This is a genomic window from Pseudomonas sp. UBA6753, assembly GCF_002453565.1.
Taxonomy (GTDB): Bacteria; Pseudomonadota; Gammaproteobacteria; order Pseudomonadales; family Pseudomonadaceae; genus Aquipseudomonas; species Aquipseudomonas putida_Z.
In genome coordinates, this window is sequence record NZ_DKHD01000060.1 from 1 (window position 1) to 57254 (window position 57254).

The 57254-nt window shown below is 65.5% G+C and carries 46 protein-coding genes and 2 pseudogenes (1 of these 48 running past the window's edge); 25 read left to right on the forward strand and 23 right to left on the reverse strand.

Going from position 1 to position 57254, the window contains the following annotated elements; all coding sequences use genetic code 11:
* Positions 1-18: 18 nt before the first annotated feature.
* The 6 genes from B2790_RS23475 to B2790_RS23500 form a co-directional block, all read right to left on the reverse strand.
* Complete coding sequence (locus B2790_RS23475; RefSeq protein ID WP_286919887.1) at positions 19-942, reverse strand: hypothetical protein; 924 nt, start codon at positions 940-942, stop codon at positions 19-21.
* On the reverse strand, positions 942-3020 hold the full coding sequence (locus B2790_RS23480; protein WP_286919888.1) for a type VI secretion system Vgr family protein: 2079 nt from the start codon (positions 3018-3020) through the stop codon (positions 942-944). The genes B2790_RS23475 and B2790_RS23480 overlap by 1 nt, the downstream gene beginning before the upstream one ends.
* A 13-nt stretch (positions 3021-3033) precedes the next feature.
* Positions 3034-3906, reverse strand: coding sequence for a type IVB secretion system protein IcmH/DotU (gene icmH / locus B2790_RS23485; RefSeq protein ID WP_286919889.1), 873 nt, complete (start codon positions 3904-3906; stop codon positions 3034-3036).
* A 232-nt stretch (positions 3907-4138) separates the two neighbouring features.
* Positions 4139-5110 (reverse strand): biotin-dependent carboxyltransferase family protein, encoded by a 972-nt coding sequence (locus B2790_RS23490; RefSeq protein ID WP_286919890.1) that lies wholly within the window; start codon positions 5108-5110, stop codon positions 4139-4141.
* Entirely contained in the window at positions 5107-5994 is an 888-nt protein-coding gene (locus B2790_RS23495; RefSeq protein WP_084785213.1) for a 5-oxoprolinase subunit B family protein, read from the reverse strand. The genes B2790_RS23490 and B2790_RS23495 overlap by 4 nt, the downstream gene beginning before the upstream one ends.
* Before the next feature lie 90 nt (positions 5995-6084).
* Entirely contained in the window at positions 6085-6843 is a 759-nt protein-coding gene (locus B2790_RS23500) for a 5-oxoprolinase subunit PxpA (RefSeq protein WP_085588015.1), read from the reverse strand.
* Positions 6844-6964: 121 nt separating this feature from the next.
* Here B2790_RS23500 and B2790_RS23505 point away from each other — a divergent pair, with 121 nt between their 5' ends.
* Complete coding sequence (locus tag B2790_RS23505; RefSeq protein WP_025339602.1) at positions 6965-7882, forward strand: LysR family transcriptional regulator; 918 nt, start codon at positions 6965-6967, stop codon at positions 7880-7882.
* A 60-nt stretch (positions 7883-7942) separates the two neighbouring features.
* On the opposite strand, the gene bcsC is transcribed toward B2790_RS23505, so the two are convergent.
* Genes bcsC through B2790_RS23550 form a run of 9 tightly spaced genes read right to left on the reverse strand, consistent with a single transcriptional unit; the run spans position 7943 to position 21652 of the window.
* Positions 7943-11461: a cellulose synthase complex outer membrane protein BcsC gene (gene bcsC / locus B2790_RS23510; RefSeq protein WP_286919891.1), complete on the reverse strand. Its 3519-nt coding sequence runs from the start codon at positions 11459-11461 to the stop codon at positions 7943-7945.
* Entirely contained in the window at positions 11449-12564 is a 1116-nt protein-coding gene (bcsZ, locus tag B2790_RS23515; RefSeq protein ID WP_286919892.1) for a cellulose synthase complex periplasmic endoglucanase BcsZ, read from the reverse strand. The genes bcsC and bcsZ overlap by 13 nt, the downstream gene beginning before the upstream one ends.
* A complete protein-coding gene (gene bcsB / locus B2790_RS23520; protein WP_394520741.1) occupies positions 12564-14843 on the reverse strand; it encodes a cellulose biosynthesis cyclic di-GMP-binding regulatory protein BcsB in 2280 nt (759 codons plus the stop codon). The genes bcsZ and bcsB overlap by 1 nt, the downstream gene beginning before the upstream one ends.
* A complete protein-coding gene (bcsA, locus tag B2790_RS23525; protein ID WP_286919893.1) occupies positions 14843-17452 on the reverse strand; it encodes a UDP-forming cellulose synthase catalytic subunit in 2610 nt (869 codons plus the stop codon). Before bcsA ends, bcsB begins: the two co-directional genes overlap by 1 nt.
* Complete coding sequence (gene bcsQ / locus B2790_RS23530) at positions 17449-18156, reverse strand: cellulose biosynthesis protein BcsQ (RefSeq protein WP_286919894.1); 708 nt, start codon at positions 18154-18156, stop codon at positions 17449-17451. Before bcsQ ends, bcsA begins: the two co-directional genes overlap by 4 nt.
* Complete coding sequence (gene bcsR, locus B2790_RS23535; RefSeq protein WP_025339608.1) at positions 18153-18371, reverse strand: cellulose biosynthesis protein BcsR; 219 nt, start codon at positions 18369-18371, stop codon at positions 18153-18155. The genes bcsQ and bcsR overlap by 4 nt, the downstream gene beginning before the upstream one ends.
* Positions 18368-19987 carry a cellulose biosynthesis protein BcsG gene (gene bcsG / locus B2790_RS23540; protein WP_286919895.1) on the reverse strand — a complete coding sequence of 540 codons (1620 nt, stop codon included), beginning with the start codon at positions 19985-19987 and terminating at the stop codon, positions 18368-18370. The genes bcsR and bcsG overlap by 4 nt, the downstream gene beginning before the upstream one ends.
* A complete protein-coding gene (bcsF, locus tag B2790_RS23545; protein WP_274120010.1) occupies positions 19980-20165 on the reverse strand; it encodes a cellulose biosynthesis protein BcsF in 186 nt (61 codons plus the stop codon). Before bcsF ends, bcsG begins: the two co-directional genes overlap by 8 nt.
* The gene (locus B2790_RS23550; RefSeq protein ID WP_274120012.1) at positions 20162-21652 is read right to left on the reverse strand and encodes a BcsE family c-di-GMP-binding protein; all 1491 of its coding nucleotides are present in this window, start codon (positions 21650-21652) and stop codon (positions 20162-20164) included. Before B2790_RS23550 ends, bcsF begins: the two co-directional genes overlap by 4 nt.
* 720 nt (positions 21653-22372) lie before the next feature.
* On the opposite strand from B2790_RS23550, the gene B2790_RS23555 reads away from it, so the two are divergent.
* A complete protein-coding gene (locus B2790_RS23555; protein WP_274121012.1) occupies positions 22373-24226 on the forward strand; it encodes an ABC transporter ATP-binding protein in 1854 nt (617 codons plus the stop codon).
* Positions 24227-24435: 209 nt separating this feature from the next.
* Here B2790_RS23555 and B2790_RS23560 read toward each other — a convergent pair whose 3' ends face one another.
* Positions 24436-25263, reverse strand: a complete 828-nt coding sequence (locus tag B2790_RS23560; RefSeq protein WP_286919897.1) for an IclR family transcriptional regulator — start codon at positions 25261-25263, stop codon at positions 24436-24438.
* 249 nt (positions 25264-25512) lie between these two features.
* On the opposite strand from B2790_RS23560, the pseudogene B2790_RS23565 reads away from it, so the two are divergent.
* The 8 genes and pseudogenes from B2790_RS23565 to B2790_RS23595 all read left to right on the forward strand — a co-directional run.
* Positions 25513-26226: pseudogene (locus B2790_RS23565) on the forward strand (ABC transporter ATP-binding protein); the annotation flags it as partial.
* Between the two features lie 28 nt (positions 26227-26254).
* A pseudogene (locus B2790_RS25130) lies at positions 26255-26458 on the forward strand (TOBE domain-containing protein); the annotation flags it as partial.
* Positions 26455-27324: an ABC transporter permease gene (locus B2790_RS23570; RefSeq protein WP_286919898.1), complete on the forward strand. Its 870-nt coding sequence runs from the start codon at positions 26455-26457 to the stop codon at positions 27322-27324. The pseudogene B2790_RS25130 and the gene B2790_RS23570, both read left to right, overlap by 4 nt.
* 4 nt (positions 27325-27328) lie before the next feature.
* A complete protein-coding gene (locus B2790_RS23575) occupies positions 27329-28123 on the forward strand; it encodes an ABC transporter permease (RefSeq protein ID WP_025339622.1) in 795 nt (264 codons plus the stop codon).
* Between the two features lie 14 nt (positions 28124-28137).
* A complete protein-coding gene (locus B2790_RS23580; RefSeq protein ID WP_025339623.1) occupies positions 28138-28428 on the forward strand; it encodes a (2Fe-2S)-binding protein in 291 nt (96 codons plus the stop codon).
* Positions 28425-29783, forward strand: a complete 1359-nt coding sequence (locus tag B2790_RS23585) for an NAD(P)/FAD-dependent oxidoreductase (RefSeq protein WP_286100107.1) — start codon at positions 28425-28427, stop codon at positions 29781-29783. The genes B2790_RS23580 and B2790_RS23585 overlap by 4 nt, the downstream gene beginning before the upstream one ends.
* The gene (locus B2790_RS23590; protein ID WP_286919900.1) at positions 29780-30913 is read left to right on the forward strand and encodes an NAD(P)/FAD-dependent oxidoreductase; all 1134 of its coding nucleotides are present in this window, start codon (positions 29780-29782) and stop codon (positions 30911-30913) included. Before B2790_RS23585 ends, B2790_RS23590 begins: the two co-directional genes overlap by 4 nt.
* Positions 30910-31953 carry an ABC transporter substrate-binding protein gene (locus B2790_RS23595; protein ID WP_286919901.1) on the forward strand — a complete coding sequence of 348 codons (1044 nt, stop codon included), beginning with the start codon at positions 30910-30912 and terminating at the stop codon, positions 31951-31953. The genes B2790_RS23590 and B2790_RS23595 overlap by 4 nt, the downstream gene beginning before the upstream one ends.
* A gap of 229 nt (positions 31954-32182) precedes the next feature.
* Here B2790_RS23595 and B2790_RS23600 read toward each other — a convergent pair whose 3' ends face one another.
* Positions 32183-32953, reverse strand: coding sequence for an IclR family transcriptional regulator (locus B2790_RS23600; RefSeq protein WP_025339626.1), 771 nt, complete (start codon positions 32951-32953; stop codon positions 32183-32185).
* Between the two features lie 154 nt (positions 32954-33107).
* Between B2790_RS23600 and B2790_RS23605 the strand changes: the two genes are divergently transcribed.
* From B2790_RS23605 to B2790_RS23625, 5 genes are all read left to right on the forward strand, one after another.
* Complete coding sequence (locus tag B2790_RS23605) at positions 33108-33917, forward strand: shikimate dehydrogenase family protein (protein ID WP_286919902.1); 810 nt, start codon at positions 33108-33110, stop codon at positions 33915-33917.
* A gap of 4 nt (positions 33918-33921) precedes the next feature.
* Positions 33922-35655: an FAD-dependent oxidoreductase gene (locus tag B2790_RS23610; protein WP_286919903.1), complete on the forward strand. Its 1734-nt coding sequence runs from the start codon at positions 33922-33924 to the stop codon at positions 35653-35655.
* Positions 35640-35960, forward strand: coding sequence for an NIPSNAP family protein (locus B2790_RS23615; protein ID WP_025339629.1), 321 nt, complete (start codon positions 35640-35642; stop codon positions 35958-35960). Before B2790_RS23610 ends, B2790_RS23615 begins: the two co-directional genes overlap by 16 nt.
* Before the next feature lie 33 nt (positions 35961-35993).
* Entirely contained in the window at positions 35994-37673 is a 1680-nt protein-coding gene (locus tag B2790_RS23620) for an FAD-dependent oxidoreductase (RefSeq protein WP_286919904.1), read from the forward strand.
* Positions 37674-37865: 192 nt separating this feature from the next.
* On the forward strand, positions 37866-39191 hold the full coding sequence (locus B2790_RS23625) for an MFS transporter (RefSeq protein ID WP_137164316.1): 1326 nt from the start codon (positions 37866-37868) through the stop codon (positions 39189-39191).
* 324 nt (positions 39192-39515) lie between these two features.
* On the opposite strand, the gene B2790_RS23630 is transcribed toward B2790_RS23625, so the two are convergent.
* The 3 genes from B2790_RS23630 to B2790_RS23640 form a co-directional block, all read right to left on the reverse strand.
* Positions 39516-40331 (reverse strand): sugar phosphate isomerase/epimerase family protein, encoded by an 816-nt coding sequence (locus B2790_RS23630; RefSeq protein WP_286919905.1) that lies wholly within the window; start codon positions 40329-40331, stop codon positions 39516-39518.
* 17 nt (positions 40332-40348) lie between these two features.
* Positions 40349-41401 (reverse strand): Gfo/Idh/MocA family protein, encoded by a 1053-nt coding sequence (locus tag B2790_RS23635; protein WP_286919906.1) that lies wholly within the window; start codon positions 41399-41401, stop codon positions 40349-40351.
* 140 nt (positions 41402-41541) lie between these two features.
* Positions 41542-42318 carry an IclR family transcriptional regulator gene (locus tag B2790_RS23640; protein WP_085663306.1) on the reverse strand — a complete coding sequence of 259 codons (777 nt, stop codon included), beginning with the start codon at positions 42316-42318 and terminating at the stop codon, positions 41542-41544.
* Between the two features lie 195 nt (positions 42319-42513).
* Here B2790_RS23640 and B2790_RS23645 point away from each other — a divergent pair, with 195 nt between their 5' ends.
* Entirely contained in the window at positions 42514-44226 is a 1713-nt protein-coding gene (locus B2790_RS23645; RefSeq protein WP_286919907.1) for an FAD-dependent oxidoreductase, read from the forward strand.
* Between the two features lie 117 nt (positions 44227-44343).
* Here the strand turns inward: B2790_RS23645 and B2790_RS23650 are convergent, their stop codons facing one another.
* Positions 44344-45228 carry a LysR family transcriptional regulator gene (locus B2790_RS23650; RefSeq protein WP_286919908.1) on the reverse strand — a complete coding sequence of 295 codons (885 nt, stop codon included), beginning with the start codon at positions 45226-45228 and terminating at the stop codon, positions 44344-44346.
* A 145-nt stretch (positions 45229-45373) separates the two neighbouring features.
* On the opposite strand from B2790_RS23650, the gene B2790_RS23655 reads away from it, so the two are divergent.
* Together B2790_RS23655 and B2790_RS23660 are read left to right on the forward strand one after the other, a co-directional pair.
* Complete coding sequence (locus B2790_RS23655) at positions 45374-46393, forward strand: alpha/beta hydrolase (protein ID WP_286919909.1); 1020 nt, start codon at positions 45374-45376, stop codon at positions 46391-46393.
* Between the two features lie 54 nt (positions 46394-46447).
* Positions 46448-47170, forward strand: coding sequence for a pirin family protein (locus B2790_RS23660; protein WP_286919910.1), 723 nt, complete (start codon positions 46448-46450; stop codon positions 47168-47170).
* Between the two features lie 222 nt (positions 47171-47392).
* Here the strand turns inward: B2790_RS23660 and B2790_RS23665 are convergent, their stop codons facing one another.
* A complete protein-coding gene (locus B2790_RS23665; RefSeq protein ID WP_025339641.1) occupies positions 47393-47686 on the reverse strand; it encodes a DUF1330 domain-containing protein in 294 nt (97 codons plus the stop codon).
* A gap of 78 nt (positions 47687-47764) precedes the next feature.
* Here B2790_RS23665 and ribBA point away from each other — a divergent pair, with 78 nt between their 5' ends.
* The 7 genes from ribBA to B2790_RS23700 all read left to right on the forward strand — a co-directional run bounded on the left by ribBA (position 47765) and on the right by B2790_RS23700 (position 55979).
* Entirely contained in the window at positions 47765-48886 is a 1122-nt protein-coding gene (gene ribBA, locus B2790_RS23670) for a bifunctional 3,4-dihydroxy-2-butanone-4-phosphate synthase/GTP cyclohydrolase II (protein WP_286919911.1), read from the forward strand.
* A 369-nt stretch (positions 48887-49255) separates the two neighbouring features.
* The gene (locus B2790_RS23675; RefSeq protein WP_286919912.1) at positions 49256-50281 is read left to right on the forward strand and encodes an ABC transporter substrate-binding protein; all 1026 of its coding nucleotides are present in this window, start codon (positions 49256-49258) and stop codon (positions 50279-50281) included.
* The gene (locus B2790_RS23680) at positions 50278-51195 is read left to right on the forward strand and encodes an ABC transporter permease (RefSeq protein ID WP_286919913.1); all 918 of its coding nucleotides are present in this window, start codon (positions 50278-50280) and stop codon (positions 51193-51195) included. The genes B2790_RS23675 and B2790_RS23680 overlap by 4 nt, the downstream gene beginning before the upstream one ends.
* Positions 51196-51201: 6 nt before the next feature.
* Positions 51202-52011, forward strand: a complete 810-nt coding sequence (locus tag B2790_RS23685) for an ABC transporter permease (RefSeq protein WP_015270845.1) — start codon at positions 51202-51204, stop codon at positions 52009-52011.
* A gap of 19 nt (positions 52012-52030) precedes the next feature.
* Positions 52031-53179 (forward strand): ABC transporter ATP-binding protein, encoded by a 1149-nt coding sequence (locus tag B2790_RS23690; RefSeq protein WP_075045597.1) that lies wholly within the window; start codon positions 52031-52033, stop codon positions 53177-53179.
* Between the two features lie 239 nt (positions 53180-53418).
* Entirely contained in the window at positions 53419-54726 is a 1308-nt protein-coding gene (locus B2790_RS23695) for a substrate-binding domain-containing protein (protein WP_274079876.1), read from the forward strand.
* Positions 54727-54914: 188 nt separating this feature from the next.
* Positions 54915-55979 (forward strand): TerC family protein, encoded by a 1065-nt coding sequence (locus B2790_RS23700; protein WP_274120602.1) that lies wholly within the window; start codon positions 54915-54917, stop codon positions 55977-55979.
* A 134-nt stretch (positions 55980-56113) separates the two neighbouring features.
* Here the strand turns inward: B2790_RS23700 and B2790_RS23705 are convergent, their stop codons facing one another.
* A protein-coding gene (locus B2790_RS23705) for an acyl-CoA dehydrogenase (protein ID WP_013973159.1) crosses the window boundary here: on the reverse strand, positions 56114-57254 show its 3' portion. The gene runs 89 nt beyond the window's last position; the window shows 1141 of its 1230 coding nt (coding positions 90-1230); its start codon lies off the right edge, out of view; its stop codon occupies positions 56114-56116.

Sequence of the window (57254 nt, forward strand, 5' to 3'; positions counted from 1 at the left end):
CAATACGTTGGCTGATGGTCATAAGCGACTCTCGGATTTCGGCAGGCATTCGATCAGTTGGCGCCATTGCGCCTCGGAGTAGCGGGCGAGCAATGCGGCAAGAGGCGCCTGACCTCTGGCTGCTACGTCGATCATTTCGCCCACCGCAGGTACGGTGTGCAGCCTGGGGTGAACGCACAGGTGATGGAGAGCGAAGACCACGATGCCCTCCATCTCGCTCAGGCCCAACCTGCGTGCATCATCGACATGGTTCGAAGCACGCACCGCAGCAAACGGTGGAATCTGGCACTGATTGATGTGCTGCGAACCCGCCCGCAACACTCTCCAGGTAGCCAGCACACGTTCGATCAGCCCCACGTCATCCTGAATTCGCCGCGCAGGGGTCGGCAAAGGGTGTCGCTGCCCGCTCTGCCCTTTCAGGCTTGCCAACCTCCCACCGCTACTCAGGAACAACCAGTCACTGATCGGCCACCACGGGCCTTGTTCAAGCCGCTCGAACGTCGCCGCAAGCAACTCCAGACGGACGGGTTCGTAGACCGGGTAGCAGCCAAATTCCCGATTGGAATCGGGCAACCGACACAAGGCCGTGAGATGGGACGCGACAGCGGCCGCAGGCGCCTCACTGAACAGCCAGCCACACAGGTAACGCCGTTGCTGAAACAACGCCCTCTGCGCTGCTCGGACGGTCAGTTCCAGCAGACGGCGACTGGGGACTATGCCGGGCGAAGCCAGGCAAACCAGTACGGGATGCAGTTGGGGAGCATGGGCCAGGTCGGCCCGGTGCACACGGGTCAATGCCTGCTCACCCAGGGCATTGCGCAGCGGGGCAAGCACGGCGTTGTCGCCATCGTGAGCAGTCGCAAGCGGATCTATCAGCACATGGCAGTACAAGTGCGCCCCATGATGGCTTTCGATGAGCCCGGCCAGGTTATCGGTGCGCATCAGACCTTGGCCTCGCACTTTTTGCTGGCGTCAGGCGTAAGCGAGAGTGGCTGGCTGTTTCCAGCCCCTGACGCAGCCGCGCTGGTTTGCCCCAGCAGGTCGAGTTTCAGCCCGTTGATGGTGATGCCCTGCCCATCCAGCACAATGCTGCCGCCCGCGGTTCTGAACTCGATGCGCTCACTGGCGCGCAGCTGATAGATCGTCGTATGTTGCTCCATGCCCTGCCCGACGGTGACCTTTTGCGCACCTTTGACGACAAGCTCGGCGTCCTTTCCGACAAAGGCCTGGTGATTGGCCCCTGTTGATTCGCTACGGTCGTTGCCTACTTTCTCGAACAGGTCATGCTTGATATCTACACGGCAGTCTTGCCCAATGAGCTGGGTATGGTCGCCCCCGGTTTCCTGGCGGAAGTCATGGCCGATATTCAAGTGCTCATCATTGCCGACCTGCTCGACACGATTACGCCCCACACGCGTGGTCTCGTCATTGCCGACTACATTGTTCTGGTCCCGCTGGGCATGGATGAACACTTCTTCCTTGCCGAGTTCGTCCTCGAAGCGCAGCTCGTTGAAGCCATCGCCCTTGTGGGTCTGGCTCTTGATGGTCATGCGCGTCTTGTGTTCGGGCAGGTCGTACGGCGGCAGCTGGTCGCCGCAATAGGTACGCCCGGTGATCATCGGTTGGTCGGGGTCGGCGTTGACGTACTGGATGATCACGTCCTGGCCGATGCGCGGGATGGCCATCGAGCCCCAGCTGCCACCTGCCCAGCCTTGTGACACGCGCACCCAGCAGGAGCTGAACTCGTTGTTCTCGCTCTCCCGGTCCCAGGGGAAGCTCACCTTGACCCGGCCCCACTCGTCGCAGTAGATCTCTTCCCCGGGCGGCCCGACGACCGTGGCCATCTGCGGGCCGTCGATGCGTGGCTTGGGCAGTGGCGCCGGACGCCATTCGATCCGGCCGGGCACCAGCACGGCTTCCTGCGAGTAGCGTGTCCCTTGTTCGGCCCCGGCAGCTTCTTCTTGCAGGCTGGTGAACTGGCTGCCCTCGTGATGTACACGCATCACACGCCAATGGGCGTTGAGGTCTTTGCGCGGGTGTTCGATGAGGGTGAAGCTCAGCCCCGGTTGCAGGCGTACATCGTCACCCTCGACTTCGGCAATACGGGCGTCATGGCGCAGGGCCGTCAGGCGAGTAGCGGTAAAGGGTACACCGACCGCATCGCGCTTGTAGCGGCCGGGGTAGTCGAAGCGCTCATAGTCCCGGGACTGATGGGTGATGCTACTGTCACCTGCGCGGTGTTCCTGCCGGTACTGCGGGTTGGTGAAGGTGTAGTCCCGCTGCACCTGGCGTGCGGTGCGCACCTGTTCGCTGTAACGCAGGCGGCGCAGGCAAGGCCTGGCCTGGTCGCCACCGCTGTTGGCGCGGTACAGCACCTGGTCGGGGCCGATGTCATCTTCGTCGAAGAAGTCATCACCTTCGTCGTCGGCCTTGAGCGCGCTTCGGCTGATCTGCCCCAACGCCAGCAGTCGGTCGGTGATGACCAACAGGTGGTGTTTCGGCGTGTGCTCGAAGCGATAGACGAAACCCTCTTCACCCGCCAGGCGGGCGATGAAGTCGAGGTCCGTTTCACCGGCCTGTACGCAGAACTCGCGCATCTGATGCTCGCCCATGCTCTTGATTTCGAAACGGGCAATGCCCTGACGCTTGAGCATCAATTCGAGAATCTGCGGCACGGTCTTCTGCTGGAAGATGCGCCAGTTCGAACGCAAGCCGGCACGGGCCAGCACGGGTTCGACCAAGGCGCGGTAACGGGTGCGATAGAACCCCGTCTCACCCTGGCTGAAACTGCTGACCAGGCCGTGCACATAGCGCAGGGGGCGCTCACCGCGCCAGATCGTGAACAGCATTGGTTTGTCGAGCAACTGGCCGAAGTCGACCTCGTCTTCAAAACTGATCAGTTCCAGTTTCAGCTGGAACGGTGAGCTGATCATTTCGTCGAGTTCGAACGAAACCACTTCGAAGTCAATCTGGCCAGCCAGCGGCTGGAAGGTGAAGCGCAAGTCGGATTGGCTAGGCATGCAGATCCCCCTGCTACTGCTGCAAGATGCCGTTGAGCGATTCCAGCACCTCGGCGGTGATCAAGCTCAGGCGGTAGCTGTAGTAGCAGTAGGCGCATACCATGGCGATGGCGGAGATCACCAACGGGCTCCACCAGGGCCATTCCCGGCGCAGCCTGCGGTGGGGGCGATGGACCACGTTGGTATAGGGGTCGCCCACGAATTCCGGCGTGGGACCGCGCAGTTCACGAATGACCTTGTGCATCCGCGAAATCAGGGCGTTGATGATTTCATCGCACTTCGGGTCCAGGGCGTACTTGCCCTTCAGGCCCAGGCAAAAGCAGAAGTACAGGAACTCCAGCACATCCTGGAACTCCTTGGGCGACTGCATCAACCGCTCCAGCAACACGAAGATCTTCTCGCCACCCTGGGTTTCGTCATGGAAGATGCTGAGCAGCGGTTCGTGGCTCCAGCACGAATTGTTCCCCCAGGGGCGACTCATCACGGCCTCGTCCAGGTAAAGGCACAAGGCATAGGAATAGACTTCGAGGTGTACGGCGGAATAACCGTACTGCTGTATTTCCTCGCGGATGGCGCTGACCTGGGTCTGCAGGGCCTTGTGCACCTGTTCGATGTTGGGCAGGTCATCCAGCGTACGCAGGCGTATGACCAGGCCGAACAGCGGGTTGGCCGCGTCGAGCATCAGGTTGGCGAAGCCGCCGCGTAGCCGGAAGTCCGGGTCGGCCGGATAACCCTGATGATCTGCGCGCCTGCCCTGGCCGGGTGGATAGGGTGAATCGGTGCCCCCCGGGACATCGAGCATGGCATGCAGGCTGCTTTCGGTTACGTCATGGGCAGCGTTGGCGGCCTGGGATTTTCCAGGACGAACAGCAGATGGGCCGGGCATGAAGAGGTCCTTGTCTTCCAGTAGGCTGAAGACATGAACACTATCGGGGAATCAATTCTTCGAGGAGCGTAGGGCTTCCCAAAACGCTGTAGGAATTTTCGCCTTTTGGCTTGTCTGGACGCTGCAATGCCGGAATTCCGGGGCCGCTCTGCGCCCCTTTCACGACACAAGGCCGCTCCTGCAACGACTGCGCCAGCCCTTGTGTGGGCGGCGCAGCGCCGCAACCGATCAATCAGCCAAACAACCTGGCCAGGCAACCCAGCTTCTTCTTGTACGAGCGCCGAGCCTCTAGTGCGTCCTCCAGGCTGACTTCCAGGAACCGCGCCTGCTGGTTGGGCTGCATCTGCCCGATCAGGTCCAGGTCGGCGCTGATCACTGTGCCGATCATGGCGTAGCCGCCACCCGATACCGCATCACGGTGCAGGATGATCGGCTCCAGCCCGGCGGGTACCTGGATAGAACCGATCGGGTAGCAGCTGTCGACGATGTTCGATGGGTCCGAGCCGGCCCCGAACGGCTGCTCCCGTGGCTGGAAGCTCAAGGCACTGCCGCCCTTGTAGCGGTAGCCGATACGGTCTGCCTCGGAGCCTACCGTCCAGGCTTCGGTGAAAAAGCTTTGCGCCGCAGCCTTGGTCAGGCGATGAAAATACAGCCCCGGCACCACCCGTAGTACCACCTCGCCGCCCAAGGCCTGGCGCAAGGCCATTGGCAGGCTCGCACCGGCGCGGGTCTTGCCGCTGGGTACGCCGACCGGCAACAGGTCACCCGCCATCAGCTTGCGCCCATGGAAGCCACCCAATGCACCCAACGCATAGGTGGAGCGGCTGCCCAGCACCTCGGGTACATCGATACCGCCGGCCACCGCCAGGTAGGCCCGGGCGCCTGCGGTAGGGAAGCCGAAACGCAACACCTGCCCGGCACGTACGGCAAACGCCGTGTCCGGGCGTTGCTCCCCGCGATCGAGCAACGCCGGCATCTGCGCACCGCAAACCGCTACCAGCGCATCCTGCTGGAACTCCAGCTCCGGCCCCACCAGCGCACACTCAAGGCCCGCGGCGCCCGCCGGGTTGCCCACCAGGTGGTTGGCCGCCCTCAGGGCGTACTGATCGAGGGCGCCGGACGGCGGGATGCCCAGGTGGTAGTAGCCTTCGCGGCCCAGGTCCTGCACCGAGGTAGCCAGCCCGGGTTTGAGTACCTTGATCATGCCAGCACCTCCTGCAGGGTCCGTGGATAGCCGACCGGGTCGGCGAGGAACGCGTCCAGGGAGAATTCCACCGGGCGAATGCGCAGGTCGAAGCGGCCTTCTTCGACATCCGCCACCGCCTGGTCGTAGGTACGGCGGTCGATGGGCTTGAACTGCACGATGTCTCCCGGGCGGAAGAACACCATGTGCTCCTTCAGGTAGTTAAGTGTCTGCTGCGGGTCATAGATCGGCGCCGGGGTGACGCCGAACATCTGGTAGCCGCCTGCCCCGCGCACCGAATAGATGCAGCCGAAGCAGCCGCCATGGCCAAGGGTGAGTTTGGGGGTGTCCGTACGCGGGCGCAGGTACTTGGGCACCTGCAGTTGCCGCTCGCGCTCGACCATCTGGAACATGAACGGCAGGCCGGCAACGAACCCGACCATCGACACGAACCACGGCGCGCCGCTGTGCGCGGCAATGAACGCCTCGACATCGGCCAGGCCGTTGATCCGCGCGGCATACTCCAGGTCAGTGCTGCCCGGGTCCTGGTGGCGGTCACGAAAACGCATCAGCGTTTCATGGGTCCAGGGGTCGTTGTACAGCACTGGAATCTCGATGATCCGCGTCTGCAACGAGCGCTCGGCCACCGCCTGCGCTTCGGCACCGCGCACCGCCTCCAGCAGTGCCTGCGGCGCGATACGGTCCGGGTCGAAGCGGATCTGGAACGAGGCGTTGGCCAGGCACACATCCAGCACGCCATCCAGGGCCAGCCGCTCCACCGCACGGGTGACGGCCATGCCCTTGAAAAAAGCCTCCAGCGACATGCTCTCGCTGACTTCGGCAAACAGGTGCTCGTCAGCGCCAAAGCTGTAGCGGATCGGGGTTGTAGCAAGCGGTTCGGCCATGACTGTTCCTTTTCTTGGAATCTTTATAGAAAGGCAGGCGAAAGCAAATTGCACGGGCTCCGGCGTATACCCGCCAGATGCCCCAAGGATTCAGCGTGGCGCACGCACCACGATCCCGGCAGCGTCCAGCGCCTGGCGCGTGGCCTCGACCAGGTCGAGCGCACCCGGGGTATCACTGTGCAAGCAGATGGAATCGAATTCGATGGCCAGGTCCTGCCCCTCGACCGTGCGCACCACGCCTTGCTGACAAGCCCGCAACACCCGTTCGGCGACCGCCCCGGGCTCATGGCCCCGCACGTTGCGGGTAAACACGATCGACCCGCTCAGGTCGTACTCGCGGTCGGCGTAGAACTCGCGAATGACCGGCTGGCCAAGCTCCTGGGCAATGCGGCAGATCACCGAACCGGGCATGCAGTACAGCAGCAGCTCCGGCTCGATCACCCGCAGGTTTTCCACCAGCAGCCGTGCAGCTTCTTCGTCACGTGCCAGATGCATGTACAGCGCACCATGCGGCTTGATGTGCTGCAGCCGCACGCCCTGGGCGCGGGCAATTTCACGCAGGGCGCCGAGCTGGTAGAGCATGTCGTCGACCAGTTCCTGGGCCGGGGCATTGATGTGTCGGCGGCCGAAGCCGACCAGGTCGCGGAACCCAGGGTGCGCCCCCACTGCGACGCCCAGGGCCTTGGCCCGCTCGACGGTACGGCGCATGGTGCCGGGGTCACCGGCATGGAAGCCGGTGGCGATGTTGGCCGTGCTGATGTAGCCCATCAGCTCGTTGTCGACGCCGTCGCCAATGGTCCACGGGCCAAAGCCCTCACCCATGTCCGAGTTGAAATCCACCACCTGCATGACTGTCTCTCCTGGCGCTTGTGACTGCATGCAAGCCACGTTAGATTCTCCGCACCCCCCTTGGGAAGATCTATAAACAGATAGGGTGTCTTCTGAAAATCAGATACTGCGGGAGCTTACCGTGTCACTGACCCTGCGCCAGGTCCGCTATTTCGTCGCCACCGCCGAGATCGGCCAGATTTCCCAGGCGGCAATCCACCTGAACATTTCCCAGTCTGCAGTGACCACGGCGATCAAGGAGCTGGAGGCGATGCTCGGCGTGCTGCTGTTCCAGCGCTCGGCGCAGGGCATGAGCCTGACCGAGGCCGGCCGGCACTTTCTGAACCGCGCCTACGTGATCCTGCGCAGCGTGGACGATGCGCTGAACAGCCCGCTGCCGGACGTGCGCGCCAGCGGCCTGCTGCGCCTGGCGGCAAGTTATACGGTGATCGGCTACTTCCTGCCCCATCACCTGCAGCGGCTGGAGCACTGGCACCCGGACGTGACCCTGGAGCTGTACGAACAGGAGCGCAGCGCCATCGAGCAAGGCTTGCTGGAGGGGCGTTTCGACATGGCAGTGGTACTCACCGCCAACCTCACCCACCCGGACATCGTCTCGGAAACCCTGTTCAACTCCGAGCGCCGCCTGTGGCTGCCCGGCCACCATCCGCTGTGCGAGCGCTCGGCAGTAAGCCTGGCCGATGTGGCCTGCGAGCCGTTCATCCTGCTGACCGTGGATGAGGCCGAGCAAAGCGCCATGCGCTATTGGGAACAGGCCGGGCAGCGGCCGCAAGTGCGGGTGCGGACCAGTTCGGTGGAGGCCGTGCGCAGCATGGTCGCCAATGGCAGCGGTGTGGCGATCCTGTCGGACCTGGTGCACCGGCCCTGGTCGCTGGAGGGCAAGCGAATCGAGACGGTGACCATCAGCGACCCGGTGACACCGATGAGCGTCGGGTTAGCCTGGCACCGGGAACGGGCGTTCAGCCCGGCGATGCAGGCTGTGCGCAATTACTTCCATGATGCATTCCTGGCGCCGCAGCAGTTGTCGGCACGGCGCTGACCGTTCCCTGCAGGCCCGACTCTTCACGGGTAAATCCGCACACAGCGTCTGCATTCGGAATCAACGCCACTCGCTATAGGGCTCCAGCGGCGTCACCGGCAGTGCCAGGTTGCCCCGCCACGGCTCGAACAGGTAGCGCAGGTAAAGCATGCCATGGCTAGGCGCATAGTCATCGCTGTGCTGCCAGTCGAAGCCGCCGCCCAACACCCAATGGTCGCTCAGGCGCCGCTCGAACAGCCCGCGCAGGCGGTAGCCCAGCCCGCTGCTGTCGCTGGCGTCGTTCATGGCGTCGATGTTGGAGCCAACGTCATACTGTGCCAGCACCTTGCGGTTGACGTGCGCGTCCGGGTACAGGCGGCTGCGACCGCTGTGGGCCTGGGACCAGCTTACAGAGCCTTCCAGCAGCACCGACCAGTCGTAGTTGCGCCAGGCATAACTGACCGGTACGCCAACCGATGTGTAGCGCTGCGGGCTGTAGTAGCCGCCCTGCCCCAGGCTGTAGCCGCCCAGGTCCTTGTCGTGGCGCCAGTGCATCAGCGTCAGGCCCACGCGCACACGCTCATCGGCTTTTTCCACCACACGGTGGTACCAGCCGGCCATGGCCCGGGTGCGCTGGTTGTCGGCGACGTTTTCGCCATACAGCCAGTGGTGCCCGAGGCTGGCCCAGACGCCGTTGTCACCGCCCTGGTCCCAGCTCAGGCCGAGCGTGGCGCCATTGGCCGTGACCCCACCCCAGCGCACGCCCGTCCGCGGGTCACGTGCTCCGGCAAACGATAACAGCGAGTTGCTCATCGGCCGCCGCGAAGCGGTCAGCGACCAGCCAAGCTGGCCGAGGTCACCGTTGACCGTGGCGCCACCCAACCAGTTGTTGATCGCGTAACCCTGGGTGGTGCCCAGGTCGAAGGCCCAGCGGCTGCCCTGCCAACCCAGCGCCAGCACGCTACCGTCCGCCGTTTGCGAACCGCCCTTACACGCGGGGAGCGACCTCCCGTCAGCGGTACTGCCAACAAACTGGCAGCTGCCGAAATCCGGGGTATAGCGCCCCTGGTCGTTCTGCTCGAACGACCCCGCATCCATGCCGATGCGCTCCACCCGCGCAAAGGCGGTGCCGTCCTGCCAAGGGGTATCGACATGCAGCAGGGTCGACTGTGTACTCAGTTCGGACGTGCCCGGCGTGCCGTCGTCCTCGCGCCAACCGTAGTCGTGCATCAACGTCACATGGGTGTTGCGCTGGCGATACAGCGCATCGACGTCGCTGCGCAGGCTGCGTGCCAGCCAGTCGTCGTCATCCTGCTCACGGCTGGCCAGCGTCAGTGCACGGTCGTCCCGTGGCGACACGGCAGCACGCTCGAGCATCTGTGCATCGGCCATCGCTGCGGCGTAAAGGTCAAGCGCCCGTTGCGGGTCATCCTGCGCCACCAGGCGGGCAGCGTCGCGCCGCAACAAGGGGTCGGGGCGAGGCTGCTGCGCTGCGATCTGGTCGAGCATTCTGGCCGCCTGGTCGTGTTCGCCCAAGGCGACCCAGACAGCCGCCAGGCGCCGCTGGGCATTGCTGTCATCGGCAGCCAGTTGCGGTACCTGCACAGCCAGCATGTGCCGGGCCTGTGCCAGGTTGCCTTCGGCCACCGCGCTTTCGATCACGCCAAGGCGCGCCTGGGGTTGCCCAGGCTGCACGGCAAGCACGCGCTGGTAATAACCGCGCGCCTTGCCAGGCTCACCATTGGCCGCCGCCCAGTCAGCCAGCAGCATCAGGTCGTCGGTGCTGCCTTCGCCACGCGCCAGGCTGGCCTCGAGCAGGCGGGTCGCTTCAGCCGTACGGCCTTGCGCCTGCAGCTGCTGCGCCGAGGCCAGGGTCATGCGGCGGCGGATACGCTGCTCCAGTGCATGCATGTCCGCGCTCCATGCCCCCTGCGGCACCGCGCCCAGGCTGTCCAGGGCCAGCGCATCGCGGTCGCTGGACTCCAGGAACAGGCCATGGGCATAGCGGGTAGATGGGTCGCCCGGCTGGCGCTGCACGATGCTGGCGAATGCCGCGTCGGCTTCGGCGGTGCGCCCCAGGTGGCGCAGGCTGCTGGCCAGCTGGTAGACCAGCCAGGGCTCATCGGGGGCCAAGGCCGTGGCCTGGCCCAGCGCCTGGCTGGCCGCCGCCCAGTCCTCACGCTGCATGGCCTGCTCACCTTGCTGGCGCAGGCGTGCGAGTTCCAGGCTGCGGCGCAGGCTGGCGAACTGCGCTTGCTGCCGAGGCGACAGGCTGTCGAGGTACGCCCGCGCCTTGTCGGGCGATTGCGCCTGGTACACACGCACCAGGCCGCGCACGGCACTTTCGTTATCCGGTGCCATGCGCCGAACCTGCAGGAATTGCCGCTCGGCGGCGGCTATATCGCCTTCGGCCAGCGAGACATCCGCCAGGCCTAGCAAGGCGTATTCCTCCTTCGGGCGCTGCTGGCGTGCCTGCTGGTAGAAGGCGCGGGCAGCGCGCAGGTCTTTCGCCTGCAGTGCCCGCTCGCCTTTGCTGAGCAGCGCCCAATACTGGCTGGACGACTCCAGGTCCTTCCACTGGCTGATCCAGTAGGTGTCCTGCTCCTTGGCGCTCGCCGCCCGGAACGCCGCATTGGCGTCTTCGTAGCGGCTCTGGCGCATCAGTGCATAGCCCAGTGCACCCTGCAGGCTGGCATCATCCGGATACTGGCGCAGCGCCCGGCGCAGTTGTGCTTCGGCTTCAGCATTACGGCCCTTGTCGAGCAATGCCAAGCCCCGCTGGCCAGCCTGCCAGGACGGGTCGGCCAGCAGTTTGCGCTGCTGTTGCAGGGTCTCGCTGGCCTGCGCCTGCAACGGTGAGGCCGGGTAACGCTGGAGAAACGCTTGCCAGGCCGCCGCGCTGGCGGCGCTCACCGCTTGCCCGGACAGGTAGTCGAACTCACGCTGGGCAGCGGCATCCCGTGCGCTTGGGTCGCGCGACAGCTGGTCGAGCAAGGCCAAGGCTTCGCGGTCGCGATTTTCGGCGAACAGCCAACCGGCCAAGGTCTGGCGCAGCCCGGCACTGCCCGGGTACTGCTGGTCCAGCTGCTGCAGCTGCCTGATCGCTTCAGGGCGCTGGCCCGGGAGGTTGCCGCGCACGCGCCAGTAGTCCAGGGCCAATTCCAGGCTTGGCGGTTCACCAGCGAACAACTGTTCATAGGCCGCCAGCGCCTCTTCATTGCGCCCGGTGACCGCCAGCAGGCGGGCCTGCTGCAATTGCCGCACGCGCTCCGGCTGCTGCAGCTCGAGCAGGCGCCTGGCCTGACGTGCCTGCAAGCTGCCAGGCGCGATGGCACTTATCCGCGCACTCAACTGCTCGGCCTCGGTGCTGTTCTTTTCGCGCAATGCCAGGCTCAGGGCCGCCAGCAACACATCCGGGTTGCGCGGCTCGAGCAATTGCAGCCGCCCCAGTGCATCGCGCACCAGGTCGTCACGATGCAGCGCCTCGCCGCGGCGCACCTGGTCCAGCAGCCATTGGCGCTGTTCGCCGGCATCCTTGGGTTGCGCCGTGGCCTGGCAGGTCACTGCCGCCAGCATCAGCACGCCGATCATTCGCTGCATGGCGCGCTCCAGGCCGGCAACAGGCGGCCGTGCGGGTCAAAACGGTAACGGCCTTGGTCCCAGCCCTGGCCAAACAGCGCCAGCATCTGGCTGTAATAGGCCTTGGCTTCGACTGGCTGCTCGCGCAGGCGCTGACGCTGGGCCGCCAGGCCCGCGGCGTGCTCCGGCGATGCTGCCAGCAACGGCAGCAACGCCGCAGAGAAACCCGCCGGGCCATGGCCACTGGCAACACCGCTGTGCGCATCCACCTGCTCTGGCGGCAACCCCTGGCGCGTGGTCAATGCCGCCATCGGGGCATAGTGGGCCACCAGTTCGGCACGCTGCGCCGCGTCCTTGGCCAGCATGCCGACCCACAGGTAGACGCGGATGGCATCGTAGTCACCCTCACTGCCATGTTGCGGGTCCGCTGCCAGTTCACCGGCTGGCGTCCACAGCAGCCAGTCCGGGGCAAAGCCCTTTGGCGACGAAGCCAGCCACAAACGCCGCGTGTTGGCCGCCAGCTCGCCCCACAACGGGTCGACCAGGCTGAAGCGATCGAACAACTGCAGCGGCAAATAGCTGGGGTTCAAGCGGGCGCCACGAGCATCCTCGAAGCCGTAGTCCCCCGGCAGCAGCATCACCCCCAGGCCCGGCAGCTTGCGCACGGTCTGCGCGGCGATACGCCACAGCAGGCGCTGGCCCAGCTGCGTGTAGGCCGGCTCGTCCCACAGCCGCCCGGCTTCCAGCAGGCTGTAGGCAATCCACAGGTCGGCATCGCTGGCGTTGTTGGCATCCAGCACCTGCCACTGCTGCTGGTCGTTACGGCCCCACAGCCAGGCGGGCAGATGCCGGGCCAGGTCGCCCTCCGCCAGGTTGTTGCCGGTCCAGCGCAGCAACTGCGCGAAGGCTTGCCGGTCATTGCCCACCAGGGCGAAGAACAGCGCGTAGCTCTGCCCTTCCGAGGTCGTGATCAGGCGCTCGTCGCTCGGGTCGATGACCCGACCGTCGACACTCACCAGTTCGGCCTTGAAGCGGTCCCAGGCCGGCCATTTGCAAGCCGGTGCGGCACTCGTGACGACGGGCAGGCCCAAGGCGACCAGCCCCACCAGCAACTGACGCATCATCACCCCGCCTCACCCAGGCGGCGCTTGCCTGCCCAGCGCAGTGCCCGCCACAACAGGAAGGCGAACAGCACCACGCAAATGGCCGCGATCGCCGCCAGCAACACCGGGTGCTCGGACAGGTGGAACCACAGCAGCAGCCACCACGGCAGCGCACCTACAAAGTAGTGCTCGCCGACGAACTGGCTGGTGACGCCGCTGCTGCGCACCAGCGTCACCGAGCCGGCCACCGCATCGAGCTTGCCCACATCGCCGAGCACGTCGCGCAGCAACGCTTGGTCGCTATCGCTGTTGGCCAGCAGGGCGACAACGCTGCGCTGCTCATGGAATGGCGACTTCAGCCCGGTGATGGCCGCAATCGGCGCCTGCGCGCTGACTGCCACTCGGCTGCTCGCGGCCACCGGTGCGGTATCGAAGCGCTGGCTGCCCGGCAGCCCTGTGCTACGGCCCTGCAGCAGCCAGTCCCGCTGGGCACTGAGCAGCAGGCCAAGGTTGGGCGCATCCCCCAGGGCCTCGGGCAGGCTGCCGAGCAGCAGCAAGTCGGCGTCGGCCGCTGCGGCCTGCTTCCAGTCATCGACCAGCCGCAGGCCAAGCGCCGGGTAGCCGATCTGCCCGGCCAGCCCGCCGACCGCATCGAGCAAGGTGCCCACCTGCATCGCCGTGGGCCTGGCCGGCATGACGACCAGCGTTTCGGAAAGGTCGGCCATGCGGCTGAACGGGAAGCCGCTGCGGGCGAATGCGCGCAGGTCGGGCATGGCGATGTAGTGGTGGTAACCGGACAGGTCGATGGTCGAGTTGTCGTCGATCGCCGCGCGCACATCCACCGGCAACGAGGTCTGGCAGCGGTCGCGCTGGGCGCTGCCCAGGGTGCTGGCAAAGCTGAAATCGAAGCGCAGTCGGTTGCGGTCACCGATCTTCAACGCCGGTACCAGCGACTTTTCGGTCAATGCGCTGTTGTCACCGGACAGCACCGCCAGGCGCATTTCCTCGAGCGTACCGCCGCGCCGGTCATTGCCCACCAGCGGCATGCTGGTGATGTACTGGTCGTTGACGCTGATGCTCAGGCGCGATTCGTCGCTCACTGCCGGGGCCGTGTAGCGGTACAGCGTACGCAGCGGAATGCCCTGGTTGCGCCAGACGAACAAGTCCGGCGGCAGGTTCAGCTCCAGCGTCACCGGCCGTGGTTGCAGGCCACTGACCTGCAGCTGCTCGGGGTAATCGAGCAGCTCGGCGAAGCGTACCGGGCGGTCGGTGCGTGTCCAGTTCGGCGCATCGTAGGGCTGGCGCGGCTGCAGTGCCGTCATCTGCTCGACCCTCACCCGGGCACCGCGGAACAGGTTGTTGCCAACCGCCAGCGCCGAGGCGGCCTTGACCAGGTCATCGTCGTTGCGGCCCAGCACCAGCAGCACCTTGCTGAAGCGATCGTCCGGGTGGTCGATCATCTGCAGTACCGGGCCGTCGACCGGCGGGAATTGCTGCAGGTCGGCAAGGAAGGCCGGGCGACGGTCGTTGCTGGCAAACACGATGCTCGGCGTGGGTTTGTCGCCACGGGCCGGCAGGCTGCCGTACAGCACCGGGAAGGTCGCCTTGCGCCAACCGGCCTGGCTGCCGAAGTAGGACGCCAGGATCGCCGCCGCACGCTGCTCGCCCAGGCTCGGCACGCCGCTGAACACCACCGGCAGCGTTACCTTGCCGGTGTCGCGCACATCAAAGAACGGCAGCGGGAAGTACGCCAGGTCGTTGTCCAGGGCCAAAGCCTGTTCGTGCAGCTGCACCTGGCTCTTGCGGTTCAGGTTCAGCCACAGGCCGCTGTGCGCTGGGTCTTCGCAGATGTCGGTGTAATGCCCGACGAACTCCAGGCGTACCCGGTTGAAATCGCTGAGCAGCTTCGGGTCAAGCGGCAGCTGACGGCGCACGCGCTGGCCAAGCTGGTCCTTTTCCACCGGCACCACGCCCATCAGTTCGTCATTCAGGTACACGCGCAGGTGCGACAGGTTCGGCAACAGTGCGGGCGATGGCGTGTAGTCCAGCTGCAGGCTGGCGTCGGTGGCCAGGCGGTCGCGCCGCAGGCCGAATTCGATATGCTCGCTGTTGCGCACCCCCAGCAGCAGGCTGTCGGAGGCATGCCCGAGCTGCTCGAAGGTTTTCGCAACCGCCCAGTTCGGTACCGTGGGTACGGCTGGCTCGGCAAGCGGGGCGACAGAGGCGGCAGCGGCGCTTTGCGACAAGGCAGCAAGCAGCGCCATCGCCAGGCCCCAGGTACGCGCGGGATAACCAGTCATCATGCGTCTCGATCAACAGGGTTCAAGAAAGGGACAGGCTGCGGTGTGCGGGGCCTGTAGCTGGCCAGCCAGTTCGCCAGCGCGTGCAGTGGGCGCAGCCACGCCCGTACCCATGGCGGCAAGTGCTCGACCAGCCGCAGGTAACCGACACCGCCCAGCTTCAGCACGTCGACCAGGCTGCGCAGCGGGCGATCGACCTCGTGCTGCTCGTTCCAGCCAAGCCAGGCATCGGCGCGGGCAAAGGTGCAGTGGACCAGGTCGATACGCTGTTGCTGGCCAAGGTCATGGAACACCAGGCCCACGTGTTGCCCGACGGTGCGGGTGACACAGGCCTGGAAGGCGAACTCGCGCTGGCCGCGGTTGAGCAGCAGGCGCACCCGCTCCCCCGCTTGCAACTCGAGGCCCCGGTGCAATTGCAGGCCGACACCGCCGTCGGAATAGTCGACCAGGGTACAGGGGTAGGCGTGACCGCTGGCCAGCACCAGCCCCGCCGGCAAGCGCATCTGCACCCGGTGGGCGCGGCGCACCTGGCGCACTTCGGCAGCCACGGCGACGGCGGCGCCGATGATCAGCAGGTTGTAGATCACCCACAGCGAGCTGACGATCACCGTGCCGATTTCCGCCGCCGGGCCGGTGAACAGGCGCCACACGGCGAAGCCCAGGCCGGCCACGTTGAGCGCCGCCAGCCACAGGTAGGGTTGGGCGATGCGCCAGTCGAACTGCTCCTGCTCCATCAGGCCGCCCTTGGCGGTGACGTTGAACTTGCCCTTCTTCGGCGCGAACAGCGCGACCGTGGTCGGGCGGGCGATGTACCAGGCCAGCACGGTCTCGTAGACCTCGCCCCAGAAGGTCTGCCGGTACTTGCCCTGCATGCGCGAGTTGGTCAGGCTGGCGTGGATCATGTGCGGCAGCACGTACAGCAGGATCATCAACGCCGGGGCGTAGATGATGTAGGCATGCAGCAACAGGAACGCCAGCGGCGCGGTCAGGAACACCAGCCGTGGCAGGCCGGCCAGGAAGTGCAGCATGGCGTTGGCATAGCACACCCGCTGGAACAGGCTCAGCCCACGGCCGAACAGCGGGTTGTCGGTACGGAAGATCTGCACCATGCCCCGGGCCCAGCGAATGCGCTGGCCGATGTGCGCCGACAGGCTCTCGGTGGCCAGGCCGGCCGCCTGCGGAATGCTCAGGTAGGCCGATGACCAACCCTGGCGGTGCATGCGCAAGGCGGTATGGGCATCTTCGGTCACGGTTTCGACGGCGAAACCGCCGATGCTCTCCAGCGCGGTACGGCGCAGCACGGCACACGAGCCGCAGAAGAACGCCGCGTTCCACATGTCATTGCCATCCTGGATCAGGCCGTAGAACAGCTCGCCTTCATTGGGGCGACGGCGGAACGAGCCCAGGTTGCGCTCGAACGGGTCGGGCGAGAAGAAATGGTGTGGCGTCTGCACCAATGCCAGCTTCGGGTCCTTGAGGAACCAGCCCACTGTCATTTGCAAGAAGGAGCGCACCGGCACGTGGTCGCAGTCGAAAATGGCGATCAGCTCGCTGTCGGTCACGCCCAGCGCATGGTTGAGGTTGCCGGCCTTGGCGTGCTTGTTGTCCGGCCGCACGATATAGCCCACCCCCACTTCGTCGGCGAACGCACGGAACGCCTCGCGCCGGCCGTCGTCGAGGATATAGATGCGCAGGCACTCGCGCGGCCAGTCCAGGCCCAGGGCGGCCAGCACCGTGGTGCGCACCACCGACAAGTCTTCGTTGTAGGTGGGAATCATCAGGTCGACGGTCGGCCAGTGCGCCGGATTTGCCGGCAGGTTCGCCGGCTTGCGCTGCAACGGCCAGCTGGTCTGGATGTAGCCCAGGATCAGCACGAACCACGAATAGGTTTCTGCCGCCAGCAGGATCACCCCGCACACAAGGCCCGTGGTGTCGTTCCAGTTCAGGGTCGAGGTGTAGCGCCACCACAGGTAGCGGCAGGAGATCAGCGTCGACAGCACGATCAGCATCAGGGTCGGGAAGCGGCCCGGCATGTGCCGCACCAGCAGGGCGATGCCCAGCAGCAGGCAGATGAACACCAGCTGCGCCAGGTAGCCGAACGGTTCGGTCACGCACAGCACGGCCAGGCCGATGGCGCCCAGGGTCAGCACGCCGTAGAAAACCCACCGGGCGAACACGCTCAAGCCGCGCAGGCGTGCCGAGGCTTGCTGCTTGAAAGCACTGGCGCGGTAGCGCGCAGGCAGCTGCTGCAGACGGTCGATCAGCAGGCCATGGTAGCGGCGCAGCACCTGGCGCATACCGCGCAGCTGCGCACGCACTGCCACCCAGGCACGCCGGGCAAACCCCGGCTCGCGAGGCAGCGGTTGGCGCCGGACCAGCAGCCACAGGCTCTGGATCAGCAGGCGCAGCGGGTCGCCCAGGCTTGGGCGCTTGCCCGCCAGTTGCGGGTACAGCCGCTGCCGCTCGGCCAACAGGGCTTGCCAGGCAGGCGACTCCAGGCGCAGGAACAGGAAGGCCAGCCACACGCCAAGGGTAAACAGCCACGCGACCGGCCGCCGCGCGCCACGTGTGCGGAACCAGGCGTAGGCCGACAGAGGGGTCAGGGTCACGACTGGCGCCTCGTCAGGCAGCGCACCGCCAGGCTCTGCACGTCCCGGCAAGCCAGGCTCTGCGGCGCGTAGTGGCCAAGCGGTGCCTTGCACGCCAGGGCCTCGAGGAACGCCTCGTCGCGGTGCACCACCTGGATCGGCAGGAGATCACGGAACAGGTCGCGCCACACCATCAGCAGGTCGCTCTGCAAGCGGCTGGCGGGGTCGTAGCGGTTGACCAGCAACAGGTCGTAGTGCTCGACCTGCCGGCGCCCGAGCAGCAGGTGGCTGGCCATTTCGGCCTCGGCCACCAACACCCGCACGTCAGTCTCGACGCTTTGGCCAGCGGCATCGGCCGGCAGTTGCGGCAGATCGAACAGCAACCAGTCGAAGTGTTCGGCCAGCTCGGCCTGTCGCGCGCGCCAGGCTTCAGCATCGGGCAACGGCGGCCGCGTGCCGGCAGGCAGATTGCCGAACGGCATCAGGCACAGGCCATCGAGCACCTCGTACATGGCATCGCTGTATGGCCGCCCTTCCCGCTCGGCAAGCGCCCAGCCCTCGTGCGTGTCGAGGGGCAGATTGAAGTGCAGGCCGAGCAGGTTGCTTGGGCACAGGTCGACCAGCAGCACCCGCTCACCTACGCCCTGCAACGCATGCCCCAGCGCGGCCAGCAAGGCACTGCGCCCCAGGCCACCGCGAACGCCGTGCAACGCCAGGCTGGTCATGGCGACAGCACCTGGCGCCGCGGCGCCGCCGTGTACAAGGTGCCCTGGGCGCTGCTCCGGCAGCTTTCACCCAGCAGCGGCCAGCGCTGCAAGGCCTGCTGGACGCCCACCAGCAATGAGATGTCCTGGTAGTTCAGGTCCGGCATGTCCAGGTGCTGGCGCAACTGGGCGATATCGTCGCTGCGGTCGGCAGGGTCTGCCTTGCCAGTGATCATGGGCGCTCCTTCGGGACAGGCTGCCAGTCGGGCTGGCCTTGCAGGCGCATGTAGGCGCGCCCCTGGTAGTTCAGTACTTGCGCACCTGCGGTTTCCGCGACCTGTTCGGTGGTCGGCAGGTCGCTCAGCAGGCTGGGCACATCCAGCAGCTGCTGCTGGCCCAGGCCCGTATACACGCGCGAGATCAGCTCGGACAGCGCCAGGTAGCTGGTGGGTGCCGAGACGTGCAGCGGCTCGCTGCGGGCAGGTTGGCCCATGCCGATGAACTTCAGGCCCACCGGCACATGGGTAATCGATGGGGTGGGGATTTCACGCATGCCCGACAGCTGCATGCGGTCGCCATGCAGCGCGGCGCCATGTTCCGGGACAATGGCCACGACCACGCGGCGGCTGCTGCGCTCCAGTTCATCGAGGAAGCTGCCAAGCTCGCCGAACAGCCGGGTGGCGCGGGTGGCGTAATCGGCCACGCGGGTACCGCCGTCGGCGGTGACGATACGGTTGCCGTCATGCAGGCTGATGCTGTTGTAGAACAGCGACACATGCTCGGCCGGCGCGCCTTTGCGCTGCCCCCACCAGCGGCGCAGCACCTCCAGGTCGCTGGCGATCGGCGAGCCGTCGAAGCCGACCAGTGCCCGCGGGAAGTCGGTGTTGCGCAGGCCAGGTTGAGGCATGTGCTGCTGGGTGATATCGCCTATGAAGTTGTCGAAGCGGCCGCTGTGGTTGAGCAAGGTGTTGCTCTGGAAGCCGAGCCTGGCCAGGTTCTGGAACAACAGGCACTTCTCCGGGGCCGGCTGATACAGCCCGGCGTGGGACGACTGCCCGCAGCTGGCACGCAGCACGCGGATGGCGGCCGGTCCACTGTAGGACGTGGCCGAGTTGAACTGGTCGAAGATCACGTCCAGGCGCGAGAACAGCGGGTTGTCACGCAGCCCGACGGCAGACAGGTCATCCCAGGCCAGCGAGCAGATGTTGATCACCAGCAGGTCGAACGGCTGCTCATCGGCCTTCATGGCCGGGAATGCTGTCACCCGTTCACGCTCACTGGCGAAGAACCGCTCGAGCCAGCTGTCGAGCGTGGCATTGTCGGCAACCGCGGTGGCCTGAGCCTGCTCGGTGGGGCTGGCAGCCGCGGCGCCAGGCGCCTGGCCCGCATTGAACCCCAGCGCTGGCAGGCCGCCGACCGCCAGCCACGCCAGCCCCAGCAGGCTCAAGGTACTCAGCCGCAGCCAATGGCGCAGGTACAGGTAACCCACCAGCAACAGCGCCAGCGCGCCCAGCAGGTTCCAGTTGATGAAGCGGCCGAGCAGTTCGAGCAGGTAGTCCCACGAGAAATCGAACACCCCCGGCTGCGCCAGCAGGCGGCTGAAGGGCGGCAGCCAGGTGTCCTGGTAGAACAACGCGATGCCGACCGGTACGGCCACCAGTTGCCGCGCGATTCGCAGCCACTTGCCCGGCAACGGCAGCAGCAGAAACGCAGCGAACAACAGGTTCGGCAGCGCCTGGAAGTCGAGCATGCCAAGGGCGACCAACAGGAACTTGGCCAGGAAATAGAGGTTCCACCCTCCCAGTCCAGGCCAGCGGGCCGGTACCGGGAGGGTGGCGGATGTATTAGTCATTACGGAATTCCTGGCGTGCAGCGCGGTGGCGTACGCCCAGCGGTTTCAGGTAACGGGGTGGAAGGCGGCGGCGCAACCAGCCGCGCAGCGTGGCGCGCAGGCGCAACAGCAGCAGGGCCAGCGCCAAGGTGACCAGCGCCGTGATGCCGACCACTTGCAGCAGCTGCACGAAGTTCATGCCGTACCCCGCTTGCCCAGGGCCACCCGGCGCGGTGCCAGGGCCGGCCTGGCCTGGGTGGGCAGCTGCGCCGCCGCGTCGAGCCGGGGTGGCTGTGGCACGCTGTCATCGAGGAAGGCCGGGGTGGCCAGGCTGTCGACACCGGCAAGCACCTCCTGGCTGATGAACAACTCTTTCCACGACAACTGGAAGATGTGGTCAAGGGCTTGCTCGACGCCTTCGGAGCGGCAGGCGAACAGGAACAGGAACAGCACATCGCCCACCACGCAGGCGATATCGCCGTCGCGGCGGAACACCGTGCGCGAGCAGGCTTGCAGCGGGGTCAGGCCAGGGGCCGGGCGCAACACCAGCAACTGGTGGGCAATTTCCCCGTTGCGCACCCCGTGCCACATGGTCTGCACCGCTTTGGCGAACGCGCGCGGCGCCACCAGCCCGCAGATGGCCAGCGGCCGCAGGCGTGCGAGCAAGGCATCGAAATCGCTTGGCAGGCGCCGGCGCCAGAGGTAACCCTGGATGCTCTCGACCATGGTCAGGAAGCGCGACAGGCTGGCACCGAACGGCACGATCTGGCTGGCCCCGCAGGCCAGCAGCAGTTGTTCGTCCTGGTAGCGCAGGGTCGGTGCCATCTCGCGCACCACCAGCTTCAGGGCACTGCCACGCAACTGGCGCAAGCGGTGCAACTGGCGCGCCAGGCTATCCAGGCGCTGCCCGCCGTCCATGGCAAAGATGACCGTGGCGGAAACCGCCCTACCAGCCTTGGCACCCAGCTCCTCGAGGCTCTCGCAGACCTGCCAGTGCTCGGAGAAGGCTGGCGCACCTTCCAGTACCGGGCGCTGGGCCAGGCACAACAGCTCGTCGCCACCGGTGTCGCTGGGGGCCTGCGGCGCCCCGGCGGCGGCGAAGCCTGCTTCAAGCCGCGCCAGTTCCACATCGCGCGTACCGGTCTTGCCGAGCGGGTTGCTCCAGAAATGCTGCAGGTAGCGCACCCCGCCTTTGCCGCGGTACACCTGGGCCAGGCCATCGACGCCCTGGTTGAACGCACGCAGGCGCTCTACCAGCCCGGCACTCTGGCCGCTGCTGATGACCAGCAATAGCGTGGCCTCGGCCAACAGGACCGGGCGCAGCGCGTTGCACCAGCTTTCGACGTTGCCGGCACCCCAGACGTCGGCGGGCGCCAGCAGCACCAGCACCCGCCCGGCGGCGTCGATACGCGGCAGGTCATCGACCAGGTGCCGGGCGGCTTGCAGGTCGGCTTCGTACAGCGCCAGTTCGGCTGGGCCCTGCGCGGCATCGAGCGCACTCAGCACATCACCGATGGCTTGCGCATCGGCGACCAGGGCTGCGCGAACGTGCTCGGGCAGCCCCCCGACCACCTGGCGGCATAGCACGGTGGCGTCTTCTGCGTTGTCGCAGGCCAACCAATACAGTCCTTGTACATGAAGCTGGCTGCTTTCGGCGCCTAAGCCGGAAATAGCCAACCACGGCATTCCATTCGTCAAAACACTGGCTCTGAAAAGTAGATTGAAACGGCTCTGAGAGGTGGCTGCGGGCACATGCGCCGCTGAGGCTCGATGAATAGCGTCAAAAAAACAACAAAATGACTGACGAACAACCTAACCCGTCAATTCTACAGCAGGGAGGCAAAATGAAATCAAGCAGAAATGTAATGAATTGCAAAAAATTGTTAGCAGCAGGTACATGTCTGGGATGTTTGATGCCTGTGAGATCGAGCGCCGCCCGCGCAGCGCTTCGCAGCACAAGGCTGCCTCAGGTACAACATGAGCCCGAAGTCTGCGCCGGACCTGTGGGAGCGGGCATGCCCGCGAAGCAGGCGACGCGGTGGATGGCACCGGCTGCGCCGGTGTTCGCGGCCACGGCCGCTCCTACAGGTACAGTGTGAGCCCGAAGCCCACGCCGTACCTTTGGGAGCGGGCATGTCCGCTAAGCAGGCGACGCGGTGGATGGCACCGGCTGCGCCGGTGTTCGCGGCTAAAGCCGCTCCCACAGGTACAGCGTGAGCCTGAAGCCTACGCCGTACCTGTGGGAGCGGGTTCACCCGCGAAGCAGGCGACGCGGTGGACCGTGCTGGAAGCGCTGGACAGCGGCAAGCCGGTCAGCGAGTTCCAGAACGACACTGCACGAACCCCTGCACGCCTGAGTGATCTGTATGGTTAGCGCCAGGCACAAGCTGATTTCCGGAGACAAGCATGCTGCGTATTTTTGAACGATGGCTCGACCCCTTCCCCCCTGACGAGATACCACCGCCACCGGTTGGCCTGTTGCGCTTCATGTGGGCCTGCACCCGGGGCGCGCGCGGCTACATCCTGGCGCTTGCGCTGCTCAGTGCCGGGGTATCGATCTACGAAGCCTGGCTGTTCGCCTTCCTCGGCCAGGTCGTGGACCTGCTCTCGGACTGGCAGGCCGGCGGTGCCGTCGGCCCCGAAGAAACCCGGGTGCTGTGGGGTATCGGCATCGTCCTGTTGGTCAGCATCGGGCTGGTGGCGCTGCGCACCATGCTTCAGCACCAGGTACTGGCGATCAACTTGCCGCTGCGCCTGCGTTGGGACTTTCACCGGCTGATGCTGCGCCAGAGCCTGTCGTTCTTTTCTGACGAGTTTTCCGGCCGGGTCACCACCAAGGTGATGCAGACGGCGCTGGCGGTACGCGATGTGTTGTTCACCCTCATCGAGATCCTGCCCGGGATCGGTGTGTACTTCATCGCGATCATTGCCCTGGCCGGTGGCTTTGCCCTGAAACTGATGCTGCCATTCATTGCCTGGGTCGTGCTGTTCGGCCTGGCCATGCTGTATTTCGTGCCACGCCTGGGCAAGGTCGGCCAGGAGCAGGCCAACGCCCGATCATCGATGACCGGGCGGGTTTCTGACGCCTACACCAACATCACCACGGTGAAACTGTTCTCGCACGCCAACCGCGAAGCGCACTTCGCGCGCGCGGCCATGGAGGACTTCAAGCAGACCGGCTTTCGCCAGATGCGTCTGGTCAGCCAGTTCGAAATCGTCAACCAGGCGCTGGTGGTGGGCTTGATCATTGCTGCCGGTGGCTATGCGCTGTGGCTGTGGCACCAGGGCCAGGTCGGCACCGGGGCGGTGGCGGCGATCACCGCCATGGCCTTGCGTATCAACGGCATGTCGCACTGGATCATGTGGGAGATAACCTCGCTGTTCGAAAACATCGGCACCGTGCAGGACGGCATGGCCACCCTCACCCGCGGCCCCAAGGTAACGGATGCGCCCGGCGCTGCCGAGCTGGTAACCAAGGGGGGCGCGGTGAGTTTCGACAAGGTCGGCTTCAACTACAACGGCGAGCGTCAGGTGCTCGACGACCTGAGCCTGCACATCCGCCCGGGCGAAAAAGTCGGTCTGGTCGGTCGCTCCGGCGCTGGCAAGTCCACCTTGATCAACCTGCTGCTGCGCTTCTACGACGTGGACCGTGGGGAAATCCGCATCGACGGGCAGAACGTGGCCAAGGTCACCCAGGACAGCCTGCGCAGCGCCATCGGCATGGTCACCCAGGACACCTCGCTGCTGCACCGCTCGATTCGCGACAACATCGCCTATGGCCGCCCAGATGCCACCGAAGCGCAGATCCGCGCCGCTGCGGCCAATGCCCAGGCCGATGGTTTCATCAGCCAGCTCAGCGACCGCCAGGGCAACACCGGTTACGACACCTTGGTGGGAGAGCGCGGCATCAAGCTGTCTGGTGGCCAGCGCCAGCGCATCGCCATTGCCCGGGTGATGCTGAAGAACGCGCCGATCCTGCTGCTGGACGAAGCCACCAGTGCGCTGGACTCGGAAGTGGAAGTGGCCATTCAGGAAAGCCTGGATGAAATGATGAAAGGCAAGACCGTCATCGCCATCGCCCACCGGTTGTCGACGATTGCCGCCATGGACCGGCTGATCGTGATGGATGAAGGGCGCATCATCGAACAAGGCACCCATGCGCAACTGCTGGCGAAGAATGGTACTTATGCACGGTTGTGGCAGCACCAGAGCGGCGGGTTCCTGGGTGAGGACCAGGGCGTGGCCGAGGCGATGGAGTAGGCAGAAGGTGGGATCAGGTACCGCGTTGGATTCTTCGCGGGCACGCCCGCCCTCATAGAACAACACATAACTCATTGATTTAGCGGGGCTCTGTGGGAGCGGGCGCGCCCGCGAACACCGGCGGAGCCGGTGCCAGGCACCGCGTTGGATTCTTCGCGGGCACGCCCGCTCCCACACCGCTTGCGTACTGAGTTCTCCGGGCCTGCAGCTCAACCAAACACATGCGAAGGCCGGCGCAGCACCGGGTCGAACGGGTTGACCCGCTCGCCAATCGCCGCCGCCTCGCGCTTGAGCAGCGCCACCACGGTTGGCATGCGGTTGGGCCCCAGGCGGTCGCTGATGGTCGCCACGCTCAGGGCCGCCACCGCATGGCCGTTACGATCGAGGATCGGCACCGCCAGGCCGGCCATGCCATCGAGCACTCCGGTATTGCGCCCGGCATAGCCGAGGCTGCGCACATTGTCGATTTCGGCGCGCAGCATGACTTCGTCGTAATGGTGGAAATCCTTCAGCCGCGGCAGGTTGTAGCGGATCACCTCGTCGCGCTCCTCCTCCGGCAGGAAGGCCAGGATTGCCAGGCTGCCCTGCCCCACCCCCAAGGCCACACGGCCGCCAATATCGCCGGTGAAGGTACGGATCGGGTATGGCCCTTCGCTGCGGTCCAGGCACACCGCATCGAACCCCGAGCGCGCCAGCAGGAACAGCGAATCGCCCAGCGAGGCCGACAACCGCAGCAGGCTGGGGCGCACCACATCGCGCAGGTTGCCGGCTTGCCCGGCCTTGGCCGCCAGGGCAAAAAAATCCAGGCTCAGCCGGTAGCGCTTGCTGGTCGCGCACTGATCGACCATGCCTTCTTCAATCAGGCTGCGCAGCAGGCGGTGGGTTGTGGGTTGCGCCAGGCCAACCCGCTGCGCCAGCTGGCTGACCTTCTCGCCCTCGCCGCCGCATTCTCCCAGCGCACGCAACACGGCGAACAAACGCGACACCGCACTGACACCTACTTCCTTGGCCTGCTCATTTCGATTATCGGAATCCATTTTTCGTCCAATCCTTAAAAATTCCATTCAGTGGAATAATTTCAAAATAGCTGTCACCCAGTGAAATTACCCTTTGTCGCCATCCTAATCATTGCCCTACTCTCCGGTCCATAGGGCGATATCACAACATCGGCCGCCGCCACAGAAGCGAGCGCCAACGTCCGTAAAAGCATTGCTTTTCGCCGCTGGCGCTCTGCCCACCCTGAAACTGCCGGTTGACCCCGGTTCCGTTTGCGATGGAGCACAGCCATGACCTTTCTGTTGATCGACAAGCTTTGCAAGCGCTATGGCGCCACGGAGGCAGTGGCCAGCTCGTCACTGGCCATCGAGAAAGGCGAGTTCGTCTCGCTGCTTGGCCCTTCGGGCTGCGGCAAGACCACCACCCTGCAAATGATTGCCGGCTTCGTCGAGGTCACCAGCGGCCGCATTGTCCTCGACGGCCGCGACATCACCCACGCCAAGCCGGCCAGCCGAGGCCTGGGCGTGGTGTTCCAGAGCTACGCGCTGTTCCCGCACATGACCGTGCGCGACAACGTCGCCTTTGGCCTGCGCATGCGCAAGGTGGCCAACGCCGACATCGCCCGCAGGGTCGACCAGGCCCTGGCGCTGGTGCGTCTGGACAAGCATGCCGAGCGCTACCCGCGCGAACTCTCCGGCGGCCAGCGTCAGCGGGTGGCCCTGGCCCGCGCACTGGTGATCGAACCGCCGGTACTGCTACTGGACGAACCGCTGTCCAACCTGGACGCCCACCTGCGTGAAGAAATGCAGTTCGAGATCTGTCGCATCCAGAACGAGGTCGGCATTACCACCTTGATGGTCACCCACGACCAGGCCGAGGCCTTGTCGATCAGCGACCGGGTGGTGGTGATGGAGGCCGGGCGCATCACCCAGGTAGATGACCCCTACCGCCTCTACGAACACCCGGGTACGCCCTTCATTTCCGACTTTGTCGGCAAGGCCAACCGCCTGCGCGGCGTAACCGGCCCCGGCCGGCAGCGGCAAGCTCGCAGGCCGCATCAGCTGCCGCTACTTCCTCGGCAGCCAGTGGCTGTATCGGGTCGACACCGCTCTGGGCAACCTGGCCGTGGTGCGTGCCAACGACGGCAACACACCGCTGGATGAAGGCACACAGGTCGGCCTGGACTGGAACGATGCCCTGCTACGGGTACTGAACGCTGGCGAGGTGGCGGCATGAGCGCGGCAAAGCTGCGCAGCAGCGCCTGGGGCTACGGCCTCAGCAGCCCGGCGCTGCTGTTGTTCCTGGCCTTGCTGGTGGTGCCACTGGGGCTGACCGTGCTGCTGTCGTTCAACGCGTTCGACTACAGCAGCGGCATCCAGGCCGGCCAGTACACCCTCGGCCATTACCTGAGCCTGGTGACCGACACCTACTACTACGAGATCTTCTTCCGCACCTTCTGGATCAGCGCCCTGGTCACCCTGCTTTGCGTGCTGTTCGGCATCCCCGAGGCCTTGGTGCTCAGCCGCATGGGCGCGCCGTGGCGCTCGATCTTCCTGATCCTGGTGCTGACCCCGCTGCTGATTTCGGTGGTAGTGCGGGCCTTCGGCTGGAGCCTGCTGCTGGGCGCCGACGGCCTGGTCAACCAGGGCATCATTGCCCTCGGCGGGCAGCCGGTGAAGCTGCTGTACACGCCCTTTGCGGTGATCATCGGCCTGGTCCACGTGATGCTGCCGTTCATGATCATCCCGGTGTGGACCTCGCTGCAGAAGCTCGACCCGGCTGCCGAGCAAGCCGCGCTGTCACTGGGTGCCAGCCAGTGGACGGTGTTCCGCCGCATCGTGCTGCCACAGATCATGCCCGGCGTGCTGTCGGGCACGCTGATCGTGTTCGGCCTGGCCGCCAGTTCGTTCGCCATTCCCGGCCTGCTGGGCGGGCGCCGGCTGAAGATGGTCGCCACCATGATCTACGACCAGTACCTGGCCGAACTGAACTGGCCGATGGGTGCCACCATCGCCGTGGCCCTGCTGCTGATCAACCTGCTGGTGATGCTCAGTTGGAACCGGCTGGTCGAACGCCGCTACAAACGCGCACTTGGAGTCTGAACCGATGACCCGTAACGGCCCGCTGGCCCTTTCCTTTCACGCCCTGGTGATGCTGTTCATGCTCGCCCCGCTGGTGGTGGTGTGCCTGGTGGCATTCACCCCGGAAAACACCCTGAGCCTGCCCACCGCCGGCTTTTCGCTGCGCTGGTTCAGCGCCGTGTTCGAGCGTGCCGATTTCCTCGATGCGTTCTACAACAGCCTGAAACTCGCGGCCCTGGCTGCCTCGCTGGCCACTTTGATCGCCGTGCCGGCGGGCCTGGCGATCACCCGCTACAGCTTCCCCGGCCAAGGCTTTCTCAACGGCCTGCTGCTGTCGCCGATCATCATCCCGCACCTGGTGCTGGGTGTGGCCTTGCTGCGGCTGTTCGCCTTGCTGGGCGTCAATGGCAGCTTCGCCTGGCTGGTGTTCGCCCATGTCGTGGTGATCACCCCTTACGTGCTGCGCCTGGTACTGGCTGCAGCCATCGGTATCGATCGCAGCGCCGAGCAGGCCGCGCAAAGCCTGGGTGCTGGCCGGGTCACGCTGTTCTGCAAGGTCACCCTGCCGATGATCCTGCCCGGTGTGGCCGGCGGCTGGCTGCTGGCGTTCATCAACAGCTTCGACGAAGTGACCCTGTCGATCTTCGTCACCTCGCCTGCCACCCAGACCCTGCCAGTGCGCATGTACGTATACGCCACCGAATCCATCGACCCGATGATGGCCGCCGTCTCGGCGCTGGTGATCGCCGTCACCGCCCTGACCATGGTCGCCCTGGACCGCGTATATGGCCTGGACCGCGTGCTGGTGGGCAAGCAATGACAAGGAATGCCCCCATGCCTCTGTTCAAGCGCGTGGCCGAACACGACCGCGAGCCTGTGCCCTTCCTGCTCGACGGCCAACCGGCCAGAGGCATGAGCGGCGATACCCTGCTGACTGCCATCCTGACCAATGCCGGGCACCTGCGCGGCAGCGACTTCAGCGCCGAACCACGCGCCGGCTTCTGCCTGATGGGCGCCTGCCAGGACTGCTGGGTACGCCTGCAGGATGGCCGCCGGGTACGCGCTTGCTCGACCTTTCTGGAACCGGGCCAGTGCGTGACCCGCGACCCGGGGCGTCAGCCATGAGTGCGATCGTGATCATCGGTGCCGGCCCGGCCGGCATCCGCGCCGCGCAAACCCTGGTAGCCCACGGCCTGCGCCCGGTGCTGCTGGACGAAGCCAGCCGCGGCGGCGGGCAGATCTACCGCCAGCAGCCGGCCAACTTTCGCCGCTCGGCCAAAGCGTTGTACGGCTTCGAGGCAGGAAAGGCGCAAGCCGTGCACGCCACCCTCGAGCAACTGCGCGGGCAGGTCGACTACCGCCCGGACACCCTGGTATGGAACGCCGAGCAGCAAGTGCTGGACACCTTGCAACAGGGCCAATTGGCCGACCGCCTGGCGTTCGACCGGGTGATCGTCGCCACCGGTGCCACCGACCGGGTGTTGCCGATACCCGGCTGGACCCTTCCTGGGGTCTATACCTTGGGCGCTGCGCAAATCGCCCTGAAGTTCCAGGGCTGCGCGATCGGTGAACGGGTGGTGCTGGCCGGCAGCGGGCCGCTGCTGTACCTGGTGGCCTACCAGTACGCCAAGGCCGGTGCCACGGTCAGCGCGGTGCTCGACACCTCACCGTTCAGCGCCCAGGTGCGTGCCCTGCCACGCCTGCTTCTGCAACCGGGCACCTTTGCCAAGGGCCTGTACTACCGAGCCTGGCTGGCCCGCAAGGGTGTGCCGGTGCACCAGGGTGTGACCCTGCTGGGTATCGACGGCGAGCAACGCGCCAGCGGTGTGCGCTGGCTGCACAATGGCCAGCAACACGACCTGCCATGCGACGCCGTGGCATTCGCCCACGCCCTGCGCAGTGAAACCCAACTGGCCGACCTGCTGGGTTGCCGGTTCGCCTGGAGCGCGCTCAACCGCGCCTGGCTACCGGTACGTGACGCCCAGGGCCGGGCCACCAGCCCCGGCGTGTACCTGGCAGGCGACGGTGCCGGCATCCTCGGTGCCGACGGTGCCGAGATGAGCGGTGAACTGGCCGCCCTGACACTGCTGGCCGACCTCGGCAAGCCCGGCAACCCGCAGCGCCAGCAGCAACTGGAAAGGCGCCTGGCCACCTTGCAGCGCTTCCGCCAAGGGCTGGAGCAGGCCTTTCCATTTCCCGAGCAGTGGGCCCGCCAAGCCCCGGACCATCTCACCGTGTGCCGCTGCGAACAGATCAGCGCCGGGGAAATCCGCGCCACCGTGCGTGCCGGGCACTGGGAAATCAACCGGGTCAAGGCCATGTGCCGAGTCGGCATGGGCCGCTGCCAGGGCCGCGTGTGCGGTGCCGCTGCCGCCGAGTTGATCGCCTGCGAAAGCGGTCGGGCCATTGACCAGGTAGGGCGCCTGCGTGGCCAGGCACCGGTCAAGCCCCTGCCCTTTGGCCTGGAGATAAAACCATGAAGTTGATCGAAGTGGACGTCATCATCGTCGGCGGCGGCATCATCGGCAGCAGCGCGGCCTTGACCCTGGCCCGCGCTGGTCGGCAAGTGGCATTGCTGGAACGCGACTTCTGCGGCTCGCACTCCAGCGGGGTGAACTACGGCGGTGTGCGCCGCCAGGGCCGCTCGTTGGCCCAGCTGCCGTTGTCGATGCGCGCCCATGCCATCTGGGGGAATCTGCGCGATTGGATCGGCATCGATGGCGAATACGCCCGCAGCGGCCACCTGAAGCTGGCCCGCAGCGAAACCGACTTCGATGCCTTGAAGGCCTATGCCCGGCGTACCCAGGCTTTTGACCTTCGCCTGCAACTGCTTGAACGACGCGAACTGCGCCAGCGCTTCCCCTGGGTGGGCGATATCGCTGTCGGCGCCTCGTACTGCCCCGAGGACGGCCATGCCAACCCACGGCTGGTGTCACCGGCCTTCGCCCAGGCGGCCAGACGCAGCGGCGCCCAGGTGCATGAGCAGTGCAAGGTGCTGGAGGTGGGGCACGACGGCCACCGTTTCAGCGTAAGCACCAGCAGCGGCCAAGGCTTCAAGGCGCCCTGGCTGTTGAATTGCGCCGGCGCCTGGTCGGCGCAACTGGCCGAGCAGTTCGGCGAGCCGGTGCCGCTGACCGCGGCCCACCCCGCCATGCTGGTGACCGAGCCGCTGCCGCTGTTCATGACCGCCAGCACCGGGGTCGAAGGCGGCGGCATCTACGCCCGCCAGGTGGTGCGTGGCAACTGCGTGCTGGGCGGCGGGCGCGGTTTTGCCCTTACCCCGACCACCGCACGCCCGGGCCAGGCCGCAGTGCTCGACATCCTGCGCAATGCCACCGAGCTGTACCCGGCACTGGCCGGCGCCCAGGCCATTCGCACCTGGAGCGGCACCGAAGGCTACCTGCCCGATGACGAACCGGTGCTCGGCCCCAGCCTGCACCAGCCCGGCCTGCTGCATGGTTTCGGCTTTGCCGGTGCCGGCTTCCAGATAGGCCCGGCTGCCGGTGAAGCGTTGGCGCAATGCATCCTGCACGGCGCGCCGGCACTCAGCCTGGCGGCTTTTTCCATCAACCGCTTTCAGCCCAACCACCACAAGGAAAACCTGTCATGACGCACAAGCAACGTTTGCTCGCCCTGTTCTGCACCGTGCCCGGCCTGTTCGCCTGCCTGCCCGCCATGGCCCAACCCACGCTTTACCTGGGCATGAACGGCGGCACCATGGAACGGCTGTTCAGCGACAATATCCTGCCAAAGTTCGAGCAGGCCAACGGCGTGAAGGTGGTGATTGTCCCCGGCACCTCTGCCGACATCCTCGCCAAGGTCCAGGCCACGCCTAACAAGCCGTCGATCCATGTGATGGTGCTGGATGACGGCATCATGTACCGCGCCATCGGCATAGGCCTGTGCAGCACGCTCAAACCCAACCCGACCTTGGCCCAGTTGCCGGAAAAGGCCTTGATCAAGGACAAGGCCGCCGCAGTCAGCCTGGGCGTGACCGGGCTTGCCTACAACAGCCGCCTGTTCAAGGCCAATGGCTGGGCAGCGCCCACCTCGTGGAACGACCTGGCCGACCCGCGCTTCAAGGACAAGGTGGTGTTCCAGTCGATGGCATCGTCCACCTTCGGCCTGCATGGTTTCCTGATGTACAACCGCCTGCACGGCGGCAGCGATACCGATGTCAACCCGGGCTTCACGGCCTGGCAGAAGAACGTGGGCCCGAACGTGCTGGAGTACATCCCCAACTCGGCCAAGCTCTCGGAAATGGTGCAAACCGACGAAGCCGCGCTGTTCCCGCTCACCCCCACCCAGGTGACGGCGCTGAAGCTCAAAGGCATCCCGGTGGAGTACGCCGCGCCCAAGGAAGGTGCCGTGGTGCTCAACCAGGCCGAATGCGTCACGGCCAACAACGACCAGCCGGAGCTTGCGCAGAAGCTCGCCGAGTTCCTGCTCAGCCCCGAGGCGCAGTCGCCGGCCCTGGAGCTGGGTGACCAGATCCCGTCCAACCCCAACACACCTACCAGTGACAAGACCCGTGGCCAGGTCGAAGCCATGCAGACCTACCTGCAGACTGCCGTGACCATCGACTGGGACCAGGTCAACACCCAGCGCCCCGAATGGAACGCGCGCTGGAACCGCCAGATCGAGCGGTAAGCCGAGGGCCTGGGCCGCTCCCGCCCCTTTGGGCTGCGCTGTCGGTCCGCGTACCCTGTGGGAGCGGCTTTAACCGCGAAGAATCCAGCGCGGTGCATGGCACCGGCTGCGCCGGTGTTCGCGGCTGAAGCCGCTCCCACAGGGTCCCGGCTAGCTCAATGAATCATGTTCAGTTCTATGAGATCGAGTTTCCCGCGAAGAAGGCAACACACCTCCAAACCCTGACACCTCAATCCAGCACCGGCCGCAACAACGCCTGGGCCTCGTACAGGGTCGGCAGATACCGCAAACGTATTTCATCCACACTCAACCGCGAAGCATGGGTGGTGATGGTCAACGTCGCTTTCAGCCGGCCAGCCCGGTCCAGCAGTGGCACACCCAGCACGCGCATGCCGATTTCATACTCCTGGTCCACGATACAGAACCCCTGCTCCTTCACCCGCAGCAACTCCGCCTCCAGCTGTAACCGGTCCGTCTGCGTATAAGGCGTCAACCCACGCAGCGGGTTACGCGCAAAGTAGGCATCCCGCTCCCCCTCATCCAGCCAGGCCAGCCAGACGCGCCCGCCGGCGGTGCAATACATGGGCACCCGCGAACCCGGCCGGATCGACAACGAGGCCACATGGCTGTAGCGGCTACGTACCAGGTGGATGATCTCGTCACCATCACGGGTACCCACCGACACATGCTCCTGGGTCTGCCGCGCCACCTGCTCGACGATCGGCCGCAGCATGCGCGGCAGTTGTGCCGAGTCCACATACGCCTGGCCAAGGCGCAGCGCCTTGGGCGTAAGCCAGTACTCACGGCTGTCGGTTTCGGCAAACCCTTCGTGCACCAAGGTCAACAGAAACCGCCGCGCGGCACTGGGGGTAAGGCCGGACAACCTGGCCGCCTGCGGCACGCTAAGGCGCGGCTGCTCGGCGCTGAACAGCTGCATGAGCGCCAGGCCCTTCTGCAAGCCGGCGATCAGATCACGGGGGTGGATAGCGGGGGTGTTCATCTATTCGACTCGCAAGCAGGGCAAATACAGCCGATTACCGCGATAACCGGATCAGTGATGCGATTATCGCATCAAACGCCCGATCAGCGCATTGTTGCCCACGCCCCCTTGCCTCACCCTTGGCCTGCATAACAACGCCAATAAGGAGGTCAGCATGATTCGTGGTTCCACTGAACTGGTCGCCATCGTCGGTTCGCCCATTGCCCAGGTGAAGTCCCCCGAAAACTTCAACACCTGGTTCGCCAACAACAACTGCAACCTCGCCATGCTGCCCATCGACCTGCATGAGGCCGCACTGGATACCTTCGCCGGCACCCTGCGCGGCTGGCAGAACCTGCGCGGTTGCGTGGTCACCGTGCCGTACAAGCAGGCCCTGGCCAACCGCCTGGACGGCCTGAGCGAGCGCGCAGCCGCGCTGGGCTCGGTCAATGTCGTTCGCCGTGAGCGTGACGGTCGCCTGCTGGGCGACAACGTGGACGGCGCCGGCTTCCTCGGCGCTGCGCGCAAACATGGCTTCGAGCCGGCGGGCAAGCGTGCGTTGGTGATCGGTTGTGGCGGGGTCGGCAGTGCCATCGCCTATGCGCTGGGCGAGGCCGGCATCGCCAGCATCACCCTCAGCGACCCCAGCACCGCGCGCATGGGCGCTGTGTGCGAGTTGCTCGGCAATGCCTTCCCCGCGGTCGAACTCGCCACCCGGGTCGACGGGCTGGAAGGCTTCGACCTGCTGGTCAACGCCTCCCCTGTCGGCATGGGCGGCAGCGCGGAACTGCCGCTGCCTGCCGCCCTGCTCGCCACCTTGCAAGCCGAAACCCTGGTCGCCGACGTGGTCACCTCGCCCGAGATCACCCCGCTGCTGAAGCGGGCACGCCAGGTTGGCTGCGCGGTCCAGACCGGCCCGGAAATGGCCTTCGCCCAGCTCGGCCACCTGGGCGCCTTCATGGGCGTCACGCCGCTGGAGATCTGAAGCCATGCCGACGCATGAACACGCGCAACACAACTTTGACCTGGTCGTGCTGGGCAGCGGCGCCGGTGGCTTTACCGCTGCCGCCACGGCCGCGCGCCATGGGCTGAAAGTGCTGGTGGTGGAAAAGGCCGAACACTTTGGCGGCACCTCGGCGATTTCCGGCGGGGCGGTGTGGCTCTACGGAACCGATCAAGCCCGCGCCGCTGGTGCGGTGGACTCCCCCGAGGCCATTCGCACCTACCTCAGGCAGGTCATCGGCGACGGCTACGACCCCGCCCTGGTCGACGCCTTCATCGAGCATGGCCACCAGGCGCTGCGCTGGCTGGAGCAGAATACCGAACTGCGCTACGCCCTGCGCCCGCACTCGCCGGACTACTACCCGGACGCTCCCGGTGCCACCCAGTTTGGCCGGGCGCTGGAGATGGTCGAGTACGATGGCAAGCAGCTCGGCCCGTACTTCAAGGACCTGCAGATGCCGCCGCCCGGCATGTTGCTGTTCGGCGGCATGATGGTCAACCGCGTGGATATCCAGCATTTCCTCAATATCCGCCGCTCGCCCCGGTCGCTGTGGCATTGCTTCAAGCTGATGGCGCGTTATGCGCGGGACCGTCTGCATCACCCGCGCGGCACGCGGCTTACCACCGGCAACGCCTTGATCGCGCGCCTGGCCAGCAGCGCCTTCGCCCATGGCACGCAGCTGTGGTTACGCAGCGAAGCCCAGGAGCTGATCGTCGAACGCGGCGTGGTCACCGGCGTGGTGGTGCAACGCGAAGGGCGCCGTGAACGGGTGCTGGCCCGGGGCGGTGTGGTGTGCGCCATGGGCGGGTTCGCTGCAGGCGCGCTGGCCGACAGCTACCGGCCGGCCCGGCAAGCGCCGCACCTGACCATGTCACCGCCCAGCAATGACGGCACTGCCCTGCGCCTTGGCCAAGCCGTGGCCGCAGCCCAGGGTGAGGGCCTGGTGGCCAACTTCTTCTGGGCACCGGTTTCCGAACTGCGCCATGCCAATGGCGAGCATGAGCGCTTCCCGCACCTGGTCACCGACCGCGCCAAGCCGGGCGTGATCGCGGTGAGCCAGGACGGGCGACGCTTCGTCAACGAGTCCGATTCCTACCACCACTTCGTGCAGACCATGTTCGCCAAAGGCATTGCCAGCTGCTGGCTGGTCTGCGATGCCGAGGCGATGAACCGCTACGGCCTGGGCCTGGCGCGGCCAAAGCCGGTGGACAACCAGGCATTGATCGACGCCGGCTACCTGCACCGCGCCGCAACAGCGCAGGCCCTGGCCGAGGCCATTGGCGTCGACCCACAGGTGTTCATGCAGACCCTGGAGCAGTTCAACGTCGACGCCCGCAACGGCATCGACCGTGCGTTCGGCAAAGGCGGCAACAGCTACAACCGCTACATGGGCGACCCGCAACACACGCCCAACCCATGCCTGGCGCCGCTGACCAGCGGCCCGTTCTACGCCATCCGCATCCACACCGGCGACCTCGGCTCGGCCCGCGGCCTGGTGACCGACGCCCAGGCCAACGTGCTGAACCGCGATGGCCAGCCGATTGCCGGGCTGTATGCAGTCGGCAACGACATGAATTCACTGATGAAAGGCACCTACCCCGGCCCCGGTATCACCCTGGGCCCTGCCCTCACCTTCGGCTGGCTCGCTGCCAACCACATCACCGCGCGCCTGCAGGCGCCAACCACCCACATGGAGAATCCAGCATGTACTACGAACTGAGAACCTACACCCTCGACCCACTGAAAATGGCCGACTGGCTGAGCCTGTACCAAAGCCACGCGCTGGAGGTGCAAAGCGAGCATCTCGGTAACCTGGTCGGCTTTTTCACCAGCGAGTTCGGCGAGGTCAACCAAGTGGTGCATATCTGGGGTTATGCCAGCCTCGACGAACGAATGGCACGCCGCGCAGCCATGGCAGCGGACCCGCGTTGGGCCGAGTTCTCACGGCGCAACCGCGAGCTGGGCGCGGTACTGCACTTGCAGTCGCGAATGCTGCGGCCCACCGGTTTTTCGCCGCTGCAGTAAAACCTTCCTCCAACGCCTGAGCGGAACCCCACCATGCAACCCCTCGAATGTGACGTACTCGTCATCGGCTCCGGTGCCTCTGGCCTGGCTGCCGCCGTTACTGCCGCCCATCACGGCCTGCAGGTGATCGTCGCGGAAAAAGCCAGCCAACTGGGCGGCACCAGCGCCTGGTCGGGGGGCTGGCTGTGGATACCGCGCAACCCGCTGGCCATTGCCGAAGGCATCGTCGAGACCGACGATGCCCCGGAGCGCTACCTGCGCGGGCAAACCCATGTCAGCGAACTGGACCCGCGCCAGCGCGCCTTCCTGCACCATGGCCCGGAGATGGTGGCGTTCTTCCAGCAACACACCGCCGTACAGTTCCAGAGCGGCAGCCGCATGCCCGACATGCGCGAAGGCGACGGCAGCGCGCGCGGTGGCCGTTCGCTGTGCGCGCTGCCATACGACGGGCGCCTGCTCGGGCCCTGGCTGCACAAGCTGCGCCCACCGCTGGACATCGTCAGCCTGGCCGGCATGGGCATTGCCGGCGGCGCCGACATGGCCGCCTTCTTCAACGCCACGCGCTCGCCCACGGCCGCGCTGCATGTGGGCAAACGCCTGCTGCGCCATGGTCGCGACCTGCTGCTGCACCGCCGCGGCCTGCAGCTGGTCAATGGCAATGCCCTGGTGGCACGGCTGCTGCGCAGCGCCCTGAACCTTGGCGTGACGCTACTGACCGACAAGCCGGCCAGTCGCCTGCTGGGCGAAGGCCGGGTCAGCGGCGCACAGTTTGCCGACGGCCAGCTGATCCACACGCGCCGCGGTGTGGTTTTGGCCTGCGGTGGCTTTGCGCATGATCGCCAGCGCATCGCGCAACTGATGCCGCATGCGCCGAACGGTGACCAGCACTACTCCGCCGCGCCATGGGAAAACAGCGGTGACGGCCTGCGCCTGGGCGAGCAGGCCGGTGGCCTGGTCCAGGCGACTGCGACCCATGCAGGTGCCTGGGCACCCGTGTCGCGGGTGCCGCGCAGTGATGGCAGTTTCGGCCATTTCCCGCACTTGATCGATCGCGCCAAGCCCGGTTTCATCGCCGTGCGCCGCGATGGCCGGCGCTTCGTCAATGAGGCCGATTGCTACCACGACTTCATGAACGCGCTGTTCGCCGCCACGCCGCAGGGTGAAGCGCCGGAAGCCTGGCTGATCTGCGACCATGCCGCGCAACGGCGCTATGGCATCGGCTGGGCCAAGCCCTTCCCTTTCCCCACCCGCCACTATCAACGCTGCGATTACCTGCACAGCGGTCGCACGCTGGCGCAACTGGCACAGCGCTGCGGGATCGACGCCGCGCAGTTGCAGCGCACGGTAGACGGTTTCAACCAACATGCAGCCCAGGGTGAAGATCCGCTTTTCCGGCGCGGTGCATCGGCCTACAACCGGGCGCAGGGCGAGCCGTTGCAAGCCCCCAATCCATCGCTGCGGCCACTGCTGCACGGGCCGTACCACGCAGTGAAACTGTTGCCGGGCAGCCTTGGTACCTTCGCCGGCCTGGGCACGGATGCCTCGGCCCGGGTACTGGACCGCGAGGCGCGGCCGATCCCCGGGTTGTATGCGGTGGGCAACGACATGGACAGCGTGATGGGCGGGTATTACCCGAGTGGCGGTATTACCTTGGGGCCGGGGATGACATTCGGTTATCTGGCTGGTAGAGCGTTGAGTACCTTGACCACCTGAAATCACGTTGCCCCTTGCCTCGCCCGCAGGCCCAACGCAACCGTTCGGTAACCGAACACTAGCCCTTCCCTTGAATTGACGCTGCCGCCTTCACTGCTCACCATGCACCGGCCTTGCGTGCCCCCCTGCCTGGGAATCGGTCACGTACTCGTAGCACCGCAGCTGAATACAATTTCAAGAATCGAGCAGTTTATGAACCACTCCAAGATCACCCCCGCCGCCCCCCGGATGCCCCAGGGTTCGATCGGCGACAAGCTTCGCGGCGCCTTCGGCGTCGGCAAGACCCGTTGGGGCATGCTCGCCCTGGTGTTCTTCGCCACCACCCTGAACTACATCGACCGTGCTGCGCTCGGCATCATGCAGCCCGTCCTGGCCAAGGAAATGAGCTGGACGGCGATGGACTACGCCAACATCAACTTCTGGTTCCAGGTCGGCTATGCGGTCGGCTTCCTGCTGCAGGGCCGGCTGATCGACAAGGTCGGGGTAAAACGCGCGTTCTTCTTCGCCGTGCTGCTGTGGAGCCTGGCCACCGGCGCTCACGGCCTGGCCACCTCGGCCGCCGGCTTCATGGTCTGCCGCTTCATCCTCGGCCTGACCGAGGCCGCCAACTACCCGGCCTGCGTGAAGACCGTGCGCCTGTGGTTCCCGGCTGGCGAACGGGCCATCGCCACCGGCCTGTTCAACGCCGGCACCAACGTCGGCGCCATGGTCACGCCGGCCCTGCTGCCGCTGATTCTGGCCGTGTGGGGCTGGCAGGCCGCGTTCATCGCCATGGGCAGCCTGGGCCTGGTGTGGGTGGTGCTGTGGGTGCTGAAGTACTACAACCCTGAAGATCACCCGCGCGTGCGCCAGAGCGAGGTGGAGTACATCCAGCAGGATGACGAGCCCGAGCCGACCCGCGTGCCGTTCAGCCGCATCCTGCGCCTGCGTGGCACCTGGGCGTTCGCGGTGGCCTACGCGATTACCGCACCGGTGTTCTGGTTCTACCTGTACTGGCTGCCACCGTTCCTCAACCAGCAATACAGCCTGGGCATCAACGTGACCCAGATGGGTATCCCGCTGATCATCATCTGGCTGACGGCAGACTTCGGCAGCATCGGCGGCGGCATCCTGTCTTCCTGGCTGATCGGCCGTGGCGTGCGCGCTACCACGGCGCGGCTGGTGTCGATGCTGATCTTCGCCTGCACCATGGTCAGCGTCATCTTTGCCGCCAACGCCAGTGGCCTGTGGGTCGCGGTGGCGGCCATCTCGCTGGCGGTGGGCGCACACCAGGCATGGACGGCGAATATCTGGAGCCTGGTGATGGACTACACGCCAAAGCACCTGGTGAGCACGGTGTTCGGTTTCGGCAGCATGTGCGCTGCGATTGGCGGGATGTTCATGACGCAGATCGTCGGTAGCGTGCTGACCGCTACCAATAACAACTATGCCGTGTTGTTCACCATGATCCCGGCGATGTACTTCCTGGCGCTGGTGTGGATGTACTTCATGGCGCCACGCAAGATCGAGAGCGCCTGAACGCGCTAGCCACTTACCTCTACGGGGCCCTTGCGGGCCCTTTTTTTGGCCAGTCAGCAATCAGTAATTTGCCTGCCCGGCCTCATCGCCGGCAAGCCAGCTCCCACAGGTACAGAGTTGCTCTCGAGGTTGTCGCTGTACCTGTGGGAGCGGCTTCAGCCGCGAAGAATCCAACGCGGTGCCTGGCACCGGCTGCGCCGGTGTTCGCGGCTAAAGCCGCTCCCACAAGGGCTCCACAGGGCTCAAGCCACGCGCTGTACCTGTGGGAGCTGGCTTGCCGGCGAACACGGGCGATAGCCCGTGCCATGCGCCGCGTTCTATCAATCAGACTCTGGCCAGTACTGCCATAGCCTTCTCCAGCGCCATGCGCGCACGCTGTTCGCCGCTCATGCCCTGTTCCAGCAACTGCCGCGTGGGGATCTCCAGGCTCAACGGCACACTTGGCGGCAAGCCGCGCAGCAGGCCGACCAGATCGGCATCGCCCTCGCCTGGGAAGCGCCGCTCGTTGCGTGCCTGGCGCAAGATCTCGTCCATGTCGGCCGGCACCGGGCCGGCAACATCGCACAGCTGGGCATAACGCATGCGCTGCGGCGCCAGTTGTGCCAGATCGTCCAGCGAAGAGCCGGAGCGGTTGAAGTGGAAGGCATCCACCAGCACACAGCCATTGGCGCGGTCGGCGTTGGCCACCACCCGCATGGCCTGGCGCAGGTCACGCACATCAGTCCAAGGCATGAACTCCAGATGCGGATGAATGCCATACCCCGCCGCCAGGTCACACAACGCAGCAAAGCGCTTGGTCAGCCGCGCTTCATCCGGGTCGTTGCCAGCCACCAGCAGCTCCGTGCCGCCCAGCTCGGCGCCCACCGCCAGGATCGGCTCGAAATCGGCTACACAGGTTTCCGGCTTCAGCCTCAGGATCTCGAGGTCGAGCACCTTGATGCCCGTGTCGCGCAGGCGCGCCTGGGTCTGCCGGCGCAGGCCGGCATCGGCCACCAGCGGGAAATGCTGTTCCTGCTCGGTGGCGGGCACCAGACGCAGGCCAACGTGGCTGTAACCGGCGCGGGCTGCTGCCTCGACCATGTCCGGCGGGGTCAGCTCGAGTACCGTCAGGGCCGCCAGGGAGAAAATTCGTTCAGTCATTATCGTCACCAGACAAGTCAAGCAATGTGCTCGGGCGCACAGGCCCGGCCAGTTTCCGCTGCCTGGCGGATCGCCTCGATCAGCGCCAGGGTACGGCCACCATCGGCGGCATCGATCAGCGGCGCCTGTTCACCCCGGGCAACCCGCACGAAGTGTTGCAGCTGCAAGGTCAATGCCTCGCCAACGGGGATGCTTTCCTCGCTCTGCAACAACGGCGTGTGCCAGCCCGACCCTACCTCAGCGTAGTGCCAGCGCTTGAGTTGCGGAATGCTCAGGGCCCCCTGGGTGCCGGCCAGCAGGTAGCACGGCTGGCCATCCTGGCGCGGGTAGACCGGGCTTTCGCCGGAGTCCAGCTCCCAACTCCATGGCGCGGCCACCGCGTCGGAGCCAGTCAGGCTGCCCAATGCCCCATTGGCGAACTGCAGTAGCACCGCGGCGCTGTCTTCGTTGGCAAAACCGCGCACATCGTTGCGGGTGAATGCCTGCACCTGTACCACCTCGCCACACAGGTGGCGCAGCAGGTCGAGGTCATGGATCAGGTTGGTCAGCAAGAAGCCAGCGCCCGGCTCGCGGCGCCAGGGGGTTTCGAAATAGCTGTCGGGCTTTTGCAACTGCCACAGTGCGGTGACGTTGATCAGCCGGCCCAGCTTGCCGTCGGCAATCACCTGGTGAGCCTTGGCGATCAGCGGGTTGTGCCGGCGGTGATGGCCGACCAGCACAGGCACATTGTGGCGGCGCGAGGCTTCCACCAGCGCGCGGACTTCATCCAGGTGCACGCCCACCGGTTTTTCGACCAGCACCGGTACACCGGCCTCGACGCAGTCCAGGGCGGTGGCGACATGCAGGTTGTTCGGGTTGGCGACGATCACTGCCTCGGGGCGCGCGTGCTCCAGCATCTGGCGGTGGTCGGCAAAACAGGGCACGCCGCATTCGGCAGCAAAGGCCTCGGCCTGCGGGCCCGGGTCGGCCACAGCGCACAGCTGGGCCTGCGGCACATTTAGCAAATGCTGGTAATGCTGGCGGCCCATGCTGCCGGCGCCGATCAAGGCAATACGAAGGGGTGCGTTCAACAGCCTGTCCTCTTGTCATTGTTGTCACGCAGATTCCGGAATCCAATTCCACAATCCACATTAAACAATTTAGAACCAGGTTCAGCTTTTCAGAAGAAGCTGTAGAACAGAGTGTGCGGTAATCGACCGGAAATGCACCTTCAGGCGAACAACTCACTGGCCCGGCTGGCCGCCGACAGTTCCTCTGCCGCCGCCAGCAACAGCGGCGCCAGTTCTGCCAGGCGGCTTTGCGCCAGGCGCGCACTGGGCCCGGCGATGCTAAGCACACCGATCACCTCGTCACTTTGCGGGCGGCGCACCACTGCAGCCAGGGCCGAGGTGCCGATGGCCGAGGTTTCCTCGACCCAGGCATAACCGCGCTCGCGGGCGCGGCGCAGGTAGGTGAGCAACTCGTCGGTGGAGCGCGGCGCATTCGGGCCGAACTGCGCCGGGTCGGCAATGCCCTGGCGCAATACCATCTGCAGCGCCTGCTCATCGTCCAGGCTGGCCAGCCAGGCATGCCCGGACGCGGTATAGAACAGCGGTGCGTCGCGGCCCATGTCCGGGTCGTAGCGCAGCCCGGAGCGGGCGCCCTGGGACTTGGCGATCCAGGTCTGGCGGGCACCGTCTATCACGCCAAGGCGCACCAGTTCGCCGCTGTCCTGGGCCAGGCGGTCGAGAATCGGCTGGATGATGTCAGCACCGCTGCTGGCAAGGTAACGGAAGCCCAGCGCCACCAGCTTGGCCGACAGCTGGTAGCGGCTATTGTCCCGGTTCTGTCGCACATAGCCCAGCCGCACCAGCTCGGTGAGCATGCGATGGGTGGCGCTCTTGGGGATGTCCAGGCGCTCGGCCAGGGTTTGCAACGGCAGCCCCTGCGGTTCGCCGGTAAGGCTTTCTACAAGACTGAAGGCGCGTTCGATCTGACTACCAGCCATGACACAGGTCCCTGAAATTTTTTGCGAATTCTAGAAGATGATTCCACACCGCCGATAGCCGCCGCAGCCAGGGCGGTACGAACTGTCCGGTTATCGCCCATTAATTGCCTGGTAGGGCCGCCACACCCTTGCGGGCCGATTCGCTGCCAATAAGAATGTGGAACCTTGTTCCAATAAAAATACAGGAATCCCGCAATGCCTTCCGCTCCCTACGAAACCGAATGCGATGTACTGGTCATAGGTTCTGGTGCCGCCGGGCTGGCTGCGGCCGTGACGGCTGCCTGGCACGGGCAGAAGGTGATCGTGGTGGAGAAGGAGCCAGTGTTCGGCGGCGCCACCGCCTGGTCCGGCGGCTGGGCCTGGGTGCCGCGCAACCCGCTGGCACGCCGGGCCGGTATCGAGGAAGACATCGAGCAGCCGCGTACCTACCTGCGCAATGAACTGGGGGCGTATTACAACGCCGAACGCGTCGACGCCTTCCTCGAAGCCTGCCCGCACATGGTGGCGTTTTTCGAAAAGCACACGGCGCTGCAGTTTGCCGACGGCAACGGCATCCCCGACATGCATGGCGACACACCGGGCGCGGCCCAGGGCGGGCACCAGGTGATTGCCGCGCCCTATGACGCCCGCGAGGTCGGTGCGCTGCTACCACGCCTGCGCAAGACCATGCGCGAAACCTCGTTCATGGGCATGCCGATAATGGCGGGTGCCGACCTTGCCGCGTTCCTCAACATGACCCGCTCGCCCAAGGCCTTGCTGCACGTGTGGAAACGCTTTGGCCGCCACCTTTACCACCTCGCCCGGTATGGCCGAGCGATGCACCTGGTCAACGGCGTGGCGTTGGTGGCCCGCCTGGCCAGGTCGGCGCAGGACCTGGGCGTGCGCCTGCAGGAGTCGGCACCGGCCAAACGCCTGCTGGTCGAGGATGGCCAGGTGCGGGGGGCGCTGGTGGCTACACCGCAGGGCGAGCAACTGATCCGTGCCAAGGCCGTGGTGCTCGCGGCGGGTGGTTTCCCCAACGACAACGCCCGCCGTCGGCAACTGTTCCCGCGCGATGCCAGCGGCCACGACAACCTTGCCCTGCCCCCCAAGGGTTGTTCGGGCGACGGCCTGCGCCTGGGCGAATCGGCCGGCGGTGTGGTCGCCACCGACCTGAAGTCGCCGGTGGCCTGGGCGCCGGTTTCGCGAGTGCCGCACCGCGACGGCAGTGTCGGCCACTTCCCGCACATCATCGAACGCGGCAAACCGGGCATCATCGGCGTGCTGGCCGACGGCAAGCGTTTCGTCAACGAAGCGCATGGCTATTACGACTATGTGTCAGCGATGATCGCGGCGGTGCCGCAGGGCGAAGAGGTGTGTTCGTGGCTGGTTTGCGACCACCGCTTCCTGCGCCGCTACGGCCTGGGCCATGCCCGCCCGGCGCCACTGCCTGTGTGGCCGCACGTGCGCAGCGGCTATCTCAAGCGGGGTGTCACCCTCGAGCAGCTGGCCGAGGCCTGCGGCATCGACCCGGTAGGGCTGCGCGCCACGGTCAGCGATTTCAACAACCATGCCCGCAACGGCCAGGACCCGGCGTTCGGCCGTGGCTCCACACCGTTCAACCGCAAGCAGGGTGACCCGCAGCACAAGGGGCCAAACCCTTGCGTGGCGCCCATCGAGCAGGGGCCGTTCTATGCGGTGAAGGTGCAGCCCGGCTGCTTTGGCACCTTTGCCGGGCTGCGCACCGACGGCAATGCCCGGGTGCTGGATGAGGCTGGGGAGCCGATTGCTGGCCTGTATGCGGCGGGTACCGACATGGCCAGCGTGTTTGGCGGCTGGTATCCGTCGGGTGGCATCAACCTGGGGCCGGCGTTGACCTTTGGCTATGTGGCCGGGCGGCATATTGCCGGGGCGCAGGGGTATGAGTGAGGTGAGATCAGGCCGGCGGTTTTGCAGCGCCTGTGAGACCGGGCGGCGCTTCGCGGCAGGGAATGCCGGGCTCGATGCGGAACTTTACCCGCGAAGAAGCCCGCACGATACCGAAGGTCAGAGCTGCTCCAACCGCTCGCGCAGGAAGTTCACAAAACCCTGCACCGGCCGCGCCACCTGTCGGTGCTGCGGGTACACCGCCGACAGCTGCAGCGCCGGCGGCCGCCACTCATCCAGCACCGTCACCAGCCGCCCATCCGCCAGTGCCTGGCCCACGATGAAGGTTGGCAGATAAGTCACCCCCATCCCGGCAATCGCCGCATCCCTTAGCAGCTCGCCATTGTTCGCCCGCATCCGCCCGGCCACCTGGATCGCATGTGCCTTGCCGCCCTGGCTGAACTGCCACTGCACCTGCCGCGAATGCCCATATGGCAGACAATCATGCCCAGCCAACTGCTCCGGTCTGGCCGGCACGCCCCGCGCTTCCAGGTACACCGGGCTCGCGCAATACACCCGCTCGACACTGGCAATGCGCCGCGCAATCAGGCTGGAGTCCTCCAGCGCACCAATCCGTAGCGCCAGGTCATAGCCCTCGCCGATCAGGTCAACGGCGCGGTCGCTCAAATCCACTTCCACATCCACCTGCGGGTGCAACTGCAGAAACTCGGTCAGCAGGCAGCCCAGGTGCGCCATGGCGAACGACAGCGGCGCACTCAGGCGCAAGGTGCCACGCAAGGCCTGGGCCTGGCCGCTGATGTCGTGCTCCACCTGCTGCACTTCGCCGAGCAGGCGCAGCGCCGACTGGTAATAGTGCTGGCCCAGCGGCGTGGCGTCCAGGCGCCGGGTGGAGCGATTGAGCAGACGCACGCCCAGGCGCTCCTCCAGCTGCATCAGGCGCCGGCTGACCGATTGCTTGGACATCCCCAGGCGGTCGGCGGCCGCAGTGAAACTGCCAGCCTCCATGACCTGGGCAAAGATGCGCATGTCTTCGTAAGGGTTCATTGTCTCGCTCTTGGTGACAGTCAAACGCTTTATAGCGGCTTTTTCCCATCAGCGCATCTCCCTAATCTACGCACAAGTCGCAGCGATGGCCCTGAAGGCCAGGCAAGACGCCCATTACCAACATTCAACAGAAAAGGATTCGCTCATGAACATTGTCCACAAAACCCTTACCGCTTCCCTTCTGGCCCTGTCCGTTTCCAGCGCCTTCGCCGCTGGCAGCCCGGGTATCGAACAGCACACCCAGGCCTTCCTCGAAGCCCTCGAACAAGGCGGCGGCAAGCCACTGGAGCAGCTCAGCCCGAAAGACGCCCGCGCGGTGCTGACCGGTGCCCAGGCCTCGGTCAAGGTCGATCTCTCGGGTATCGAGGTGAAGGAACGCACCATCCAGGCCAACGGCGAGTCGATCAAACTGCAAGTGGTTCGCCCGGCCAACGTGAAGGGTGATCTGCCGGTGTTCATGTTCTTCCACGGTGGCGGCTGGGTGCTCGGCGATTTCCCGACCCACAAGCGGCTGATCCGCGACCTGGTGGTTGGCTCTGGCGCAGTGGCGGTCTACGTCGACTACACCCCATCGCCGGAAGCGCACTACCCGACCGCGATCAACCAGGCCTACGCCGCCACCCGCTGGGTGGCCGAGCATGGCAAGGAAATTGGCGTGGACGGCAAGCGCCTGGCCGTGGCCGGCAACAGCGTCGGCGGCAACATGGCGGCAGTAGTGGCCCTGAAAGCCAAAGAGGCCGGCACCCCGGCCCTGCGTTTCCAGCTGCTGCTGTGGCCGGTGACCGATGCCAGCTTCGAAACTGCGTCGTACAAGCAGTTTGCCGAGGGGCATTTCCTGACCACCGGGATGATGAAATGGTTCTGGGACAACTACACCACCGACGCCAAGGCACGGGAACAGATCTACGCCTCGCCGCTGCGGGCCAGCAGTGAACAGTTGAAAGGCTTGCCGCCAGCGCTGGTGCAAACGGCAGAGTTCGACGTGCTGCGCGATGAAGGTGAGGCGTATGCCCGCAAGCTGAATGCTGCCGGGGTGACCGTTACCTCGGTGCGGTACAACGGCATGATCCATGACTACGGGCTGCTCAACCCGCTGCATCAGGTGCCTGCCGTGCAAGCGGCCATGCGCCAGGCCGCCGGCGAGCTGAAAGTGCACCTGCAGTAACCTAATCCACCCATGCGGCAGGGCCTGGTGCCCTGCCGGTTCAGGAGACCCGTCATGCTGACCATCCGTAACGCCAAAGACCGCGGCCTGGCCTTTCATGGCTGGCTGAAATCGTTCCACACCTTCTCCTTCGGCCACTACCGCAACCCGGACGAGCAAGGGTTCTCGGACCTGCTGGTGATCAACGACGACCGCGTCATCCCCGGCAAGGGCTTTGGTCAACACCCGCACCGCGACATGGAGATTTTCTCCTACGTGCTGGAAGGCGCGCTGGAGCACAAGGACACGCTGGGCACCGGCTCGGTGATCCGCCCGGGCGATGTGCAGATGATGAGCGCTGGCCACGGCGTGGCCCACAGCGAGTTCAACCACAGCGAGGTGCAGCCGGTGCACTTCCTGCAGATCTGGATCGTACCGAACGTGCAAGGCGCAACGCCGCGTTACCAGCAACAGCATTTCAGTGCCGAGGAAAAGCGCGGCAAGCTGCGCCTGATCATCTCGCCGGATGGCGCCGAGGGGTCGTTGCAGGTACGGCAGAATGCGCGGGTGTATGCCGGTCTGTTCGACGGTGACGAGCGTGCCACCCTGACCTTGCCGGAAAACCGCCATGCCTATGTGCATGTGGCCCGGGGCAGCATCGAGCTCAATGGGCAAGTGCTGAATGAAGGGGATGGGGTGCGGGTGAGGCAGGAACAGGTGCTGGAGCTGGGCAATGGGGTGGATGCCGAGGTGCTGGTGTTCGACCTGCGGCCGCATGAATTGCCTGGCATGCCTTGAGTTTCTGCTTCGACAGTAATGGCCCTATCGCCGGCAAGCCAGCTCCCACCTCGACCACATCGACCGAAGCCATGCGCAGTCCCTGTAGGAGCCTGGCTTGCCAGCGAAGAGGTACTGACAGACAACACAAGACAGTTGCTCCCACAGGTGCTGCACAGTATTTGAAACCTGTGCAGTACCTGTGGGAGCTGGCTTGCCGGCGATAGGGCCAGCAGCCATTATTCAGGGCTCGAACCCTTCGACGATGATCACCTCAGCCTTCGCCACCCCCTGGCGATGGCTGCACGCCTCCTGGTACAGCTCGGACCGGTAACACGCCAGCGCCTGCTCGTACGAATCGAACTCGATCACCACGCTACGCTGAGGGGTAGGCCGCCCTTCCATTGCCTCGCTACGCCCGCCACGGGCCAGGAAACGGCCGCCGAATGCCTTGAAGGCAGCCGGGGCGCGCTGGGTGTACTGCTGGTATTGCTCGGGGTCGGTCACGTCCACATGGGCAATCCAATAGGCCTTCATGCGTTGCTCTCCTGTTACGGCGATATTTGTGTATGATGGTATACCATAATAATCACCCCACCACAGTGAGCGTGCAACATGGCTTTCAACACCATCGAAGAACTTCTCGAGGACTACCGGCAAGGCAAGATGGTCCTGCTGGTGGATGACGAGGACCGGGAAAACGAAGGCGACCTGCTGATCGCCGCCGAGCGTTGCGACGCCCAGGCCATCAACTTCATGGCCCGTGAAGCGCGCGGGCTGATCTGTCTGACCCTGACCGACGATCACTGCCAACGCCTGGGCCTGGAGCAGATGGTGCCGGCCAACGGCAGCGTGTTCAGCACCGCCTTCACCGTGTCGATCGAGGCGGCCACGGGCGTTACCACCGGTATTTCCGCTGCCGACCGGGCGCGTACCGTGGCGGCGGCCATGGCCCCCGACGCCCGCCCCGAAGACCTGGTGCAACCCGGCCACATCTTCCCCCTGCGCGCCCGCGAAGGCGGCGTGCTGACACGCGCCGGCCACACCGAAGCCGGCTGCGACCTGGCGCGCCTGGCCGGGTTCACCCCGGCGTCGGTTATCGTCGAAGTACTCAACGATGACGGCACCATGGCCCGCCGCCCGGACCTGGAGGTGTTCGCTGCCCGGCACGGCATCAAGATAGGCACCATCGCCGACCTCATCCACTACCGCCTGAGTACCGAGCAGACCATCAAGCGCATCGGCGAACGCGAACTGCCGACCGTGCACGGCACCTTCCGCCTGGTCACCTACGAAGACCGCATCGAAGGTGGCGTACACATGGCCATGGTCATGGGCGATATCCGCCGCGAGCAGCCGACCCTGGTGCGAGTGCACGTGATCGACCCGCTGCGCGACCTGGTCGGCGCCGAATACGCCGGCCCTGCCAACTGGACGCTGTGGGCGGCGCTGCAGAAAGTGGCCGAGGAAGGCGCCGGCGTGGTGGTGGTCCTGGCCAACCATGAGTCCTCGCAGGCGCTGCTGGAACGCGTGCCGCAGCTGACCCAGCCGGTGCGGCCTTACCAGCGTGGGCAATCGAAGGTGTACTCGGAGGTGGGTACAGGCGCGCAGATCCTGCAGGACCTGGGCGTGGGCAAGCTGCGCCACCTGGGCCCACCGCTGAAATATGCGGGGCTGGCGGGGTATGAGCTGGAGGTCGTGCAAAGCATCCCCTTCGAGCCCGGGATTACAGGTTGATATACGGACCCTGTGGGAGCGGGCGAGCCCGCGAGGCAGACACCGCGGTGCATGGCACGGGCTTCGCCCGTGTTCGCGGGCTCGCCCGCTCCCACACAGACCGCGCAAGCTTTTAGACCCCTGTTTGAATCGATCGCCCCGATAAGCAATGTGCCCAGACCTGAGGACGGAGTGATGGCCGGTAGCCTCATACCTCTTGCCAAAAGTTTGGAATACCATAATATGATATCCCGTAGACCTTGGATCTGCAGGCCGGCACCTACAATCAAAAACGGCCACAAGACACTTTGTTTTAGCTGCTCCCCGAACACTGTTGGCGGGCGCACCACAAGCCCCGCCTCGAATAACAAAAGCAACGAGGGCGTAACCATGCTGTTGAGCAAACGTGTAACCGCAGTGCTGTCCGCCAGCCTGCTGACCCTGGCATGTCAGGCTGCCCAGGCCGCCGACAGCCTGAACTTCGTCAGCTGGGGCGGTACCACCCAGGACGCCCAGAAAGAAGCGTGGGCCGCACCCTTCACCAAAGCCACCGATATCAAGGTCGTCCAGGACGGCCCTACCGACTACGGCAAGCTCAAGACCATGGTCGAGAGCGGCAACGTGCAGTGGGACGTGGTCGACGTCGAGGCCGACTTTGCCCTGCGTGCCGCCAGCGAAGGCCTGCTCGAACCCCTCGATTTCACCCAGATCAAGCGCGACAAGATCGACCCGCGCTTCGTCTCCGACCATGGCGTCGGCTCGTTCTTCTTCTCCTTCGTGCTCGGCTACAACGAAGGCAAGCTCGGTGCCAACAAACCGGTGGACTGGACCGCACTGTTCGATACCAAGACCTACCCCGGCAAGCGCGCCCTGTACAAATGGCCCAGCCCAGGCGTACTGGAATTGGCCCTGCTGGCCGACGGCGTAGCCCCCGACAAGCTGTACCCGCTGGACCTGGACCGCGCCTTCAAAAAGCTCGACACCATCAAGAAAGACATCGTCTGGTGGGGCGGCGGCGCCCAGTCGCAGCAACTGCTGGCTTCGGGTGAAGCCTCGCTCGGCCAGTTCTGGAACGGCCGCGTCTATGCCCTGCAGCAAGACGGTGCACCGGTGGGCGTGAGCTGGAAGCAGAACCTGGTCATGGCCGACTTCCTGGTCATCCCCAAAGGTGCCAAGAACAAGGACGCGGCCATGAAGTTCCTGGCCAACGCCAGCAGCGCCGAAGGCCAGGCCGAGTTCGCCAACAAGACTGCCTACGCGCCGGTGAACGTCGACAGCGTGGCCAAGCTGGACAAAGACCTCGCGCAGAACCTGCCGACCGCCTACGCCCAGGACCAGGTCACCCTCGACTTCGCCTACTGGGCCAAGAACGGCCAGGCCATCGCAGCCCGCTGGAATGAGTGGTTGGTCAAATGAAAGTCGCCATCAACGCCCTGCATAACGCGCAAGGTGCCCCCACGGGCACCGGCGCCCCGGGAACGGCCCCCCACCGCGTCAGCCTGAGCCAGCGCTGGAAAGGCAGCCGCAATTTGCTGCCGGCGCTGCTGTTCCTTGGCCTGTTCTTCTTTGCCCCGCTGGCCGGCCTGTTGCTGCGCGGGGTGCTGGAGCCGACGCCGGGCCTGGGCAACTACGAGCAGCTGTTCGCCAACTCGGCTTATGCGCGGGTGCTGTTCAACACCTTCTCGGTGGCCGGCGTGGTCACCCTGATCAGCGTGCTGCTGGGCTTCCCCCTGGCCTGGGCAATTACCCTGGTGCCCAAGGGCTGGGGCCGCTGGTTGCTGAACATCGTGCTGCTGTCGATGTGGACCAGCCTGCTGGCGCGCACCTACTCGTGGCTGGTGCTGCTGCAGAGCTCGGGGGTGATCAACAAGGCGTTGATGGCCATGGGCATCATCGATGCCCCGCTGGAAATGGTGCACAACCTGACCGGCGTGGTGATCGGCATGAGCTACATCATGATCCCGTTCATCGTGCTGCCGCTGCAGGCGACCATGCACGCCATCGACCCGATGGTGCTGCAGGCCGGCTCGATCTGCGGCGCCAGCCCGTGGACCAATTTCTGGAAGGTGTTCCTGCCGCTGTGCCGCTCGGGGCTGTTCTCCGGGGCACTGATGGTATTCGTGATGTCGCTCGGTTACTACGTCACCCCGGCCCTGCTGGGCGGTGCGCAGAACATGATGCTGCCCGAATTCATCATTCAGCAGGTGCAGTCGTTCCTCAACTGGGGCCTGGCCAGCGCCGCCGCCGCACTGCTGGTGGTGATCACCCTGGTGCTCTTCTACCTGTACCTGAAGCTGCAGCCGGAATCCCCGGTTGGCAATGCGAGGTAAACCGCCATGCTCCTGTCTCCCAATGCCATGGGCCGCCCGCTGCGTACGGGCCTGTACCTGACCACCGGGGTCATCGCGGCCTTCCTGCTGCTGCCGGTGGTGTTCATCGTGTTGCTGTCGTTCGGCTCGTCGCAGTGGCTGGTGTTCCCGCCACCGGGCTGGACCTTCAAGTGGTACGGCCAGTTCTTCTCCAACCCGGAGTGGATGGACGCCGCGCTGGCCAGCCTGAAGGTGGCCGTGCTGACCACCATCGCCGCCGTGCTGCTCGGCCTGCCCACCGCGTTTGCCCTGGTGCGTGGCCGCTTCCCCGGCCGCGAGCTGCTGTACGGGCTGTTCACCATGCCGATGATCGTGCCGCTGGTGATCATTGCCGTGGCGGTGTACGCGCTGTTCCTCAAGCTCGGCTACACCGGCACGCTGTTCGCCTTCGTGGTCAGCCACGTGATCGTCGCCCTGCCCTTCACCATCATCTCGATCATCAACTCGCTGAAGCTGTTCGACCAGTCGATCGAGGATGCCGCGGTGATCTGCGGCGCCTCGCGCCTGCAGGCGATCTTCAAGGTGACCTTCCCGGCGATTCGCCCGGGGATGATCGCCGGCGGCCTGTTCGCCTTCCTGGTGTCGTGGGATGAAGTGGTGCTGAGCGTGATGATGGCCAGCCCCGACCTGCAGACCCTGCCGGTGAAGATGTGGACCACCCTGCGCCAGGACCTCAGCCCGGTCATCGCCGTGGCCTCGACCCTGCTGATCGGCCTGTCGCTGCTTGTCATGTTCATTGCCGCCGCCTTGCGCCGGCGCACCGAAGCCAACGCCTGAGCGCGCGGAGAAAACAACAATGAGTGCAGTGATCAAAGACAACGCGCACGGCAAGACCCTGGTCAGCCTGCGCGGCCTGAACAAGCACTACGGCGACTTCACCGCCGTGGACAACCTCGACCTGGAAATCCAGGACGGCGAGTTCCTGACCTTCCTCGGCTCCAGCGGCTCGGGCAAGTCCACCACCCTGTCGATGCTGGCCGGCTTCGAAACACCGAGCAGCGGCGAGATCCTGGTCGAGGGCCAGTCACTGGTCAACGTGCCACCGCACAAGCGTGACATCGGCATGGTGTTCCAGCGCTATTCTCTGTTCCCGCACCTGAACGTGCGCGACAACATCGGCTTTCCGCTGGCCATTCGCAAGCTCGGCGCCAGCGAAACCAGCAAGCGCGTCGACGCCATGCTCAAGCTGGTGCAGCTGGAAAAGTTCGCCCACCGCAAGCCGTCGCAGATGTCCGGTGGCCAGCAGCAGCGCGTGGCGATCGCCCGGGCGCTGGTGTATGAACCGCGCATCCTGCTGATGGACGAACCGCTCGGCGCGCTGGACAAGAAACTGCGCGAAGACCTGCAGGATGAACTGCGCCAGTTGCACCGGCGCCTGGGCATCACCATCGTCTACGTTACCCACGACCAGGAAGAAGCCATGCGCCTGTCCCAGCGCATCGCCATCTTCAGCCATGGCAAGATCGTCGGCCTGGGCACCGGTTACGACCTGTACCAGAACCCGCCGAATGCCTTCGTCGCCTCGTTCCTGGGCAACTCCAACTTCCTGCGGATCAAGGCCAGCAGCAATGGCGCGGGCAGCTTCGAGGGACAGCCGGTAGCCATCCGCCTGACCCCGGGCCTGGCCGCCTCGCAGGACGCACTGATCATGGTGCGCCCGGAAAAGGCCCTGGCCCTGACCGCCGAACAGGCCGCGCGCGAGCCGCTGCCGGCGGGCTGGAACGAGGTCAGCGCCAAGGTTGGCGAAGTGCTGTTCCTGGGCGAGAGCCAGACCTGCCATGTGGTGACTGCGGGCGGTACCGAGCTGACGGTCAAGGCTTTGTCGGCGGCGGGCATGCCGATGCAGCCGGGGGATACTGTGAAGGTGCGCTGGGCGGTGGCGGATGCGTGCATCTATACCGAGTGGGCAGAAAGTGACCTGAGCAAGTCTGCCGGGGCGCATTGATACCGCTGGGGCCGCTTTGCGGCCCTTTCGCCGGCGAGCCAGCTCCCATAGTTACAGCGCAGGTTTCAGGATTGGCAAGGGCCCTGTGGGAGCTGGCTTGCCGGCGATGGGCTGCACAGCAGCCCCATTGACGCGAACTTACAAGCATCAGGCAAAGCCCACTGCCCCATGGACTGTCACATTATCATCACGCCACTGTCGTAATCTGCCGGCCATCTCTATGCCATAGGCCTTCCGGCATGCCCCGTCTGCTTGTCTTGCTGCTCACTCTGCTGCCGCTGGCGACCCTGGCCGAGCCCGCTCACCTGCGCGTGCAAGGTTCCAACACCATCGGCGCGGCCTTGCTGCCAGCGCTGGTGCAAGGGCAACTGCGCGCACAGCAAGCTACCGCCATCGAACAATACCCGGGCACGCTGGCCAATGAGACTGTCATCACCGCTCGCGATACGCGTGGCCAGCCTTTGCGCATCGACATCGCCGCACACGGTTCCAGCACCGGCTTCGTCGCCCTGGGCCATGGCGAGGCCGACCTGGCCGCCGCGTCGCGGCCGATCAACGACAACGAAGCAAGCCAACTGCAGGCTTTGGGCGACCTGCGCGCCGCTGCCGCCGAACAGGTCATCGGCCTGGATGGCGTCGCCGTCATCGTTCACCCCGACAACCCGCTGCCACAGCTCACCACAGGGCAACTGGCACAGATTTTTGCCGGGCAGATCCAGCGCTGGGAGCAATTGGGTGTTGCCGGTGGGGCCATCCACCTGTACGCCCGTGACGACCGCTCCGGTACCTTTGAGACCTTCAAGGCACTGGTGCTGGAGCCTCAGCACGGCGAGCTTTCGCCCAAGGCCCAACGCTTCGAGTCCAGCGACGAGCTGGCCGCGCGAGTGAGCACCGACCGCCAGGCCATCGGTTTCAGCAGCCTGGCGGCGGTGCATGGGGCCAAGGTGCTGGCGGTGGCCGAAGGTGACGCGCCGGCCATGCTGCCGGAGCGTGCACTGGTGGCCAGCGAGGATTACCCGCTATCGCGGCGCCTGTACTTCTACCTGCCGGCCAACCCCAAGCCCCAGGCCAAGGCCCTGGCCGATTTCGCTCAGAGCCCGGCGGGCCAGGCGATCGTCGCCCAGCAGGGTTTCGTTGCGCAGCAGATCGAGGCCCAACCTGTAGCCCCCCAGGCCGACATGCCGCCGCGCTATCGCACCCTGGCCCAGCAGGCGCAGCGATTGAGCGTTAACTTCCGCTTCCAGGAAGGCAGCGCCAGCCTCGACAACAAGGCCCTGCGCGATGTGCAGCGGGTGGCCGACTACCTGCGCCAAGCGGGCAAGTTGCGGCGCAAGGCGGTGCTGGTGGGCTTTGGCGACCCCAAGGAGACACCCGGTCGCGCCGCCCTGCTCTCCCGCCTGCGGGCCCAGGCGGTGCGCCGTGAGCTGGCGCGCGATGGCGTGGAGGTGCTGGAGGTGACGGGGATGGGGGATGAACTGCCAGTGGCAGGGAACGAACTGGAGCAAGGGCGACTGCGTAATCGCCGGGTGGAGGTGTGGGTTTATTGAACGATAGGCCTGCTCTGGCCTGACCGGGTAGGAGTGCCCTGGCAAAGAAATGTAACAGCTCCCCATTCGGCATCACCGGCAAACGGGTCTAGGCTCAAGCCCATGTGATACCGGGCCCCTCTGACGGCTGCCAGGCCGCCATGTCGGATCACTGTTGCCATGCAACGTCGACATTGAAGGAGGGGCTCATGACAGCTCTACAGACATTCCTCACCACCCCGTTCCTCGGTACCAGCGCCTGGTTGTGGCTGGTGTTCATGGCCATCGTCATCGGTTTGCTGGTACTCGACCTGGGCGTGCTGCACCGCCACGACCGGGAAATCGAAATGCGCGAGAGCCTGCTGCTGTATTCGGGCTATTTCAGCGTCGGCGTGCTGTTCGGCGCCGGGGTCTGGTACCAGTTGGGCGCGCAGTCGGCGCTGGAGTTCTACACCGGCTTCCTGGTCGAGCAGTCGCTGTCGATGGACAACGTGTTCGTCATGGCGATGATCTTCAGCTATTTCGCCATCCCCCGCCGCTACCAGCACCGCGTGCTGTTCTGGGGCATCCTCGGGGTGGTGTTCCTGCGGGCGATCATGATCGGCGTGGGCGCGGCGCTGGTGCAGAACTTCGCCTGGGTACTGTATATCTTCGGTGCCTTCCTGCTGTTTACCGGGGTGAAGATGGCGCTGTCGAAGGAGGACAGCCGCCCCGACCTGGCCAACAACCCGATTCTGAAGTTCGTGCGCCGGCACATGCGGGTCACCGAGCAGATCCACGGCTCGCACTTCTTCGTGCAGCAGACCCCGCCCGGGCAGCACAAGGCGCTACGCCATGCCACCCCGCTGTTCATGGCGCTGGTGCTGATCGAACTTGCCGACCTGGTATTCGCCGTCGACAGCGTCCCGGCAATCTTCGCCATCACCCAGGACCCGTTCATCGTCTATACCTCGAACATTTTCGCCATCCTCGGCTTGCGCTCGCTGTATTTTGCGCTGGCGGCGCTGATGCACCGGTTCGTTTACCTCAAGTACGCGCTGGCGCTGGTGCTGATCTTCATTGGCTGCAAGATCTTCTACCACGGCATGGTGGGCAAGGTGCCAGCGTTGCTTTCGTTGGGGGTGACGTTCGGGTTGTTGCTGGGTGGGGTGGTGGTTTCGCTGGTCAAGACGCGAGGGGAGAAGCCGGAAATCAAGGGTGCTCAATCCAGACAGCCTTCAAATGTCGATCGCACAGTCAGCGAGAAGGAGGAAGACCCGCAGATGCGGGTCTGACCATCCAGAGTGAGCCTTCAAGGGCCTCTTCGCGGGCTTGCCCGCTCCCACAGGTATTGCGCACAGCTTGGAGGCGGCACAGTTCCTGTGGGAGCGGGCAAGCCCGCGAAGAGGCCGGAACAAGCGGGCAAAAATCATCGCCCGCTACGCATCATCTCCGCCGGCACATACTTGCCAATCTCATACTTGCCAATCGCCGCCCGGTGCACTTCATCCGGTCCGTCGGCCAGGCGCAAGGTGCGCTGCATGGCGTACATGTAAGCCAGCGGGAAATCGCCACTTACCCCTGCCCCGCCATGAATCTGGATCGCCCGGTCGATCACCTTCAGTGCCACGTTCGGCGCCACTACCTTGATTTGCGCAATCTCGCTGCGGGCGACCTTGTTGCCGACCGTGTCCATCATGTACGCCGCTTTCAACGTCAGCAGCCGGGCCATGTCGATCTCCATGCGCGAGTCGGCGATCTTGTCGACGTTGCCGCCCAGACGCGCCAGTGGCCGGCCGAAGGCGGTACGCTCCACCGAGCGCTTGCACATCAGTTCCAGCGCGCGCTCGGCCATGCCGATCGAGCGCATGCAGTGGTGAATGCGGCCGGGGCCAAGGCGCCCCTGGGCAATCTCGAAGCCACGGCCCTCACCCAGGATCACGTTCTCATACGGCACCCGCACGTTCTCGAAGAGCACCTCGGCGTGGCCATGGGGAGCATCGTCATAGCCGAACACCGGCAGCGGGCGGACGATCTTCACCCCAGGCGCATCGGTGGGCACCAGCACCATCGAGTGCTGCTGGTGGCGCGGCCCTTCAGGGTCGGACAGGCCCATGAAGATCATTACCTTGCAGCGCGGGTCGCAAGCGCCGGAGGTCCACCACTTGCGGCCGTTGATTACCCATTGGTCACCGTCACGCACTGCGGTGGCGGCCATGTTGGTGGCATCCGAGGAGGCCACGTCCGGTTCGGTCATGGCGAACGCCGATCGGATCTCGCCACGCAGCAGCGGCTCCAGCCACTGGCGCTTCTGCGCTTCGCTGCCATAGCGCACCAGCACTTCCATGTTGCCGGTGTCTGGCGCCGAACAGTTGAACGGCTCCGGACCGAGCAACGAACGGCCCATGATTTCTGCCAGCGGGGCGTATTCCAGGTTGCTCAGGCCGGCACCGTATTCCGATTCGGGCAGAAACAGGTTCCACAGCCCTTCAGCGCGGGCCTTGGCCTTGAGTTCTTCCATGATTGCGGTGGGCTGCCAGCGGTCACCCTCGGCGACCTGGCGCTCGAAT

What these genes read in the sequence shown, in the direction of transcription:
- B2790_RS23475 (WP_286919887.1), bottom strand. Translation starts at nt 942, where the DNA reads ATGCGCACCGATAACCTGGCCGGGCTCATCGAAAGCCATCATGGGGCG.
- B2790_RS23480 (WP_286919888.1), bottom strand. Translation starts at nt 3,020, where the DNA reads ATGCCTAGCCAATCCGACTTGCGCTTCACCTTCCAGCCGCTGGCTGGC.
- icmH (WP_286919889.1), bottom strand. Translation starts at nt 3,906, where the DNA reads ATGCCCGGCCCATCTGCTGTTCGTCCTGGAAAATCCCAGGCCGCCAAC.
- B2790_RS23490 (WP_286919890.1), bottom strand. Translation starts at nt 5,110, where the DNA reads ATGATCAAGGTACTCAAACCCGGGCTGGCTACCTCGGTGCAGGACCTG.
- B2790_RS23495 (WP_084785213.1), bottom strand. Translation starts at nt 5,994, where the DNA reads ATGGCCGAACCGCTTGCTACAACCCCGATCCGCTACAGCTTTGGCGCT.
- B2790_RS23500 (WP_085588015.1), bottom strand. Translation starts at nt 6,843, where the DNA reads ATGCAGGTGGTGGATTTCAACTCGGACATGGGTGAGGGCTTTGGCCCG.
- bcsC (WP_286919891.1), bottom strand. Translation starts at nt 11,461, where the DNA reads ATGCAGCGAATGATCGGCGTGCTGATGCTGGCGGCAGTGACCTGCCAG.
- bcsZ (WP_286919892.1), bottom strand. Translation starts at nt 12,564, where the DNA reads ATGATGCGTCAGTTGCTGGTGGGGCTGGTCGCCTTGGGCCTGCCCGTC.
- bcsB (WP_394520741.1), bottom strand. Translation starts at nt 14,843, where the DNA reads ATGACTGGTTATCCCGCGCGTACCTGGGGCCTGGCGATGGCGCTGCTT.
- bcsQ (WP_286919894.1), bottom strand. Translation starts at nt 18,156, where the DNA reads ATGACCAGCCTGGCGTTGCACGGCGTTCGCGGTGGCCTGGGGCGCAGT.
- bcsR (WP_025339608.1), bottom strand. Translation starts at nt 18,371, where the DNA reads ATGATCACTGGCAAGGCAGACCCTGCCGACCGCAGCGACGATATCGCC.
- bcsG (WP_286919895.1), bottom strand. Translation starts at nt 19,987, where the DNA reads ATGACTAATACATCCGCCACCCTCCCGGTACCGGCCCGCTGGCCTGGA.
- bcsF (WP_274120010.1), bottom strand. Translation starts at nt 20,165, where the DNA reads ATGAACTTCGTGCAGCTGCTGCAAGTGGTCGGCATCACGGCGCTGGTC.
- B2790_RS23550 (WP_274120012.1), bottom strand. Translation starts at nt 21,652, where the DNA reads ATGCCGTGGTTGGCTATTTCCGGCTTAGGCGCCGAAAGCAGCCAGCTT.
- B2790_RS23555 (WP_274121012.1), top strand. Translation starts at nt 22,373, where the DNA reads ATGCTGCGTATTTTTGAACGATGGCTCGACCCCTTCCCCCCTGACGAG.
- B2790_RS23560 (WP_286919897.1), bottom strand. Translation starts at nt 25,263, where the DNA reads ATGGATTCCGATAATCGAAATGAGCAGGCCAAGGAAGTAGGTGTCAGT.
- B2790_RS23570 (WP_286919898.1), top strand. Translation starts at nt 26,455, where the DNA reads ATGAGCGCGGCAAAGCTGCGCAGCAGCGCCTGGGGCTACGGCCTCAGC.
- B2790_RS23575 (WP_025339622.1), top strand. Translation starts at nt 27,329, where the DNA reads ATGACCCGTAACGGCCCGCTGGCCCTTTCCTTTCACGCCCTGGTGATG.
- B2790_RS23580 (WP_025339623.1), top strand. Translation starts at nt 28,138, where the DNA reads ATGCCTCTGTTCAAGCGCGTGGCCGAACACGACCGCGAGCCTGTGCCC.
- B2790_RS23585 (WP_286100107.1), top strand. Translation starts at nt 28,425, where the DNA reads ATGAGTGCGATCGTGATCATCGGTGCCGGCCCGGCCGGCATCCGCGCC.
- B2790_RS23590 (WP_286919900.1), top strand. Translation starts at nt 29,780, where the DNA reads ATGAAGTTGATCGAAGTGGACGTCATCATCGTCGGCGGCGGCATCATC.
- B2790_RS23595 (WP_286919901.1), top strand. Translation starts at nt 30,910, where the DNA reads ATGACGCACAAGCAACGTTTGCTCGCCCTGTTCTGCACCGTGCCCGGC.
- B2790_RS23600 (WP_025339626.1), bottom strand. Translation starts at nt 32,953, where the DNA reads ATGAACACCCCCGCTATCCACCCCCGTGATCTGATCGCCGGCTTGCAG.
- B2790_RS23605 (WP_286919902.1), top strand. Translation starts at nt 33,108, where the DNA reads ATGATTCGTGGTTCCACTGAACTGGTCGCCATCGTCGGTTCGCCCATT.
- B2790_RS23610 (WP_286919903.1), top strand. Translation starts at nt 33,922, where the DNA reads ATGCCGACGCATGAACACGCGCAACACAACTTTGACCTGGTCGTGCTG.
- B2790_RS23615 (WP_025339629.1), top strand. Translation starts at nt 35,640, where the DNA reads ATGTACTACGAACTGAGAACCTACACCCTCGACCCACTGAAAATGGCC.
- B2790_RS23620 (WP_286919904.1), top strand. Translation starts at nt 35,994, where the DNA reads ATGCAACCCCTCGAATGTGACGTACTCGTCATCGGCTCCGGTGCCTCT.
- B2790_RS23625 (WP_137164316.1), top strand. Translation starts at nt 37,866, where the DNA reads ATGAACCACTCCAAGATCACCCCCGCCGCCCCCCGGATGCCCCAGGGT.
- B2790_RS23630 (WP_286919905.1), bottom strand. Translation starts at nt 40,331, where the DNA reads ATGACTGAACGAATTTTCTCCCTGGCGGCCCTGACGGTACTCGAGCTG.
- B2790_RS23640 (WP_085663306.1), bottom strand. Translation starts at nt 42,318, where the DNA reads ATGGCTGGTAGTCAGATCGAACGCGCCTTCAGTCTTGTAGAAAGCCTT.
- B2790_RS23645 (WP_286919907.1), top strand. Translation starts at nt 42,514, where the DNA reads ATGCCTTCCGCTCCCTACGAAACCGAATGCGATGTACTGGTCATAGGT.
- B2790_RS23650 (WP_286919908.1), bottom strand. Translation starts at nt 45,228, where the DNA reads ATGAACCCTTACGAAGACATGCGCATCTTTGCCCAGGTCATGGAGGCT.
- B2790_RS23655 (WP_286919909.1), top strand. Translation starts at nt 45,374, where the DNA reads ATGAACATTGTCCACAAAACCCTTACCGCTTCCCTTCTGGCCCTGTCC.
- B2790_RS23660 (WP_286919910.1), top strand. Translation starts at nt 46,448, where the DNA reads ATGCTGACCATCCGTAACGCCAAAGACCGCGGCCTGGCCTTTCATGGC.
- B2790_RS23665 (WP_025339641.1), bottom strand. Translation starts at nt 47,686, where the DNA reads ATGAAGGCCTATTGGATTGCCCATGTGGACGTGACCGACCCCGAGCAA.
- ribBA (WP_286919911.1), top strand. Translation starts at nt 47,765, where the DNA reads ATGGCTTTCAACACCATCGAAGAACTTCTCGAGGACTACCGGCAAGGC.
- B2790_RS23675 (WP_286919912.1), top strand. Translation starts at nt 49,256, where the DNA reads ATGCTGTTGAGCAAACGTGTAACCGCAGTGCTGTCCGCCAGCCTGCTG.
- B2790_RS23680 (WP_286919913.1), top strand. Translation starts at nt 50,278, where the DNA reads ATGAAAGTCGCCATCAACGCCCTGCATAACGCGCAAGGTGCCCCCACG.
- B2790_RS23685 (WP_015270845.1), top strand. Translation starts at nt 51,202, where the DNA reads ATGCTCCTGTCTCCCAATGCCATGGGCCGCCCGCTGCGTACGGGCCTG.
- B2790_RS23690 (WP_075045597.1), top strand. Translation starts at nt 52,031, where the DNA reads ATGAGTGCAGTGATCAAAGACAACGCGCACGGCAAGACCCTGGTCAGC.
- B2790_RS23695 (WP_274079876.1), top strand. Translation starts at nt 53,419, where the DNA reads ATGCCCCGTCTGCTTGTCTTGCTGCTCACTCTGCTGCCGCTGGCGACC.
- B2790_RS23700 (WP_274120602.1), top strand. Translation starts at nt 54,915, where the DNA reads ATGACAGCTCTACAGACATTCCTCACCACCCCGTTCCTCGGTACCAGC.